This is a genomic window from Bacteroidota bacterium, from assembly GCA_016715945.1.
Classification (GTDB): Bacteria; Bacteroidota; Bacteroidia; order Bacteroidales; family F082; genus JALNZU01.
This window is the reverse complement of record JADJXJ010000003.1, coordinates 576,714-634,384: the sequence shown is the minus strand read 5'-3', so window position 1 is coordinate 634,384 and position 57,671 is coordinate 576,714. Positions and strand designations below refer to the sequence as shown.

General features: G+C 46.4%; 45 protein-coding genes (1 of these 45 only partly in view). 31 read left to right on the top strand and 14 right to left on the bottom strand.

Annotated elements, in window-relative coordinates; genetic code table 11:
• The 8 genes from IPM52_13000 to IPM52_12965 form a co-directional block, all read right to left on the bottom strand.
• Positions 1 to 4,141, bottom strand: partial view of a hypothetical protein gene (locus IPM52_13000; protein MBK9292524.1) — the 5' portion only. It extends 1,934 nt beyond the left edge of the window; 4,141 of the gene's 6,075 nt are visible here — the first part of the coding sequence; the start codon lies at positions 4,139 to 4,141; its stop codon lies off the left edge, out of view.
• The gene (locus IPM52_12995; GenBank protein ID MBK9292523.1) at positions 4,138 to 4,524 is read right to left on the bottom strand and encodes a response regulator; all 387 of its coding nucleotides are present in this window, start codon (positions 4,522 to 4,524) and stop codon (positions 4,138 to 4,140) included. Before IPM52_12995 ends, IPM52_13000 begins: the two co-directional genes overlap by 4 nt.
• 133 nt (positions 4,525 to 4,657) lie before the next feature.
• Positions 4,658 to 5,398: a response regulator transcription factor gene (locus IPM52_12990; GenBank protein ID MBK9292522.1), complete on the bottom strand. Its 741-nt coding sequence runs from the start codon at positions 5,396 to 5,398 to the stop codon at positions 4,658 to 4,660.
• An 11-nt stretch (positions 5,399 to 5,409) separates the two neighbouring features.
• The gene (locus IPM52_12985; GenBank protein MBK9292521.1) at positions 5,410 to 8,559 is read right to left on the bottom strand and encodes a histidine kinase; all 3,150 of its coding nucleotides are present in this window, start codon (positions 8,557 to 8,559) and stop codon (positions 5,410 to 5,412) included.
• A gap of 264 nt (positions 8,560 to 8,823) precedes the next feature.
• Positions 8,824 to 9,465 (bottom strand): uridine kinase, encoded by a 642-nt coding sequence (locus tag IPM52_12980; GenBank protein ID MBK9292520.1) that lies wholly within the window; start codon positions 9,463 to 9,465, stop codon positions 8,824 to 8,826.
• A 17-nt stretch (positions 9,466 to 9,482) separates the two neighbouring features.
• Positions 9,483 to 10,121, bottom strand: coding sequence for a uridine kinase (locus IPM52_12975; GenBank protein ID MBK9292519.1), 639 nt, complete (start codon positions 10,119 to 10,121; stop codon positions 9,483 to 9,485).
• Positions 10,122 to 10,136: 15 nt separating this feature from the next.
• Positions 10,137 to 13,250 (bottom strand): beta-phosphoglucomutase family hydrolase, encoded by a 3,114-nt coding sequence (locus IPM52_12970; protein ID MBK9292518.1) that lies wholly within the window; start codon positions 13,248 to 13,250, stop codon positions 10,137 to 10,139.
• 3 nt (positions 13,251 to 13,253) lie between these two features.
• Entirely contained in the window at positions 13,254 to 14,969 is a 1,716-nt protein-coding gene (locus IPM52_12965; protein ID MBK9292517.1) for an alpha-amylase, read from the bottom strand.
• A 247-nt stretch (positions 14,970 to 15,216) separates the two neighbouring features.
• Here IPM52_12965 and IPM52_12960 point away from each other — a divergent pair, with 247 nt between their 5' ends.
• The 3 genes from IPM52_12960 to IPM52_12950 all read left to right on the top strand — a co-directional run bounded on the left by IPM52_12960 (position 15,217) and on the right by IPM52_12950 (position 21,919).
• The gene (locus IPM52_12960; GenBank protein ID MBK9292516.1) at positions 15,217 to 17,199 is read left to right on the top strand and encodes a VCBS repeat-containing protein; all 1,983 of its coding nucleotides are present in this window, start codon (positions 15,217 to 15,219) and stop codon (positions 17,197 to 17,199) included.
• Positions 17,200 to 17,295: 96 nt separating this feature from the next.
• Positions 17,296 to 17,940, top strand: a complete 645-nt coding sequence (locus tag IPM52_12955; protein ID MBK9292515.1) for a choice-of-anchor J domain-containing protein — start codon at positions 17,296 to 17,298, stop codon at positions 17,938 to 17,940.
• Positions 17,879 to 21,919, top strand: coding sequence for a carboxypeptidase regulatory-like domain-containing protein (locus tag IPM52_12950; protein ID MBK9292514.1), 4,041 nt, complete (start codon positions 17,879 to 17,881; stop codon positions 21,917 to 21,919). The genes IPM52_12955 and IPM52_12950 overlap by 62 nt, the downstream gene beginning before the upstream one ends.
• Positions 21,920 to 22,022: 103 nt before the next feature.
• Here IPM52_12950 and IPM52_12945 read toward each other — a convergent pair whose 3' ends face one another.
• The 6 genes from IPM52_12945 to IPM52_12920 all read right to left on the bottom strand — a co-directional run bounded on the left by IPM52_12945 (position 22,023) and on the right by IPM52_12920 (position 26,068).
• Positions 22,023 to 22,694, bottom strand: coding sequence for a hypothetical protein (locus tag IPM52_12945; GenBank protein MBK9292513.1), 672 nt, complete (start codon positions 22,692 to 22,694; stop codon positions 22,023 to 22,025).
• A complete protein-coding gene (locus IPM52_12940) occupies positions 22,691 to 23,530 on the bottom strand; it encodes an ABC transporter permease subunit (protein MBK9292512.1) in 840 nt (279 codons plus the stop codon). The genes IPM52_12945 and IPM52_12940 overlap by 4 nt, the downstream gene beginning before the upstream one ends.
• Positions 23,527 to 24,444 (bottom strand): ABC transporter ATP-binding protein, encoded by a 918-nt coding sequence (locus IPM52_12935; GenBank protein MBK9292511.1) that lies wholly within the window; start codon positions 24,442 to 24,444, stop codon positions 23,527 to 23,529. Before IPM52_12935 ends, IPM52_12940 begins: the two co-directional genes overlap by 4 nt.
• Positions 24,441 to 24,656 (bottom strand): hypothetical protein, encoded by a 216-nt coding sequence (locus IPM52_12930; protein ID MBK9292510.1) that lies wholly within the window; start codon positions 24,654 to 24,656, stop codon positions 24,441 to 24,443. Before IPM52_12930 ends, IPM52_12935 begins: the two co-directional genes overlap by 4 nt.
• A 106-nt stretch (positions 24,657 to 24,762) precedes the next feature.
• Positions 24,763 to 25,056, bottom strand: coding sequence for a septum formation initiator family protein (locus tag IPM52_12925; GenBank protein MBK9292509.1), 294 nt, complete (start codon positions 25,054 to 25,056; stop codon positions 24,763 to 24,765).
• Positions 25,057 to 25,126: 70 nt separating this feature from the next.
• Positions 25,127 to 26,068, bottom strand: a complete 942-nt coding sequence (locus IPM52_12920) for a molybdenum cofactor synthesis protein (protein MBK9292508.1) — start codon at positions 26,066 to 26,068, stop codon at positions 25,127 to 25,129.
• Between the two features lie 77 nt (positions 26,069 to 26,145).
• Between IPM52_12920 and IPM52_12915 the strand changes: the two genes are divergently transcribed.
• The 28 genes from IPM52_12915 (at position 26,146) to IPM52_12780 (ending at position 57,630) form a co-directional block, all read left to right on the top strand.
• On the top strand, positions 26,146 to 26,532 hold the full coding sequence (locus tag IPM52_12915; GenBank protein MBK9292507.1) for a hypothetical protein: 387 nt from the start codon (positions 26,146 to 26,148) through the stop codon (positions 26,530 to 26,532).
• A gap of 42 nt (positions 26,533 to 26,574) precedes the next feature.
• Positions 26,575 to 27,753 (top strand): molybdopterin molybdotransferase MoeA, encoded by a 1,179-nt coding sequence (locus tag IPM52_12910; protein ID MBK9292506.1) that lies wholly within the window; start codon positions 26,575 to 26,577, stop codon positions 27,751 to 27,753.
• Positions 27,737 to 28,537 carry a GTP 3',8-cyclase MoaA gene (locus tag IPM52_12905; GenBank protein MBK9292505.1) on the top strand — a complete coding sequence of 267 codons (801 nt, stop codon included), beginning with the start codon at positions 27,737 to 27,739 and terminating at the stop codon, positions 28,535 to 28,537. Before IPM52_12910 ends, IPM52_12905 begins: the two co-directional genes overlap by 17 nt.
• Positions 28,538 to 29,302: 765 nt before the next feature.
• Positions 29,303 to 29,755, top strand: coding sequence for a cyclic pyranopterin monophosphate synthase MoaC (gene moaC, locus IPM52_12900; protein MBK9292504.1), 453 nt, complete (start codon positions 29,303 to 29,305; stop codon positions 29,753 to 29,755).
• Positions 29,756 to 29,760: 5 nt separating this feature from the next.
• Positions 29,761 to 31,701 carry a tetratricopeptide repeat protein gene (locus IPM52_12895; GenBank protein MBK9292503.1) on the top strand — a complete coding sequence of 647 codons (1,941 nt, stop codon included), beginning with the start codon at positions 29,761 to 29,763 and terminating at the stop codon, positions 31,699 to 31,701.
• A gap of 451 nt (positions 31,702 to 32,152) precedes the next feature.
• Positions 32,153 to 32,401 carry a tyrosine-type recombinase/integrase gene (locus IPM52_12890; protein ID MBK9292502.1) on the top strand — a complete coding sequence of 83 codons (249 nt, stop codon included), beginning with the start codon at positions 32,153 to 32,155 and terminating at the stop codon, positions 32,399 to 32,401.
• A 107-nt stretch (positions 32,402 to 32,508) separates the two neighbouring features.
• A complete protein-coding gene (locus tag IPM52_12885; GenBank protein MBK9292501.1) occupies positions 32,509 to 32,844 on the top strand; it encodes a phage integrase N-terminal SAM-like domain-containing protein in 336 nt (111 codons plus the stop codon).
• Positions 32,823 to 33,131, top strand: a complete 309-nt coding sequence (locus IPM52_12880) for a tyrosine-type recombinase/integrase (GenBank protein ID MBK9292500.1) — start codon at positions 32,823 to 32,825, stop codon at positions 33,129 to 33,131. Before IPM52_12885 ends, IPM52_12880 begins: the two co-directional genes overlap by 22 nt.
• Positions 33,074 to 33,235, top strand: coding sequence for a tyrosine-type recombinase/integrase (locus IPM52_12875; protein ID MBK9292499.1), 162 nt, complete (start codon positions 33,074 to 33,076; stop codon positions 33,233 to 33,235). Before IPM52_12880 ends, IPM52_12875 begins: the two co-directional genes overlap by 58 nt.
• Before the next feature lie 134 nt (positions 33,236 to 33,369).
• A complete protein-coding gene (locus IPM52_12870) occupies positions 33,370 to 33,705 on the top strand; it encodes a transposase zinc-binding domain-containing protein (GenBank protein MBK9292498.1) in 336 nt (111 codons plus the stop codon).
• On the top strand, positions 33,681 to 34,529 hold the full coding sequence (locus IPM52_12865; protein ID MBK9292497.1) for a transposase: 849 nt from the start codon (positions 33,681 to 33,683) through the stop codon (positions 34,527 to 34,529). Before IPM52_12870 ends, IPM52_12865 begins: the two co-directional genes overlap by 25 nt.
• Positions 34,530 to 35,170: 641 nt before the next feature.
• Entirely contained in the window at positions 35,171 to 35,731 is a 561-nt protein-coding gene (locus IPM52_12860; protein MBK9292496.1) for a helix-turn-helix transcriptional regulator, read from the top strand.
• Positions 35,732 to 35,814: 83 nt separating this feature from the next.
• Positions 35,815 to 38,226 carry a copper-translocating P-type ATPase gene (locus tag IPM52_12855; protein ID MBK9292495.1) on the top strand — a complete coding sequence of 804 codons (2,412 nt, stop codon included), beginning with the start codon at positions 35,815 to 35,817 and terminating at the stop codon, positions 38,224 to 38,226.
• A 102-nt stretch (positions 38,227 to 38,328) separates the two neighbouring features.
• Complete coding sequence (locus IPM52_12850) at positions 38,329 to 38,559, top strand: heavy-metal-associated domain-containing protein (protein ID MBK9292494.1); 231 nt, start codon at positions 38,329 to 38,331, stop codon at positions 38,557 to 38,559.
• A 1-nt stretch (position 38,560) separates the two neighbouring features.
• Positions 38,561 to 38,800, top strand: coding sequence for a hypothetical protein (locus tag IPM52_12845; protein MBK9292493.1), 240 nt, complete (start codon positions 38,561 to 38,563; stop codon positions 38,798 to 38,800).
• Between the two features lie 3 nt (positions 38,801 to 38,803).
• Positions 38,804 to 42,601, top strand: coding sequence for an efflux RND transporter permease subunit (locus tag IPM52_12840; protein MBK9292492.1), 3,798 nt, complete (start codon positions 38,804 to 38,806; stop codon positions 42,599 to 42,601).
• Between the two features lie 20 nt (positions 42,602 to 42,621).
• A complete protein-coding gene (locus IPM52_12835; protein ID MBK9292491.1) occupies positions 42,622 to 44,004 on the top strand; it encodes a TolC family protein in 1,383 nt (460 codons plus the stop codon).
• Between the two features lie 17 nt (positions 44,005 to 44,021).
• The gene (locus IPM52_12830; GenBank protein ID MBK9292490.1) at positions 44,022 to 45,779 is read left to right on the top strand and encodes an efflux RND transporter periplasmic adaptor subunit; all 1,758 of its coding nucleotides are present in this window, start codon (positions 44,022 to 44,024) and stop codon (positions 45,777 to 45,779) included.
• 394 nt (positions 45,780 to 46,173) lie between these two features.
• Positions 46,174 to 47,451, top strand: a complete 1,278-nt coding sequence (locus IPM52_12825; GenBank protein MBK9292489.1) for an HlyC/CorC family transporter — start codon at positions 46,174 to 46,176, stop codon at positions 47,449 to 47,451.
• A gap of 656 nt (positions 47,452 to 48,107) precedes the next feature.
• Positions 48,108 to 48,473 (top strand): IS66 family insertion sequence element accessory protein TnpB, encoded by a 366-nt coding sequence (gene tnpB / locus IPM52_12820; protein ID MBK9292488.1) that lies wholly within the window; start codon positions 48,108 to 48,110, stop codon positions 48,471 to 48,473.
• A gap of 218 nt (positions 48,474 to 48,691) precedes the next feature.
• On the top strand, positions 48,692 to 50,062 hold the full coding sequence (locus tag IPM52_12815) for an IS66 family transposase (GenBank protein ID MBK9292487.1): 1,371 nt from the start codon (positions 48,692 to 48,694) through the stop codon (positions 50,060 to 50,062).
• Positions 50,063 to 50,329: 267 nt separating this feature from the next.
• Entirely contained in the window at positions 50,330 to 50,539 is a 210-nt protein-coding gene (locus tag IPM52_12810) for a helix-turn-helix transcriptional regulator (GenBank protein MBK9292486.1), read from the top strand.
• Positions 50,536 to 52,536: a site-specific DNA-methyltransferase gene (locus IPM52_12805; protein ID MBK9292485.1), complete on the top strand. Its 2,001-nt coding sequence runs from the start codon at positions 50,536 to 50,538 to the stop codon at positions 52,534 to 52,536. The genes IPM52_12810 and IPM52_12805 overlap by 4 nt, the downstream gene beginning before the upstream one ends.
• A 1-nt stretch (position 52,537) precedes the next feature.
• On the top strand, positions 52,538 to 55,411 hold the full coding sequence (locus IPM52_12800) for a type III restriction-modification system endonuclease (protein MBK9292484.1): 2,874 nt from the start codon (positions 52,538 to 52,540) through the stop codon (positions 55,409 to 55,411).
• Positions 55,404 to 55,778, top strand: coding sequence for a hypothetical protein (locus tag IPM52_12795; GenBank protein ID MBK9292483.1), 375 nt, complete (start codon positions 55,404 to 55,406; stop codon positions 55,776 to 55,778). The genes IPM52_12800 and IPM52_12795 overlap by 8 nt, the downstream gene beginning before the upstream one ends.
• Before the next feature lie 24 nt (positions 55,779 to 55,802).
• The gene (locus IPM52_12790) at positions 55,803 to 56,615 is read left to right on the top strand and encodes a hypothetical protein (GenBank protein MBK9292482.1); all 813 of its coding nucleotides are present in this window, start codon (positions 55,803 to 55,805) and stop codon (positions 56,613 to 56,615) included.
• Positions 56,612 to 57,151 (top strand): DUF488 domain-containing protein, encoded by a 540-nt coding sequence (locus IPM52_12785; protein ID MBK9292481.1) that lies wholly within the window; start codon positions 56,612 to 56,614, stop codon positions 57,149 to 57,151. The genes IPM52_12790 and IPM52_12785 overlap by 4 nt, the downstream gene beginning before the upstream one ends.
• Complete coding sequence (locus IPM52_12780) at positions 57,151 to 57,630, top strand: DUF488 domain-containing protein (GenBank protein ID MBK9292480.1); 480 nt, start codon at positions 57,151 to 57,153, stop codon at positions 57,628 to 57,630. Before IPM52_12785 ends, IPM52_12780 begins: the two co-directional genes overlap by 1 nt.
• Positions 57,631 to 57,671 lie beyond the last annotated feature (41 nt).

The following is a 57,671-nucleotide window of genomic DNA, read 5'->3' as shown; positions in this document are numbered from 1 at the left end:
TTTCGCCCGCCTCGAACTTCACGTTTTTGTTCACCGTGATCAGTCCGTTCAGCACAGAAGCATTCATGTACACATTGCCTTTCAAATAGTTAGGATTTGTAAATTGGGCTTCGAGGGTGGCGGCACAGCTGATTTTCACTACAGGCCACTCTCCTTTGTAGAACCAGGTATCCAATGCCAGGCCGGCGTCAATCCCCAGGTAGGCATACGCCTGACCTTTGGCCATCCAGCCGTTGATACCCACATTTTCGCAGCCTGGCACAGCTTTGTAGTTTTTTAGCACGGCATCAAAGCCTGCGAAAAATTCGATGTTGGCATAAAAAATGAGCGCATGAAACTTGAGCTGCTGGTGGAAACCACCTCCAAAGGCAAATCCCGGCGTCTGTGCATCGAATGCCGGTGCTGCGGTGCGCTGGTCCTGCAACATTTGCCCGCCCTGGGTTTGAAGGTTTGAGAGGAGTATTCCGGGGAGCGGCGGCAGATCGGGCATATCAGAACCCATCATGAAATAAAGATTGTATTTCAGTTGGGCAATTTTGATGTCGGCATTGAGCTTGTTGCGTTTCTTGTCGTTCCAGGGTTCGTAATTCTGCGGGTTTGGGGCTTCCCAACTGCCGATATAGATAAACCATTCCTGTGGCGAGGCATGCATGTTTACCGATGCGATACCATTGAGCATGCTTCCCATACCCACGTTGAGGTCGATACCCAGGTCGAAAGTCTTTGCGACAAAATTTATTTTAATGTCGAACTGCCCGGTAATTGTGGCGGCATTTCGATTGTTGAGGGGTTGCATGGCATATCCGCCTCCGGTGAGTCCCATCTTTTCGATGCCGTTGGCTTTTGTAAACGTCATCCACAGGGTAAGGTCGCCATTGAAAGCAGCAGCAGCCGCATCTCCCCCTGTCAGGCCAAATACCACGGTGGCCGAGAATCCCATCTTTCCTTTCTGAGGTGTATAAACAAGGCCCGAGGGACTGTATCCCGGCGCAAAGTTTTGGGGTGGCACCACATTCTCGTAGCCGTCGATTGTGGTAACAGCTCTGTTGGTACGATCCATGTTGTAATGAAAACCACCACCCAGACCATACAGTGACATGGTTGCTGTGACAGGCAATCCTTGCCCGGATTTGGCCAGGGCCTCAAAGTAGAAGTAATCGAAGTTGTTTACATTTCCAACCTGCAGGCCCACAGCAGCTTCCACCCCAATCCCTTTGATGGTTGCACTGACGGAGCCGCTGAACCCGTCACCATATTTCGGGTCGTTCTTGTAGATACATATTCCACCTTTTATCTCGGCCACAGCCACATCCACATCGAGGCTGATGCAGTTGAGCTGGGTGCGGTCATACACATACCGTTTCTTTTGTGGATCGTATTTGGCAAAAATGGTAAAGTCGGTTGCACCACTCAGTCCGTTGGCATTGTCCTTGGAAAGGGTGAATTCAAGCCCCATCGTAAAGCCTACCTCAGGATTGTAGTTCTGAAATCCGGGATTGCCTTTTAGCTTAATGGGGAAACCTGCCAGCTTGCCCTGGGCATTGGGGTTGCTTAGCTGCAAGGCCTGAAGACTAAGCTGGGGGACATCATTATCATTATTGAATATATTGAATCCCTGAAAGTTGACCGATGGGAGAGAAAAACTCGACACGCTGTTTTTATCGTCTCCGGGTTTTTTCTGTCCGCCTTTTTCCCAACCAATGGTGAGCGAACCGTTGAGATTGGCCACAGGCTTCACTTTGTTGCCCTGAATGTTTACGCCAAAACTTGAATTGTCGGCCAGCTGTGCTTTGGCAAAAAACATGTCGATATCGAGCTGGCCCTGCATGACGATACCAAAGTTCACTTTCATATCGTTCTGTGGGTCGCCGGGTTCAAAAGTGGCATCATAGGTGAGCCCGATTTCAGTGATTGGCAGATTGACCTTGCCGTTTAGCCCGCCACCTTGCAGCATACTTTTGCGGATGTCGAGACTCATTTTGTCGATACTGAACCCCCAGCCCCCAAGGCTGCCATCCTCCGTTTTTTGCACCAGATTATTCAGATCGAGTTTTGCCCACAAACCTTCGCCATCGATCACGATGATCGATATGTCAGCTGTAATCCGTTGATTATCCGAGCGCTTCAGATAGTTGGGGAGGGTGATTTTCGGGGTATTGACCAGCACCCCGGTCCAGGCATTTTTAAGCGGATCGTTGTGCATGGGGTGATTGGATGGAAAAACAACACCCTGTGGGTTTTTGGTTTTGGAAAAATCGAGTACAACAGCGTCAAAACCAAGTTGAAATCCGTTCGCCTGCTGGGTGGTAAATGCAGGATGCGAAGCGGTTGCCTCTGCGATCCAGTCGCTTGTATTAGCCACTGTGCTGTTGAAACTGAGGGTGTAGCGGGCTGGAGCCGGTACGATATTGCCCTGGGCATCCACAGGCAGCAGGCGCTCGCGCGAAAAGGCCAGGTTACCTTTTAGCTTTATCTCGGAGACACCTTTGCAGTCGAATTTCACGTAACTGCCGTTGTTGCCGCCCTCAAGCACAAACTCAGCCTGATTTCCAATAGGTTTCACCAGGTTATTGCTAAGTGTAAGCATGCCTCCGGCCTGGTCGATGCCAAAACCATTTGGTCGGATACACACACCCCGCATACCCATGCTGAATTGCTGACCTGTGTTTGCAAGCGGAAGCTCGGCTGCAAAAGCGATATTGGCATAAGCGGCAGTTGGCGTAAAGATCAATCCGAGGATGGTCAGCTCGGCCGAGCCCAGATTGAGCACAAAAGGAAGCGTATTTGGCTGACCGCCAAAATCGAACAGACTGACTTTTTTATAGTACTGTTGCACGTGCTGGCCGATCTGCGCCCAGTTAAGATTTTGATCGCTGAAAGCTCCTTCGGCCACTTTCAGGAAGCTCTCCGGTATCAGATTCTGCGAGGCCGACTTCACCCAAACCTGTGAAATCCCACAAACCTGAGCGTTATTGTTTACCGTAAGGTTCTGAAATTCAACCTCAACTTTGGTATTCAGGAAGGGAACCTCCACAACGCCCGTTCCGCTGCCACCCTGAATATTAATGACCTGCATTTTGAATTTTCCAACATAAATGTTGGCACCGGGTTGAGGGGCCTGCGCACCTTCGCAGTTTGGCGCCGGTTGTTGGCAGGCACCGGCATTCATGCAGTCGGCCACATCGTCCGGGTCAACAGGTATGGCAGGCGGATCGTCGCCAAACTGAAATCCGGGGTTGTCCACGGCCGGAGCTCCACCATCCCCCGGAACACCCGGCAGGCCTGCAGCTTGCTGAATACTGAAAAGAATTGCCTGGCTGTGTCCGTTGTTTTTGTACGACAGTTTGTTCTGGGGATCATAGGCTGTAACCTGCATGGCATAGGTGTTCCCAGGCAACAATGGTGGCTTGCTCTGGTCGTAAACCATCATGCCCACAGCAATATTCGATTGCTCAAAATAGGGAACAACCGCCGGGCTGTTGAATGCATCGTTTGGATTGAGCAGGTTGAGTGCCGTCGCATCCACAAGCCTCAGGCGATAACGCGTCTGACCACTCAGCCCGCTGGGTGTCCATTGAAATGTAAAAAACTGAGGAGTAAGTGCCGTCAGAGCCGACTGATTCTGAGGCGAAAGGATGATTGGTGGATCGTAGGCAGTAATGGGCATTGCGCTGCAACCCGTATTGCCCGACAACAGATTGCCCGAAGCAAAGCCAAACGCCTTGACGCAAACTGTGTACGTGCCCTCGGGAAGGACCCCTGCATTTTCGAGCACATTAAACGAGATGCCCTGCACTATCAGATCGCTTTGCCTAATGGTGCCATTGTAGGTGCTCAATTGATTGAAGGTAAACATGCGTGTTTCACCAGGCGCCATCACGATGGGCGAAACAGGCTGAAAACTCTCTTTGAGGCGGATAACCACTCCGTTGTTGCCCTCGATGGAAGGAATGAGCTTGAACTGTTGTTGTTGCCCGCTAAGGTTAGCCACATTGATCAGCACATTGTTGCCCTGATCGATATAATCTGCAAGATTTGTGGAAAATGGCGGCCGGATAACCAGGCTGACATTCAGCTGCTGAGCTTTTAGTTGAAGCACAGACATGATCAAAGCGAGGCACACCAAAATTTTTGATTTCATAAGTTGGGGTTTTTGGCGGTTGTATTGGACTGTATAGCAATGCTTTGCAGAATATTCTTCAGGTCGTTAACCGAAAAAGGCTTTTGCAACTGGCGTGTGCGCCCGGGCGCTTGTGTTTCAATCCACTGGCTGGCATCGCCACCTGTTACGAGCACAAAGTGGCTCGGAAGGTGGCTCAGCATAAGAATGAGATCCACACCATTGAGCCTGGGCATCTCCAAATCAATGAAAAGCACATCCGGAACAATGGCAAGGACATGAGGAATTGCCTCAAGAGGTTCCTGAAACCTGACAATTGCATCTGGCTCAATTCCTAACGATTGAAGCATTCTGTCGAGCAGGTCGAGGCTGTTCCATTCGTCGTCTATCAGAAAAATGCGCATAAGGGTTGGAAAAACAGGCGCAAATTAGGAAGCACCAATCAGGTACGCTTATGCGGATTTATGAACAGTAGGTATAAACTTGCGAACGGGCTATTTGAGGCAACGAAGTGCAGATGCGATGCAAAAGACCGGATTATGCCCTGATGCGGTCGAAAAATTCCTGTTTGGCGCTTCTGGAGATGGGTATGTTCGAACCATCGCTCATGCGGACATCTCCACCATCGTGACGCGAAACGAACTGGATATGTGCCAGATTGATCAGGTGGGATTTATGCACCCTGAAAAAATTTCGGCTATCGAACAGGCCTTCGAGCTCTCGAAGATTTTTTGAGACAAGCAGGGGTTTGGCGTCCTGAAAAAAAATGGTGCTGTAGCTACCGTCCGATTCACAACGCACCACCTTTTCGGGAGCGATCAAATGGATCCCTTCGCTTGTTGAAATGGCTATTTTCCGTTCTGCCTGAGTGGTGGACGTGAGCTTTTCGCGCAGCAGGCTCATGAGCTGCCTGTCGGCCATGGCAGGAATGCGGCTCACTTTCTCTATTGCCCGCAGGAGTTCGTTTTTGTCCACTGGTTTTAGCAGGTAGGCAACTGCGTCCACCTGAAAGGCCTTGAGCGCGTAGGTATCATAGGCAGTGGTAAAAATGACCGTGCCTTTGAAATTTTCAGCTTTCTCCAAAAAGTCGAAACCCGACATTACCGGCATTTCCACATCCAGAAACAGCAGGTCCACCGTATGTTGTTTCAGGAACTCGAGCGCTTTGAAAGGGTCAGTAAAAGCATAGGTTTCGATTGGGGGCTGGACATGCCGGCTGATGAGCACTTCAAGGGCTTCAGTGCAGTATAGTTCGTCGTCGAGAATGAGCGCTTTCATACCTGATCAGTTTAGTTGTCGTCAATTAATTGTTTTTCAGTAGTTTCGACAGGAAATACAAGATCCACCCGTGTACCACAGGGTAAGTTCCCGGGCGTAAAAAGATCGGTGACGTGTATCTCGGCTTTGGCATTGGCCCGGGCGTTCAGCAAGGCAAGCCTTTCGGCAGTTACCCTCATGCCATGCGAGCGTTGCGGAAGGCGTTGCATCGTTTTCATGGCCTGCGAACGTTGTCGTCCAATGCCATTATCTTCCACACTAACCATCAGTTTGTTGTCCGATAGGCGGAAACTGAGCTTGAGCAGTCCTCCCTCCTGCCTGGGCATCAGGCCATGCCATATGGCATTCTCCACGTATGGCTGCACCATCATTGGCTGGATGAGGGTATGTTGAAGGTTGAGTTGCGGATCGATAAATATTTCGAAATGAAACCTGTCCACAAAACGCAGCTTCTCCATGTCAATGTAGAGCTTCAGGGTTTCTATCTCGCGCTCCAGGCTGATTTTTTCGCTTCTTGCATTGTCGAGCACCATGCGTATCAGGCGTGAAAAACGCGTCAGGTATTCCGAGGCGGTGTCGTTGTCGTTTACGATAATGAACCGGTTTATTGAATTCAGGCAATTGAATATGAAGTGTGGATTCATCTGCGCCCGAAGGGCCTTCATCTCGAGTGCCGCCATCTGGCTTTCCATTTCCGATTTAAGCATTTGTTTTTCTGTTTCCAGGCGATTTTGGCGCAGCAGATTGTTGAGCCTGTACCTAAAAGCCATGATTATCAATGCGATAATAAGAATAACGACACCAGACCGAAACCACCATGTTTGCCACACCGGGGGTAATATCTGGATGGGGAGCACAATTTCGTTGGCGCTCCAAACGCCATCACCATTTTGTGCACGAAGCCTGAAAATATAATTTCCGGGAGCCATGCCCGAAAAATAGATCTGACTACGTTGATCAATGGGCTGCCAGCCCTGCCCACCACCCTGAAGCTGGTAGAACACGTGGTTGCGATCGGGATCGTTAAAGTTGACAATCGCAAAGCTGATATTGATATTATTCTGGTAATGCGCGAGTTGCAGTTTTTCACCATTCGTGCTCAAGCTGATTTTCTGTTGTCGTTCGTCCGTAACCTCAAGACCTGTAAGATACACGCGGGGAGGGGTGGTATCGGGCAGCAGCCTTCCGGGCAAAAACCGGAGATAGCCTCGCTCTGTGCCCGCCAAAATGGCGCCGTCGTGCGCCAAAGACATATTGGCGTAATGAAACCGGTGATCATAAGCGCCCTGTTCCACCTCCCAGCTCCTGACCACATGACTGACCGGATTGATCGAGGCTAAGCCATTTAGGCTTGATATCCAGAGCATTCCATTTCGGTCTTTTACCAGCCCGCTCACATGGTTCGAAGGCAAACCCTCACTGATCGAAAAATTGTCGAAAGCACTGTCGGAAGGGATGCTGAGGTGAATGCGGCTCATGCCGGTAGGATCCGCTGTCATCCAGAGGTAACCTTCGTCGTCAGCCACAAACGATCGGATCCAGTCGCCTCCCACGCTGTGTTCATGCTGAGGATCGGGTATAAACTGTCTGAAAGATTCACCGGCAAGATCGTAAACAAATAATCCATTCCTCACCGTACCAATCCATAGCCTGTGGTTGGTGCTATCGTAAAACAAACTGAAGACCTGGGTGGAAATCCAGCCGTTGGTTTCGGGCACTTTTCGGAAAATGCCTGCATCCGGCTCAAAATAGTACAATCCATTTCTGAACGAACCAACGTAAAACCTGCCAGGTGTGGTCTCCACAATATCGAAAAGCATTCTGGCCGGTTCGTCGGGTTTGAATTGGCGAAGTTTGCCCGAACGGCGGTCTATCTCAACCACTCCTTCTCCCTGGCAAGCCCAGATGCGTCCTTGCTTGTCGGGAATAATTTTATTGGCCGAAATACGCCCGGGCCATGGCTTTCTGATTGTTGTGATTCGCCCGTTCCCGAGGTCTTCCACATAAAATACATCGCTGTGGTAGCTGGTGATGTAGCGCTTGCGATACACAGTGTCGTCAAGCATAAACGCTACGTTGACAGGTGGGTGGTCTTTCGAAACCAGCTCTTTGTAAACAAATGCCTGTTGCTGTTCGCGCACCTGAACCAGGTAACCACTCTGAAATGCCAGAAACAAATTATTATCGGTGGTTCGGGTGGCCGCCACCACAGGTTCGTTGCTCAATGCGTCGGTAAGGTAATTACGAAAAAGCAAGCGGGTTAGTTTTCCTGAAGCCTTTTCGAACAGATAATTACCAGATATGGTGGATAAAAGAAGATTTTCGACATCGTAATCAAAAAACCGAATCTCACCTTTTCGCACCAATGAAAGTAATTCGGTATGCCGGAACCCTTGCGGCGCACGTCCGGGCTCCCACCGAAAGATTTCGCCCGAGGGGGAAGTAAACCAGAATGCGCCCCCGGCATCATTAAATAATGTAGCAATACCCACAATCGAATATTTCCCTCCTGTTGTTTCGCGGATGTATCCGATCTCGTTGGTAACAGGGTTGTATTGATAAAAACCTTCCGACGTGCGCAGGTACAGACAAGTGTCGCTCTGCTTGTAGTATTGCCTCACCCAGAGATGATCGATATCAATATCCGGATCGCGGGCAATCGTTTTGGGTTGACTGATGGTGTGGGTAAGCATGTTGAACCGGACAATTCCGCTGCGGTCGCAAGCCAGAAACAAAACCGAATCGTTGTAAGGCAGGATGCTGAAAATCCGGTTATTCGGAAGGCTGTTTGGTTGGTCTCCCCTGCTGAAAAATGCCTTGAGAGATTTGCGGTCAGGCGAGAGCATATAGAAACCATTGCGACTTGCAAGCCACAGGTTTTCACGATTGTCCTCAAAGGCCTGATAAAAAAACTCAGCCTTCAGCGCTGTCAAGCCGGGCATGCCAGGAATAAAACGCCTGGCGGCCGACCCGCTGTACTGGATGAGGCCTGTTTGCGTGCTGAGCCATAAAAAACCCGCCTTATCCTGAGTCATCGAAACATAATTCAACCTGGCAAACCCTTTGTCCTGTCCCAGGACATCAACCACCACCACTTTTTCCTGACCAGCTTTCAGAATGAGTTGCAGTGAAAGAAGCACATATAAAAGGGCATGCCTCATGGCTGGCGTGTTGATTGTCGGCAAATATACATAAGGACACAATGAAAAACATATCCCTGTTTCGGGCTCGTAAAAGGCTTTATAAGAGCCATGCAGCCAGGTGGACCAACGCCCCAGATCATCCTCAGGCTGGGATATGCCCCACCCATGCCGCGTGCATTCAGGCGCAGCGCCAGCGAAGTGGTGGTTGGTAAAGGCGAGTGAAAACAAAAGCCTGCTCAGGCAATTCCCGGCAGGCTTTGTGATAGTTTAACGCAAATTAGATTACTTCCCGGCCAGGCGCACCTGATAGTCCATGCCAATGAGTACATCGGCCATGGGCTTGAGGGCCTGCACCTCCTGGTGTTCTTTTTCGAGCACCCGCATGCGGTATTCGTTTTGTGGTTCCTTTCCGCGCACCACCTGGGCTTTTTTGGTTTCGTGGTATGTGAGCTCGATAAACACGCGCAGGTCCACATCGGGCACCTTGATGGCATACAGCCCATCGATAATGAGCATATCGATGACGCTGTAATCGGTAGTCAGCTGGTCAATCTGCTCGGTTACAAGATCCACGCATGGTCCGGTGGAAACTTTACCTGCTTTGAATTCGGCTATGTTGCGCGTGATGGTCTCCCAGTCGTATTCGCCAGGCCCAACCACGTTTTCGATGCCGTTGTCGAGGCGCCACTGTGTGCGCTCGAGCGGATGGATGCGGTAATAGTTGTCGATGTGCAGGGGTTTGGCCATGATGCCATGTTGGCGCAGGCCTTTGGCAATCACGTGGGCAAGCTCCGATTTTCCGGAACCTGATTCGCCCGAGATTGCCACCATCATTTTAGGCTTGCGGTTTTGCAGAATCATCTGGATGATGGCTTCTCCGGCCACACGGTGTTTTTCGTCGATAAGCAATACGTCTCCTAACATATGTTGTTGATTTTGAATTACAAATGATACTTGTCGAGGGTGCGGTCGAAGTCGAAGAAAAGGTGACAGCCATGCTTGAGCTGCTGCACCATCTGGTGCTCGCGCTCAAGAATCTGACGCCTGAACTCGGTCATCTCCTCCTTTTCGCTGTAAATCTGGGCTTCCTTGGTTTCGTCGTAGGTAAGCTCGATGAATACTTTCAGGTTCGACTGCTTGATTTTGGTTGCATACAATCCATTGATAATCAACAGGTCAATACCCTCAAAGTTTGTGATTAATGTATCTACATCATTGGTAATCAGGTCAACACATGGCATGGTCGATTCCCGGTCGTTGTAGAAATCATCAATCACATGGTTGATTTTCTGCCAGTCGTATTCGTCAGGCCCCACGCTTTCGATGCCATGTTGCCTGCGCCAGGCTTTGCGCTCTTTGGGTGGAATTTTGTAGAAATCGTCCAGGTCGATGATTTTGGCCGTGATGCCTTTCTTCTTCAATTTCATGGCCAGGGCGTAGGACAGGGTCGATTTGCCCGACCCTACTTCACCACCTATGGTGATGATGAACTTGGGCTGCAGCACCTTTTCGAGTTCTTCGATTACCACATCGGCTGCCTGTTCATGCTTGCGTGTAACAGTGATTTTATCGTTGAGCATGGTATTCCTATCTGATTATAATTCAATTACCTGCCACTCATTGGCTTTGAGCGCCACTTCTGAGTTATGCACAAAGATAACCGAATTTTGCCCGGCCATTACCCGGCACTGGTGCTGGCTGATACTGAAGTTGTACCGCACATTTTTGAAGGTAATTCCGAATTCGAGTTGTTTCCAGTTGTCGGGCAGGTTGGGTTCCAGGTGGAGCTGTTCGTTGCGGTAGTTGATTCCGGCATAGGTATTCAGGGCCACAAGGATGGTGGCTGCCATCACACCGGCATGGATGCCTTCGCCTGTGGTTCCGCCCTGGATGTCGTTGTAATCGCTGCCCAGGGCATCACGGTATAGTTCGAGGCTGAGTTGCATGTCGCCCACCATGGCGGCCAGTCTGGCATGTACCACCCTGCTGAGCGTCGAACCATGCGATGTGCGGGCCAGGTAATACCGGAGATTGCGATCGAGGTAGTCGTCGGGCAGGCGGTATCCCATGGCGGCAAGGAGCTCATCCACCTCTTCTTTGTTCAGGTTGTAGAAAGCCATGAGTGTATCGGCCTGCTTGGCCACTTTGTAGTGGTCGGGCGATTTGCCTTCGGCCTTCAGAATGCGGTCCATGCGGTACACATTGCCGTAGCGCCGGCGATAGTCGTCCCAGTCGAGCTCTTCGAGGCCAAAGTAGCCGTCGTATTGTGCTATGATGCCTTCGCTGTCGATTACGAGCTTGAGCTTATGACGGATGCTGTCCCACTGTTGCAGCTCGTCCGGACCGAATCCCAGGCTGCGGGCTTTGTCGGCTCCGGCAACATCAATGAGCTGGGGCACCTTGCCAAAGAGCCATGCCACCATGATGTTGGTGTATGCATTGTCTTTGAGTCCGCCTTTCTCGCTGTCGGGCATATGCTCGTGGAACTCGTCGGGACCCATCACACCTTCGATGCTGAAGCGTCCTGTGGCTTCGTCGAGCTGTGCTTTGCTGGCCCAGAAGCGGGCAATTTCGAGAAACATTTCGAGGCCGTAGTTGCGCACGAATGCCTGGTCGCCTGTAATCCACCAGTAGTCCCAGATGTTGTAGGCAATGGCCAGCGACACATGCCTTTGGAGCGAGCTGTGGTCGTCGCCCCATTGGCCCGTGAGGGGGTTGAGGTGCACCACCTGGGTTTCTTCGCGCCCGTCGCTGCCGCTTTGCCAGGGGAACATGGCGCCGCGGTAGCCATGCTGGCGGGCATAGGCCCTGGCCGCATCCAGCCTGCGATAGCGATACATGAGCATTGATTTGGCCACCTCAGGCAACTGGAAGTCGTACCACGGCAGGATATAGAGCTCATCCCAGAACACATGACCCCGGTAGGCTTCGCCGTGCAGGCCACGCGCCGTGATGCTGGCATCAAGCCGGGTGTTGTGAGGCGACATGGATACAAACAGATGATAGATGTGCAGGCGAAGCAGCTTTTGCGAAAAACGATCGCCACTGAGCGTGATGTCGGCCTTTTGCCAGAGATGCTTCCAGGATTCGGCACTGCGGTTGAACAAAGCATCGAAACGCATGTCCTTTTTCAGCGCATTGAGTGCACTTGGCAGGGCATCCTCAACAAAGGTCTCCTTATCGCTGCACAAGGAGACAATCTTTTCCAGTGTAAGCGTCTGGTTTTGCTGGGCATGTGTTCTAAAGACTGCCGAAACCACCGATTTTCCTACTTCATATTGTGGGGTTGCCTGGTTGAAGTGATGGATAGCCGCCACGCAGATGCGGTGTTTCGACTGGGTAGTCTCAACAAGCACAAACATTTTGTCGTGTTCCACGCCCTGCGAAACCGGTGCGAGGTGCTGCTGGTTGAGCGATTTGTAGCGCTCAACGCCGGCATTGATCAGGTCGCCGTCGATGGTGCTTTTAAGCTCGATATCAGCAGAGTAGTTAAGGGGAGTGATCTGATATTTGAGTCCGGCCAGCATCATGTTATCCATGCTGGCAAAGCGCTGCGAACGCACGGAGGTTTGGCGTCCTTCCCGATCTTCCACCAACATTTCGCGCTCCATCAAACCTGTGTCGAAATGAATGGTACGGCGGATGCGAAGGATTTTCGACTGGTTGGGATCGAACCACTCCCCGCCGGCAATGCGGAATGTGACGGGCAGCCAGTTGGGGAGGTTTACAAAGTCTTCATTTTCAACATCTCTGCCCGCCACCTTGGTAACCAGCCTGTTGTACATCGAGGCCATATAGGTGCCCGGGTAATTCACTTTGTTGGCGTGGGTTTCTTCCATGGCACCCCGGGTACCAAAATAGCCGTTGCCAACTGTGAGCAGGGCCTCGCGCGAACGCTCCTTCCTGGTGTCGTAGTCGTGATAGGTGATGCTCCAGCTGTCGGCAGGCAAGCCCTTCCCGAACCATTCGTCAACCTGATCCAGGTTGATTTGTGCCATGTCGTGAACCACAATGTCGGCACCATTGGCATAGAGCTCTGCTTCATTTTCTTCGCGGGCAATGCCCAGCACCAGGCCAAAATTGCCGGCACGGCCGGCCTGTACACCCGACACGGCATCTTCGACCACAACGCAGCGTTCGGGTTCGCAGCCCAGGTTGGCGGCTGCAGTTGTGAAGATGTCAGGCTCAGGTTTGCCTTTCAGGCCAAGCTCGGCCGAAACCACACCATCCACGCGGGTTTCAACGAGTTCGAGCAGACCGGCAGCTTCGAGCACTGCTTCACAGTTTTTGCTCGACGAAGCCACACCAACGCGCACGCCTTCCTTGCGCAGCTGCTTCATCAGGGCAACAGTGGATTCGTACACTTCTACCCCGTCGCGCCGCAACACATCGTTGAAGGCATCATTTTTCAGGTTACCCAAACCGCACACAGTTTCAAAAGAGGGCGCATCCGAGGGATCGCCGAAAGGCAGGCTGATACCCCGGCTTTCGAGAAAATCGGCTACCCCTTTGTAACGTGGCTTCCCGTCCACATAGGGCAGATAATCGTCCTTGTGCGTAAATTCTTTAAAAACAGAGCCATGCTTTTCGGCATGGTGCCTCAAAAAATCATCAAACATTTTCTTCCAGGCAGCGCTGTGCACCAGCGCGGTTTTGGTAATCACGCCATCGAGGTCGAAAATAAAAGCGTCGAAACGTCGGTTGTGCATGGGTCAGGAGTTGTTATTACAGTTAAACCAATGATATCCAAAAGGTTCGATAATGAAAGGTGCGCCGCCGGCTTCCCGCTCACTCAGCAGGTCGCTGCAATACCCGGCATGCGGGAGCATCACCGTGACGGCGGTATCAGAAAGGTTTTGTACGATCAGCAACTTCTCCGTAGCCGTTTGGCGATAGTATGCCAGCACCTGATCCAGCGTTTCCCCATTGTGGTTGGTTACGTCAACAAAGCTATGGCTCCCTCTTCCGAAGGCCTTAAAACGCTTGCGTGCCGCGAGCATGGTTTGCACACGCCGAAAGACTTTGGCGTTAAACGTATCCGGATCTTTGAGCTGTTCTTCCCGTAAGGCCCAGTTGATTTTGCCCCGCACCAGAAAACGGGTATCGTCTTTACCGGTGAGGGCGATCATTTCGCGATAAAAGTTTTCGTCGTTTTCCTTGCCGAACTCATCACCATAGTAAATGACCGGCGTTCCAGGCAGGCTCAGCATCATGCTGTATGCCAGACCGATACGGCGATCGTCGAACTGAAACAGGTTGGCCAGACGGGCCGAAATACCTTCGCCCAGCCTGAAGTCCCACTGGGGTTGGTGGCAATAGTTTTCGTGGATGTATTTCCGGTCTTCCTCCGAAACATACACCAGTTCAAGGCTAAGCTCGTCGTGGCAACGCAGGAAAGTGAACCATTGGCCGGTTTCGGGGATGTCGGGGGTGACTTCCGGGCTCAAGATGTGACGGATAGGTTGAGCCGATTGCCGGGCTATAGCTTTGTAGAACATAGGCATCACCGGAAAGTGATAAGCTGCTTGGCACTCATCGCCCTTGCCCATGTAAGCCACCACTTTTTCAGGCTTCTGGCACGCTTCGGCAAGCAGGATTGTGCCCGGCCTGACATAGTCGAGCACCGCCCTGAAAAACTTGACCAGCAAATGGGTTTGGGGCAGATTTTCGCAATCGGTACCCTCTTCTTTCCACAGGTACGGTATGGCATCGGCCCGGAAACCATCCACACCCAAGCTTTGCCAATAGAGCATGTTGGCCGACATGGCGAGCAGCACCTTGGGATTGCGGTAGTTCAGGTCGGGCTGGAAATTGAAAAAACGGTGGAAGAAATACCACTCGCCGCGTTTCTCCCAGTTGCTTTCCTCCATACCTTTAAAAATGATGCGGGCCTGGCTGTAGCGTGAGGGATCTTGGCTCCAGATGAAATAATCGCGATAGGGGTTGTCTTCGCCTTTGAGCGCCTCCTGAAACCAGGGATGCTCCTCCGAACAATGGTTGATGGCAATATCGAAGATGACGCGGATACCCCTGCGATGCGCTTCGTCGAGAAATTTTCCGAACACGGCCTCCTGCTCCTGACGGCTGAACCCAGGCTCCAGGCCGAGCATGTCGTGCCTGATCAGGTCGTAATTGCGGATGTCGAAGCCGGCATCGCGCATGGGGCTGTCGAGGATGGGCAACAACCAAAGGCAGTTCACACCCAAACCTTGCAGGTAGTCCAACCGGGATGTGAGCCCATCAAAATTCCTTGCATAAAGGTCCACATACAGCGAATACACAATGGCGTCTTTATACCACAACTCATCCACATCACTTTTTGCCGCTTCCGCAGGCCTGAGCGATTGCAGGAATGCATCCAGCTGAGCCGTACCCTCTTGCGGATACAAGCTGTTCCAGAGCTGGTAAATCTTTTCTTTAATACTCATAATCAATGTGTTACGTTTTTTATCTCTTATCACAAAAGTAAATCTTTAAGCTTTTGCAGGGCGGTAAAAGCAGACATTGGCAAGCGCGCAAGTCCCGCAATCGGTTTCGGACGAGAAGAACTGCAACTTGTAGTTACCCAAACTTTATGGAAGCAACTTTAAACTTTATCAAACTTTCGTAGCATGCAAATATTGACTACATTTCAGACATGCAATTGTTCCAATTATAACCTTTAACTAATTAATTATGAGGGTATTAATTCTACTTTTCTTCCTTGCGACGCACCTTTTGGTTCCGGCACAAGTACAACAGGCCTACCTTGATGAGGATGGCAGGGTCATGGTTCGCACCCTGAACGACTTCAATTTGGATCTCCCACCCACCAACAATCGGTTGATCAGTCAGATGCCGGGGTTTCCGAAAAAAATTCCTGCACATCCCAATTTTAAAAACTTCAGAAACGTAACGCTTGCTGATCTGAACGGCGATGGCAAACAGGAAATTCTTGCCGCCTCGCTCAACGCCCTGAGGGTTTTTGGACACGATGGCCAGTTGCTCTGGAGCAAACCACTTACCGGGACGCCTATTTATCCTCCATCTGTTGCAGCAATCGACGGCAGCGCCTCCCTGGGTATTGTGCAGGTCACCGGCGGGGTACCCAACAACGGAAGAGTGTACCTGTTTGATGCCCAGGGGAATACCATGCCGGGTTGGCCGGTCAACTTTTCCAACCACTGGATTTTGTGCGCACCAGCCATAGCCGATGTGAACAACGACGGCCAGAAGGAAATCATCGTACAAACGAGGACTTCCAACAACCTGCATGTGTTGCGCCTCGATGGAACTGTACTCTGGTCGTACAATCTGGGTGGCACACCGGCCATCACACCTTCGGTGGGCGACCTGGACGGAGACGGCATCCCCGACATAGTGACCGGCACTTCCAATGGCAACTTATTTGCATTTGACGGCCTTGCCGGAACCCTCAAACCTGGGTATCCCGTCGTTTCGCAAAACTACAGCCTGTCGTATCAATCGCCCCTGCTTGTTGACCTCGACGGCAATGGCACCCTCAGCATCGTGGGCAGCACACATGGGGATGCCCCACATTATTACGTCCGCAATTTCGATGGCACTTACAGGACGGGCTGGCCTGTGGCGGTTGACGAGAACAGCTGGACCTATTCCCCGCCTGCTGTTGTTGACCTGAGCGGGAACAACGACTTCAGGATTTTCGCCAGCCGCCCCATAGGCGAAGAGCCCAAACCCATGCTCTACGGATTCAACCCGGACGGAAGCCTGATGCCAAATTTCCCGATTGTAAAAGCCGGCGGCCTCGAAAGCACAATTTGCGTGGCTGACATTACCGGCGACGGATCGCACGAGCTTATTTTCGGAAGCAACCTGATGGTGGGCGGACAAGGCTTCATCCATGCCTACCACATCGAAACCGGACAACAGGTCGAAGGATTCCCGCTTCGTCCGACAGGTTTCACCTATATGAACGGAGCCAGCCTTGGAGATGTGAACGGCGATGGCATGCTCGACCTGGTTGCGCTTTCCTACGAACAAACTTTCAGTGCAAGCGATTCGGCTTATATTAATGTATATGAGCTGAATATCCCTGCAGGCCAGGCCAATGTGCGCTTTGGTACTTACAAAGGCAGCAACGACCGCACTGGTTTCATCGCCCGCACTGCGTTACCGGCTTTCCCTGTACCGCAAAACTTTTCGGCCATCGTTAATCAGAATAACGTCGAGCTCAGCTGGCAGGCACCCGATCTGAGCGGCACCAGTTTTGTGCTCGATGGGTATAAATTGTGGCAAAACGATGAATTCATCGGTCAGTATGGCCCAAACACCAACAATGTTTTGATTCAAAATCTCCCACAAGGCGTTCATTATTTTGCGCTTAAGGCCACCTACACCGCTCCCGTTCCGGGCGAATCCCAGGCAGTAGTGATTGCAGTGGATATCGTTACTTCCCTGGCCGAAAACCAGAAACCCCTGATAATCAGGCATTACCCCGGCGAACAAACAATTCGTATTCTTGGAGAAAACCTTCTGTCGGGTGATATCATCAGCCCCGACGGAAAATCAGTTCATTCGGCAACAAGCCGGGACAATCACAGGCTTGAATTGAGAACCAATGGATACCAGGGGCTTGCTTTTATCATTTTGCGGTTTACCGATGGCACAAACCACAGCCTGAAACTCCTGATTCGTTAGGTACTTATGCCTGTAACAAAATTTTGCTTTTGTAAAGCACTTAAAAAACTTTCTTATTTTAGACCCGACTTTTTCTAATCACCAAACACCAATATCATGAGAAAAATCTCTACCCTCCTGGCAGCCTTGCTGCTACCTTTTTGGGGTTGGGCACAACAACCAGCCCAAGAACGCAACAACTTCCCGGCACCACGCAATCTTACAGCCGTCGATGCCGGATTTAAAGCCCAGCTAAACTGGCAGGCGCCCGACTTAGGCGGCGGTGGCGGCGGCACCGTGAAGCTTGACGAAGGCTTCGAAGGCGACTTCCCACCCGCAGGTTGGGTTAAACTGAACCCTGATGGCGGCACAGGCTGGACCAGCCTCAATGCCGGCACTACCCCCATCCCGGGATGGCAGGGAGGCACAGCTACTCCGGCTCCGGAAGGCGGCAGCAAGATGGCCTTCTGCACCTGGAACACTGGTGGCACCACAGCCAACGACCAATGGATTGTAACACCACAGATCACTGTTGAAAACGGCGATCAGCTCCGCTTCTATGTGCGCTACGCCTTCAGCAGCTACAACGACAACTTCGACGTGCGCATCAGCACCACCAGCCAGAACGATCCGGCTGCCTTCACAACTGTTGTGGCCGAGATGAACTTCCACCTCTACCACCACCACCGAATGGCAGCTGATGAGCTTCAACCTGACCGACTTCGTGCCTGCCGGCAGCCAGATCTACATCGGCTTCCGTGAGCACGTGCTCGATAACTTCAACGACGGTTCGGCCATCATGCTCGATAATGTGTATGTTGGACCCGCTACACGCAGCGCACAGCCTGTGGCATACAACCTGCAATCGCAGATTGGCCGCAGCAACGGACAAATCCTTCCCGAGAGGGGTGTTGTGATTGGTTCGGGCTACGATGCAGCTGTAAGCGTAGCAGCCGGAGCATCGGCCGAGCTGATGCAGACCGGAGGTGCTGCCAACCTGCTGCCTGGCGGATACAAAGCCAACAGCACCCGCACCGGCCGCACCCTGCTCCATGACAACGGACCATTCATCAACAGCCCCGGCACAGGTCCTGATGGTTCGGATGAAAGCATCCTGCAGAACAGCACCCTGGGTATGAACACCCTCGGCGCCGGTATCCAGTATGCTTCGGGCAACCGCATGGCCGACGACGTGGTAGTTCCTGAAACCTGGAACGTGGAAAGCATCACTGTGTATGCATACCAGACCGGTTCGACCACAACCAGCACCATGACAGGCGGTTACATCCAGGTATGGGATGGCGATCCTACCCAGGGTGGCCAGATCATCTGGGGCGACATGACTACCAACAGGATGACAGCTACCGGTTGGACCAACACCTACCGCAGGAGTGAAACCACTCCCGGCACCACCCGTCCGATCATGTATCTTGTACTGGAAACTCCTGGTCTGACGCTTGAGCCCGGCACCTACTGGATTGATTACAGTCTGGCAGGCAGCCTGGCCAGTGGCCCCTGGGCACCTCCGATCACCATCAACGGACAAGCTGTGACAGGCAATGCCAAGCAGTTCCTTGGCAGCAGCCAGACCTGGCAGGACTTCCTCGACACGGGCACCGGCACACCCGCACAGGGATTGCCCTTCCTGATCGAAGGTACTGTTGGTGGCGGTGGCGGCGGCAGTTATGTACTCTCGGGATACAACATTTACCGCGATGGCGCCTTGATCGCCACCAATCCACCATCGCAACGCTCCTACATGGATAGCCCACTGCAACCCGGTACTTACACCTACGGCGTAACCGCCACCTACACTGAACCACAGGTGGGCGAATCGGATCCGGTGACAGCCACCGTAACCATCGCCAACAGTGTGGATGTAAATATGCAGAATGGCACGGTTACCGCCTGCAATGGCAACTTCTATGATTCCGGCGGCCCTACAGGTCAATATCAAAACAACGAAAACTTTACGTTGACTTTCCTGCCGGCAACCCCGGGCGCTAAAATGAAGTTCAATTTCACAGAGTTTAATACTGAGGCCAACTACGACTTCCTCAAAGTGTTTGACGGGCCAAATACCTCCTCGCCCCAGATTGGACCAGCCAATGGATTCAACGGAGTGGGCGTGCCTCCGCTTTTGGTCGAGCTCATTGCCACAAATGCTGAAGGAGCCATCACCTTTGTGTTTACTTCCGATGGTTCGATCACCCGCGACGGATGGAAAGCCACTTTCAGCTGCCTGCAATCGGTGGACAACGACCTTTCGGCTTTTGCCATTTCGGGTAACCTCACGCCAACAGTTGGACAGGCTTCAGATTATACCGTTGTGGTTAAAAACCTTGGCCTTGTAGCTCAAAACAACTACACCGTTCAACTCAAGGACAGCCAGGGCAATGTGCTTGGAAGTGTAGCCGGACCAACAATACAACCCGGCGAGAGCGCAAATGCAGTGGTCAGCTGGACCCCTTCCGCACCCGGACCAATGACAATCTTTGGTCATGTTGACCTGCAGGGCGATCAAAATCCCGACAATAACACAACTGCTCCACTCAACGTAGTCGTACAACCCTCGGGTATTGTCGCCATCACCATTGGCGGCCAGACCACCCTGCCCACCTACCGCATTCCCTTCGACTTCTACTGGAAGAACTCCCTGGCACAGACCCTGTTCTATCCCGATGAACTGAACAATACCGCTGGTGCAATCACTGGCATCAACCTGTTTAACAACTTCGCTACCAATCTGCCAGGAAAGGAAGTAAAGATCTGGATGGGCACCACCACCCAGCCCGACCTCTCCGACGGTTGGGTTGATCCTTCCACCTTGACCCTGGTCTTCGACGGTACGGTTGATTTCCCCATTGGCGCCAACACCATCTTTATTCCTTTCAACCAGCCTTACATCTACACCGGTGGTAACCTGGTGCTCTACACCTATAGGGTATGGGAAGACCAGTATTTCAACAGCAACGACAAGTTCTATGTGACTGAGACCCCCAACAAGCCCAACCGCACACGCCATGTGCAGGCCGATGCCACGGTGTACGATCCCACCAATCCGCCTGCTCCGGCAGCCACACAGCTCAAGAACGGACATCCCGACATCACCCTGTTCTTCAACACCAGCGGCCTTGGCGCACTGCAGGGCGTGGTCAGCAATCCGCAGGGTGCACCTGTCGAAGGTGTGAAAGTGCAGATTGTGGGCACCAGCAGCATCACCTACACCAACGCACAGGGACAGTATAACTTCCCCTATGTGATTGCAGGACAGATCAATGTTGAGTTCAGCAAGCTGGGCTACATCACCCAGACCCAGCCGGCCACCATCACTGCCGACCAGACCACCACACTCAATGTGACCCTGCAGCCCATGCCGCAGGTTACGGTGAGCGGATTTGTGGCTGGCAACGATGCCCCAACCGTAGGTCTTGAAGGCGCAGCCGTGGTGCTCGAAGGGTATCAGAACTACAATGCCACCACCGGTGCCAATGGCCAGTTCAGCATAGCCGGAGTGTATGCCAACCAGACCTACACCATCAAGGTGACCAAGGACGGATATCAACCCTACCAGAGCACCGTTCAGGTAGGCGGCACCAACCTGACCCTGCCCAACATCATCCTTACCGAGATCATCCTCTCGCCCAAGAACCTCACAGCTACCATCAGCCCCACCAACCCCAACCTGGTGCAGCTGCAGTGGAACATGATCCAGGAAGTGGAATTCCGTTATGACGACGGGGTTTCCACCGGACAGCTGGGCTTCCAGAGCGGTACCACCAATGGGGTGATTGGCGCCAAGCATCCGCAATCGGCCACCCTGAGCGAGCTGAGCTGGTACCTGACCAGCGAAGGCGGCCCCCATGCCAGCATCGTGATCCGTGTGTTCGGACTGGACGCACAAGGTATGCCCAACAGCGCTAATGTGCTCTATGAAGCCACGGTGACCAATGTGGACAACCAGTGGAACACGCACACCCTGCCGCAACCCATTGTGGCTCAGGGCGGATTCTTCATCGGAGTGGCCTACAACGGCTTCGTAGGCATAGCCACCGACGATGGTGTGGGCGAACCCTGGGTATTCCAGGATGGTACACACTACTACAACAGCAACTACACCTCCGGCGCATGGAGCACCTTCGAAAGCCTGGGTGCCGACTTCCGCAAGAACTGTCTGATCAGGGCCAAGGGCGCTCCCGGCGCAGTGAACTCCTATGCCATCACCCCGCCCATCATCAATGGCGAGCCCATGAGCTACATCCCCGGCAAGAAGGTGGAAACCGGCGAGCCTGCATGGAGCAACAACGAAAGCAAGGCCCTGCAGTACTTCAAGGTGTACAAGAATGGTCAGTTGCTGGCAAGCAACATCACAGAGATGCTCTACAGCTACATGGAAATGCAGCTGGGACAGCACTGCTATCATGTGACGGCAGTGTATGGCTCGGGCGAGTCGGGACCTTCGAACGAGGCCTGTGTGAACATCCTGGTAGGTGTTGACGAGCAGTTGGAAGCTGCCACCAGCCTGTATCCCAACCCGGCCAGCGAAGCCTTCAGCATCCGCAGCCTGCCCATGCAGCGTGTCACCATAACCAATGCCGTAGGCGTGGTGGTGAGCGATGCCATGCTCAGCGGCGAAACCATGCTCAAGGTGCACACCGAAAGCTGGAAAGCCGGCGTTTATCTCATTCAGATCCACACCGACAAAGGCACCATAACTAAAAGACTGGTTGTAGTGAGGTAGTCTGGTGATACCAATTGACGAAACCGGCCGACCCATCTGGGTCGGCCGGTTTTTTTATTCGTTATGACGTTAATTTACAATGTGATTGTTTGATTGACACAAATCAATCTTCAAGGAAAACCGTCTCTGGAATGCTCCCGTTGACACGGTAATTGCTGTATCGGATGACAACCCGCCCCTGGCTGCGGTCTTTGGCTTTGGACTGATCGATTTTGAAATTTCCTGCAAAATTCATGGGAATATCTACCGGTTGCAGGTCGAAACTTACAGTTGAGGTCTCGGGCAAGTCGTAGCTCAAACGGCCGTAGGTAAACTCGACCAGAAAATTTCCTTTGCCCTTGGTATTGACCTCCATCCTCGAAATCCGGGTATTTTTTTTGTCCACCCAAAACGTGCTCAGCACAAAATCGGCTTTATCGTCGAGGGGCACGATCTTGAGGATGTGATTTTGCGCATCATCGCCGGCATAGATAGCTGTGGTACTGCCCGATAGCATCTCCATCACCGAGAAATTCAACCCGCGTTTGGGGATCAATGCAAAACCCGGCGCCCGAAACCTGAACTTATCCGGAGCCTTGTAAAACACCTTGCCCTGTTTCACAGGTATTTTAATGAAATCGACATCCACGTCGATGGTCACATCTGCTTCGAAAGAATTGACCAGCTTTCCCCTGCGTAAGATCTCCTGAACAATGGCGTTGGCATCGGGCTGGGCAGTTACCGTTGTGGCAGCTGCAAATCCAAGAAACAGGACAAACAGTATGCTTCGTTTCATGAGGTGATATCCTTTTTTCGGAAAATAAGCAATGTAGCTATGAAGAATGCAGTAATGTGCAATATCATCACAAAGGCGTAGAAGGAGATTTTATTCCAGTCGACCGGCTCATCAAAAAACAACATCCAGCCGTTGAGATAGGTGGTAAAAAGGTAAGGTTTGATAAGCTCAAAAATACCTATGCTGAAGTTGGAGATGATCGAAAACACAATGATAACAGCCATCGTACCCAATACAGAGCTGAGCGAGCTGGTTGAGATGCCCGAAAACAAAAATGCAAGTCCGGAAACCACCCACATGCTCAGGATGCCATAAGCAAAGGCGGCGGCAAACCGCCACATCACATCGTTCTCGCTGAAGATATTGATGGTGTTGAGCAGGACAATCATATCGCCAGGTTCGTAGAACAATCTTCCGATACCCAGGCTCATCGCCATCAGAAAGATGACCAGCATGGCCACATAAATTTGGGCCGTGATGTATTTGGCCGTGACCAGACCCAGGCGGCTAATGGGCCTTGTGAGCAGCAGGCGGAAGGTGCCACGTCCGGCCTCACCGGAGAGCATGTCGCCTGATACGATGGCCACCAGAATGGGAATATGTATCCACAAACTGTTGAGGATGACATAGCTGACGGTGTACACATTGATCAGTTCGCCCTGAAAAGTAAACACGTCCGAAAGGTTCTTCACCAAAAGATCGAGCAGTTTGCGGCCTTCGGCATACATGCCCACATGGATAATGAGCACGATGATCAGAATGGCCCCAAACCCGATGTAGGTGAGTCCGCGACGAAATAGCTTGCTGAATTCCAGCCTGATGAGTCGGAGCATCATGTTACCTGTAAAAAATAATCTTCCAGACTATTGCGTTGGGCCAGGCTATAGAGGCTGATGTTGTGGGCAACGATCAGCCTGCTTATGGCCGGCACTTCCTCCGGAGCCACCTCAAGTTCAATTTCACCGTTGGGCAGCAGCACAACAGCAGTTCCTTTGTACCGATCCTGCAGAAGTCGGAGGGTTTGCGCCGGTTGGTCAGTGAGCAGGCTAAGGGTGCGGTTGGCCTGCCGGATAAGCGACTGCACTTCTCCTTCGGCCACTACCTTGCCTTTGCTGATGACAACCATGCGATTGGCAACCAGCTCCATCTCGCGCAGAATGTGCGAAGAGATCACGAGGGTTTTGCCCTTTTCACTATTGAGTCGCAGAATAAGCTCACGCATATCGCGAATGCCCTGAGGGTCGAGGCCATTAACCGGTTCGTCGAGGATGATAAGCTCCGGATCGTGCAGCAAAGCCTGCGCAATGCCCAACCTCTGCTTCATCCCCTGGCTGAAGGTGCGCACTTTGCTGTTTGCCCTGTCCGATAAGCCCACCAGTTCGAGCAATTGCATCAGTTGGCTGCGGCCTGGCCTGATGCCGGAATATCCCGCCAGGATCTCCAGGTTTTTAATCGCTGAGAGGTAGTTGTAAAAATCAGGCCGCTCAATCAGGGCACCCACCTTATGCAACACTGCACGATGGCGATCGGTGAGCCGGCTACCAAATAGCAAAACCTCACCCACATCCGGACGGATGAGGCTGAGCATCATGCGAATGGTTGTGCTTTTTCCGGAGCCGTTCGGGCCGAGAAAACCGTAAATATCGCCACGATATATGCTCAGGCTGAGGTCGTCTACCGCCTTGATGCTGCCAAAAGCCTTGCTCAGGTTGCGCAAGGCGACCACCGTTTCGGGTTTGCCTGAGCTCATCTGGCCAGACGCTGTATCCTGGTCTGCGGCCTGAAGCTTCCGGTCCAGTGCGGCCTGAAAATATTCAGCGGCGGGCGTTTGCTCTTGTAAGGCAATAAATGAAAATTGCTGAATCCGGGCGTGTTAAACTTATAACGAACCCTTGCACCAGCAGCACCCGGCTTGCGACGGTTGCGGATTTTACGGATGAGATTTTCGAGTATTAAGCGCATGTGTTAACTTTTTCCTAAGAACACTGAAACATGCACTTTAGTTGCAAACCACGGGCCGCAAAATGATGTTTTGAGAATAATTAACAAAAAAGAAATAAAGCGCCCTTCAGTCCCGGGCCATCACATAAATCCGCTCGTTCGGACGTTTCATCAGGTACTTCTCCCTGGCTACCTTTTCCATGTAGGCCGTATCGTATTGCAGACTGCGCAACTCCTCCTGATTCGACCTGATTTCGTGCAGGTAATATTGCTTCTGCCGGATCAGTGCGTTGTAATTGCGCTGCAACCGCAGGCTATGCTCCAACCTGTTCTGATCGAAAAAAATCATCCACACCACAAAAACTGCCAGGGTGTACAAATATTTGAAGCGCGTAAGGTGCTGAATGATTTCTTTTATCATAGCGAGGCGAAACTACATCTTATCATGCCATAAAATTCCTGCAGAAACAAAATTATTCCACAGGCTCCTGTTAATGAATATCAATACCTTTCAACATGAATATCAGATGTTTGAGCGACCTGAGAATTTCGCCCATATACTCCTTGACTGCCCTGACACTTCCTGGCAACACAAACACAAGGGTCTGATCCATGGTGCCGCATATGCTCCGGCTCGACAATGCCTGCGGTTTTTCCTGCCCGTATTTCCAGCGGATATGTTCCATGATGCCGGGAATTTCCTTGTCGATGAATTTGCGGGCTACATCAGGACTGATGTCCCGCGGGCCGATGCCAGTGCCGCCGGTGGTAAACACGAGATCAATATGCTGATTTTTAGCTTCATCCAGCAGCTGTGCAAGCCGGTCAGCATCGTCGGGTATGACCTCCCTGCAAATGTCGGATTTCCAGCCAGCGCTTGTCAGAAAACCAGACAGCAGCTCCACAATCTCCTTTCCGCTCAGGTCGTCGTACTCACCGCGGCTGGCCCTGTCGGATAAGGTGATGACCATTGCCCTGAATACTTTGGGCGCGTAACGAAAGCTTTCGCCGGGCCGCACCAGCCCTTCCCTGATGACACGCGCAAAAATGCCTTCTTTGGGCATGACGCAGTTGCCCACCTCGTTGAAAATGGCACAACCCTTGCCGTGACACTTCTTACCGATCTGGGTGACCTCAAGCTCGGCTTCATCAAAAATCAGGCGGTCGAGCGGCGCCATCTGGTAAAGCAGCAAGCCGCCGGTGGTGATGTTCTCGGCAAAGTCGCCAAAACTGAAACTGCGGCCGGCCTCAGCACTAAACTTCTCATAGCTCTCCACCCCCAGCAGGCTGACCATCCTGTGCCAGCTTCCGGCATGTGCGTCGCCTTCCACACCCCTGGCATTCAGCCGGATGAGATCCACAGGCCGTTTTACCGTACCCTTGGCCTCCGAAATGTTCACCGAAACAACAAGACCAGCATTTTTATTTTCCATAAGCGCCTTTCTCTCCTGCGAAATTACCTAATTTGGTTCGAGTGAATGAACTAACCGGCAACAATCAACTTAACAACATGGAAAACAATAATTTAACTGAACAAAACCTCGTAAGGGAAATCAGTTTCAGCCTGTCGCGCAATGCTGGCTGGATAAAATTTCTGGGCATCGTGTTGATGGCCTATGGTGTATTTTTGGCATTATCCCTGGTGGGACTGCTCATTGCATGGCTGCCTTTCTGGATGGGTTACCTTCTGAACAGGGCTGCCAGCAAGGCAAAATCTGCCACAGCTTATGGCGACCGATATGCCTTGCAGGAATCCCTGATGAACATCGGCAACTATTTCATCATCAACGGAATAGTGGTCATATTCTCGATGCTGGCTGTCCTGGTCATGCTCATTATTCTGGCAATTTTGGGCTTCAGCCTCGATCCCGAAACCTTCGAAAGCATCCTGAGCTAAGGCCATTTGGTCGGCAACAGCTAAATTTGCGAAAAAAAAAATATGCTGTCGCTCGATCAGGCCCTTGCTTTGCTCAAATCGCTTCCTTACAATCCGGAAAAAGAAGAAATCGCACTAAACCAGGCGCTCGGACGGGTGCTTGCCGAAGATGTGCGCAGCGATATGGACATGCCGCCCTTCGATAAAGCCTCGGTGGATGGCTATGCCTGCCGCAAAGCGGATTTGCAGCTTCCGCTGGAGCTGATAGAAGTTGTGGCAGCAGGGCAAGTGCCCGTCAAAACGGTTGGAGAAGGACAGTGCACCAAAATTATGACCGGGGCGGCAGTGCCCGATGGGGCCGATTGCGTGGTGATGGTTGAAGACACCTCGACGGACAATAATGGCCGGGTGGTGGTGCATTCCATGCCCAAAAAAAGCAACATTGCCCGCAAAGCCGAAGACATCAGCCGGGGCCAAGTGGTGCTGAAAAAAGGCACCTTAATGAAACCGGCGCATCTGGCTGTGGCGGCAGGCGCTGGTGCCACCAAACTCAGTGTAGCAAAACGCCCGCTGGTATGCGTATTTTCCACAGGCGACGAGCTGGTAAGTCCGGACAAATTTCCAGCAAAAGGTCAGATACGCGATGCCAATAGCAGCCAGCTGCTTGCACTTCTTCGTCAGATGCATCTCGAACCAATTTTTGGGGGCATCATCCCCGACCGTGAAGAGGAAACCTGGCACATGATGGCAGACGCATTGCAACAGGCCGACGTCCTGCTGCTCAGCGGCGGCATCTCGATGGGCGATTACGACTATGTGCCCAAAGTACTGCACCGGATGGGTTTTCGGATTAGTTTCAAATCACTGGCCGTGCAGCCGGGAAGGCCCACCGTCTTTGCCTCGTCGGACAAAAACCAGTTCATCCTGGCTTTGCCGGGCAATCCGGTATCGTCGCACAACATCTTTCGCTTGCTGGGGGTGCCATTCCTTTATCACCTCATGGGGCACGATTACGCGCTTCCGGTTGTAAGACTAAAACTTTCGGTTGATTTTTTCAGGAAGAACAGCGAACGCCAGCTGTTTGTGCCGGTGAAGCTGAATGCGTTGGGCGAGGTGGTGCCGCTGGAGTACCATGGCTCTGCACACATCAACGCCATGACCGATGCCGACGGCCTGATGAGCATCCCGGCTGGTGTCAAAGAAATTAAAGCTGGAGAACCCACTGATGTTCGACTCTTTTAACCGGAAAATCACCTATCTGCGGGTCTCGGTCACCGACCGATGCAACCTCCGGTGCACCTACTGCATGCCGGCTTGTGGCATCGACCCTTTGCCGCACAGTGCCGTCCTGACCTTTGAGGAAATTGAAGCCGTGGTGCGTCATGCCGCAGCCCATGGCGTGAACAAAATCCGCATCACAGGAGGTGAACCCCTGGTGCGGAAAAACATCGTGCAGCTTGTGGCCATGCTTGCCGGCGTGCCAGGCATCAGCGAGCTGACCATGACCACCAATGGGGTGTTGCTCGGGCGTTTTGCAGCCGAACTAAAAGCCGCGGGACTACAGCGTGTAAACATCAGCCTCGACAGCGTGGACCCGCAAAGGTTTCGCGAAATTACACGTGTTGGAGACGTGGAAGATGTGTTTCGGGGAATCCGGGCCGCAAGGCAGGCCGGCCTCGAACCTATCAAAATTAATTGTGTGATCAAAAAAAGTCCGGACGAACCCGATGCAGCCGGCGTGAGGGAGTTTTGCAGGCAGGAAGGCCTGCAGCTTCGCTACATCAAAGAGATGAACCTCGAAACAGGTCAGTTTTCGCAGGTGATAGGTGGCGATGGCGGCCATTGTGCCAGCTGCAACCGCATGCGCCTCACTGCCAATGGCGACCTCAAACCCTGCCTGTTCAGCGACCTTGCCTACAACGTCCGTACCCTGGGCATCGAACAGGCCTGGCTGGCAGCCATAACCAACAAACCGGCCTGCGGCTCGGCAAACCACAAAAACCAGTTCAGCAACATCGGCGGATAAAACATCAGTTGCTAACCCTTTCATCCCAATAATTTAACTACATTGCACACAACAAACCATCCAGTCAATAGCCCCAGCGGGGCGACACGCCAATAGCCCCAGCGGGGCGACACGTCAATAGCCCCGTAGGGGCGACACGTCAATAGCCCCGTTAGGGGCGACACGTCAATAGCCCCGTAGGGGCGACACGTCAATAGCCCCGTTAGGGGCGACACGTCAATAGCCCCGTTAGGGGCGACACGTCAATAGCCCCGTTAGGGGCGACACGTCAATAGCCCCGTTAGGGGCGACACGCCAATAGCCCCGTTTGGGGCGACACGTCAATAGCCCCAGCGGGGCGGCACGTCAATAGCCCCAGCGGGGCGACACGTCAATAGCCCCGTAGGGGCGACACGTCAATAGCCCCGTTTGGGGCGACACGTCAATAGCCCCGTTAGGGGCGACACGTCAATAGCCCCGTTTGGGGCGGCACGTCAATAGCCCCAGCGGGGCGGCACGTCAATAGCCCCAGCGGGGCGACACGCCAATAGCCCCGTAGGGGCGACACGTTAATATAACCGCAGGTGCGAAACATCGCCCAACCACCAGGCAGAATAAAAAAATGTTGAAAGCCGATAACCGGAATCTTCCTCCGGTGACAGATGCAATTTTACCAGATCGCTCTTCCATGTTGAAAAACCCCCAACCTGAATGAAAAACTTCATCTAATATTGTTCAGCAATAAATTTTCATTTGTTGCTTTATATACCAAAGGAATTTTACCAAATGGCTAAACTGACACATACCGACGAAAAAGGCAAGGCCAGCATGGTGGATGTGAGCGCCAAGCCTGCGGTGGAGCGTGCGGCATCGGCCGAAGGGTTTATCAGCCTGAGCCCGCAAACCCTCGAACTGATCAGCCAGAACCAGATGAAAAAAGGCGACGTGCTCACCGTGGCCGAGATAGCTGGCATTCAGGCAGCAAAACTCACCTGGCAGCTCATCCCGCTTTGCCATCCGCTTCAGCTGAGCCATATCTCAGTGAAAACCGAGACAACCAGCCAGGGCGTGAAGGTGACCTCCGAAGCCCGCTGCACCGGGCCAACAGGCGTCGAAATGGAAGCACTCACCGCGGTGAATGTGGCCCTGCTGACCATCTACGACATGTGCAAGGCAGTGGATAAACACATGGAGATGAGCAACATACGCCTGGTTTACAAAACCAAATCCAGGGCTTAAGCCGGATGCGCGCTACATTTGTAATGGTGATCCTGATGCTGATTCCCGTGCTCATGCCGGCTCAGGTGAACCATCGTGCTTTTATTCAGCAGGCCCGTTTCGAACTCAGCGAAGAGCGTTATGTGGACGCATTGCGCAGCCTCAATACCGCCATTGGTGTTCGTCCCGACCGCTTTGAACCCTGGTTTTTGCGCGGCGTGGCAAAATACAGCCTGGGCGACTTTGCCGGCGCCGAAAGCGATTTTGGTCAGGCCCTGCAGCTTCACCCCTTGCACATCAGGTCGTACCACTATCGCGGTCTTACCCGCATCCGGCTGGCCAACTACTTCGACGCCATGCAGGACTTCGGCAAGGCCCTGGAGCTCGATCCTTACGATGCCGGACTTCGCATAGCCCTGGGTGATGCCTTGTTGCACCTCAACCGCGCACAGGAAGCCCTGGCCGAATACAGCATGGCCCTCACCATCCAGCCACGCAATGCAGAAGCCTGGACAAAAAAAGGTATGGCCAACCAGGCCATGGGAAAATCCGACGAAGCCCTTGCCGACCTCGAACAGGCCGTGCATTACAACACTTTTTCGCTCGATGCCCGGCTCAGGCTTGCCTTGCTCAAAGCCGAGACCGGACGAAAGGCAGAAGCCCTCGACGAATTTGCCACACTGGCCCGAATTCATCCCGATGAACCCATAGTTTTCTTTCAGCAGGCACTTGTGCAGCTCGAAATCGGCGACACCACAGCCGCTCTGATCTCGCTGGAGAAAGTGAATACGCTCGAACCAGCCAACAACCTTGCCACCTACAACAGGGCACTCATCTACAGTCAGTTAAAAGATTACAAGCGTGCCATCGAACTTTTCGAAGAAGTCTTAAACCGGCAGCCAGCCCACATCCTCAGTTGGTTCAACAAAGGTGTGGCACACATGAAAATCAACGCTTTTCGCGAAGCAGAAGACGACTTCAGCCGTGCCATCATCCTGTTTCCGGGTTTTGTGGCTGCCTGGCTCAACCGTGCTGATGCCCGAAAAACGCTTGGAAACCAGAAAGGTGCATCGGACGACAGGGAAACGGCGGCTCGCCTGCTCGACGAACAGAGCTTGCCTGATCTTCCGGACAGCCCGTTCCGAAACGACTCGCTCTGGTTCAACAAAATCATGCGGCTACAATCGGAGTTTGCCGGCCCGGGCCTGGCCGGCAGGCCACAGTTTGCACCACCGGATGTGGCGCCCTTCGGGCTTTTTATCGTATCGGCCAGGCCACGCGGACAGGAGACCAGGCTCCTGCGCGACGAATTCAGCGCAGCAATTGACCTGAGTTTTGATCAGCAACTGGTTTTCGGATTTGTGCCCAGTAATGAAGCTGATGCGGCCACTGCAATGGCTGATCCATTGCCTCTTGCAGGCAACGAAGCCGACCTTTATGCTTTCATACAAGCATCGCACGAACTGCAGAAAGGAAATTACCACCATGCCATCAACGGCTTTTCTTCCATCGGACACGAGTCGGTGTTGTACCGCGCTGCCCGGATCAACCTCTCAGCAGCCATGTGCTTAAGCGAACTGATAAAAGCCGATGCCCCGCATACTTACGAACTCACCATCGCAAGCGCAGGCGCTGCGCCGAGTCCTCGTCCCGCTGCTCCAAAGCCCAACCTCGACCTGGCCATCGCCACCCTCAGCACACTCACCACAGCATCCGGAAGCCCGGCAGCCGCACACCACAACCTGGGTTATATGCTCCTGCTCGACAAGCAATATCACCCTTCCATCGATGCCTTCAGCAATGCACTGGCCGTGCAACCCGGGCTGGGGGAAAGCTGGTTCAACCGCGCACTGGTGCTGCTCTACCTGTCGGAAACCCGACTGGCTTGCCACGACCTTTCGAAAGCCGGAGAACAAGGCATAGTGCAGGCCTACCCCCTGATCAGACGTTACTGTGCGAAGCCCTGACCAACCCTTGTCGGCACACATTTTTCCGTAAACTGGCGGCGAAGCGTACCTTTAAGTGAGAAATGTAATCCGTGAATTTTAGCTGATCTGCCCACAAGTTGATTACCATCTCAGCCCAACCGACCAATTAACTTACAAGTTACCTCTGGAAATAACACGGCAGGAGTATCAACATGCTAAAGGCCAATGACTTATACTACTATCATTATTTTTTCGTAAACACTTGACAATGAAAAGATTTTTTGTAGGTTTGAAACTTGCCGGCCAATCAGTTAGCGGCACGAAACCGAAGCGAATCTGTGGGGCAGCAAACAGGTAGCACCGGCACGGCAAAAGCCAGACCAGAAAATGCGAAAATACGCATCAACAGGAAGGTTGAGCCAATGCACCACCAAAACCATATGCCATGGCAGTAACAAATGTAGCAATCAACCATACCAGAAAGGTAGTTATGAAACGTGGTTTGAACCGGTTGATGCCATCGGATGGTTCTGATTTGCCGGAAGGGGGAACTGACCTCAGGTATATCCAGGAATTGCTTGGGCATAAAAGCAGCAAAACAACGGAAATTTACACCCACGTTACCGAAAAATGTTTAACTAAAATCAAGTCACCCTTTGATGAATTATTAAAACAACGACCAAGAATGAATGAAATAAAACCTGACATTTGTCAGACCTATACACCCATTTTGCAGTGAATAAGGATGATTTTGGCAGACCTATAAACGAGTTGAACTAAACCGCCCCCTTTCGGAGGCGGTAAAATTCTGGTAATTTTAGGGTGCAAACTTTAAAACTTACCAAAATGAAAAAGAATCATTCTCAACTTGTTGAGCGGCTTCTCCGTGAGATGCAACTCAGAAATTACAGCCCAAGAACCATACATACTTATGGCGAGCTGATGTCAAAGGTAGAAAACTTCTTTCATCTGCCTATTGACAAAATTACAACAAATCAATTCAAAGATTATCTTCACCGGCGTATCACGCAGGAAGGTATTTCCACATCCTGCGTTAACCAGTACATCAGCGCTTTTAAGATCTTGCAAACCGATGTACTTAAACACAACTGGGAGGACATAAAAATAAAACGCCCACGGCGCACCAAAAGCTTCCGGTTGTGTTATCGCTTGCCGAAATAGAAAAACTGATCGCTGTTACACAAAACATTAAACACCGTGCCATTTTGATGCTGGCATACTCTTCCGGCCTCAGGCGTGAGGAAGTACAATTGATAAAGCCTTCAGCCATTGATTCGGCACGTATGCAGGTGCATGTGGTTCAGGGCAAAGGAAAGAAAGACCGCTACACAATCCTGGCAACAAAAACCCTCGAGATCTTAAGGCATTATTATAAGTGCGAAAGGCCTTCATGCTATCTTTTGAAGTCCGCGGAAAAAAAGGAAAGCCCCTGGCAGATCAGACCCTGAACACTATTGTTAAGAAATCGGCCCTGAAAGCTGGCATTAAGAAACAAATCTCCTTTCACACCCTCAGGCACTGCTTTGCTACCCATTTGCTCGAAAAGGCGTAAACCTCCGGCTGATCCAGCAATTTCTCGGGCACACTTCACTGAAAACCACTGCAGGGTATCTTCACCTGGTAACCATCAACCCCGCCAGCGTTGTTTCTCCATTGGATTCCATGAATGTGTAAGGTTTGAATCCGATGCAAAATACTCGCCAGCGCATTGAGCTTGCAGATATTTTCAGCAGCCATGCCAAATCATTCCTGCAACATCACCAGCTTTGCCCCCAACAGCAAAAAGCTTTCGATGCCATCATCCGCTGCCGCACCGCTGCACTTGGCGGACACATTGACCGCTGCGATAGTTGTGGCTACCAGCGTCCATCATACAACTCTTGCCGTAACCGCAATTGCCCCAAGTGCCAGTTTGTTAAGAAAGTGCAATGGGTTGATAAACTGGCAGCCAACCTGCCGCCGGTAAAACATTTTCATGTGGTTTTTACGATCCCACGTTGTTTGCACCAGCTCTTTTCCTGAATCAGAAAAGTGCATACGCTTTACTTTTCAAGGCTGCCGGACAAGCCCTGTTGCAGTGTGCCCTGAACCCCGCGTTTCTGGGTGCACAAGCCGGGGCGGTAGCCATCTTGCATACCTGGGGACAAACACTGGTGTACCATCCGCACATACACATGATTGTCCCGGCAGGAGGGCTTTCAGAGGATCAAATGGAATGGAAAGCATCGGGTAAAAAGTTCTTCCTCCCGGTAAAAGCCCTTAGCCAGGTATTCCGTGGCATACTTTGCAGGCTCATTGAACATGGCATTGCTAACAGCCAGATTCGTTTACCGGATACAACTGAGGATTTTAAATCATTGAAAACCCAATGCTACAGCAAAAACTGGGTGGTGTACTGCGAAAAACCCTTTTCAGGCCCACACAGCCTGATTCAATACCTGGGCAATTACACCCATAGGGTTGCTATCTCAAATCAAAGACTGATACAGTGTGAAAATGAAAAAGTCAGTTTCTCTTACAAAGATTATAAGGCAGCAAGTATGAGAAAAATAATCTCGCTTGATGTAAATGAGTTCATCCGCCGCTTTATGCAACATGTGTTGCCAGAGGGATTCTATAAAATCAGGTATTTCGGATTTATGGCCATGTGCAACATGAAAGAAAAGCTTGCCAGGTGTATTGAGCTTATTGATAAAGCTACTTTCCTGCCGGCGCTTGTGGGATTAACGGCTTTGGAAGTATGGCGCAACATCACAGGTAATGACACCTTGCTCTGCCCAAAATGTAAAACCGGAATCATGAAACCTGTACCTGCTGAGGTTGCCGGTATGTTGAAACCCGGATAGATAAGCATTTACCCATTTCGTTCATTGACAAATTTCCATCATCTCAATGGCTCATCAGCCATCATGGGATTGCTATGCCCTGACTACAAAAAAAATCCAAGATTATCAATCCTTTACATCTATGAAAAAGAAAAAAGTCAAATTAAAGTAACCCCGAAACAGCCAGGCCGAAAAAAGCATTCATAGAAAACCCATAGCCAGGCGGCTTAGTCCAACTTCATTTTATTCATCATTTCCCACGTTTTTCTGTTTAACCCACAGCAAGTACTTGACTTCTCTCCCCTTTGGATTATATTTGCAGGGAAACGATGAATAAAATGCTTATCGTTGGGTGCAAGTGTAAAAGACAACGACCCTGACAGAAACAACGGACTAAAAACAAGAAAAAATGTAAACCATTTTGGCAGGTGAACATAGACATAGAAACTATATAAAAATCGGACAACGAGTAAGCCGATCCCGAAAGCTATCGGGACCGACCCTTCTGTATTTTTTATTTTCCCCACCGCACATTTTTTTCAATTCAATTTTATGCCAACCCGCAAACGGCACATTGGCTTTTGCCCCAACCGCAAATGCCAACCCTTCAGGCAAAAGCCAAAGAGCCGTTTTTTACCAACACACTAAAGACAGATAATCCTATGAAAATCTATATCAAAAATATGGTTTGTAATCGCTGCATATTGGTAGTAAAAAACGAATTGGAACGAATTGGCTTCAAACCAACCCACTTGACTTTAGGTGAAGTTGAACTGGGCAGAGAAATTAATGATGCTGAAAAAGAAACTATCAATAATCACTTACAGACATTCGGCTTTGAGTTGATTGACGACAAGAAAAGCAGACTTATTGGACAAATAAAATCATTAATTATTGAATTGGTGCATCACCAAAACAGCGAATTAAAGGCGAATTTATCAGACTTATTAAGTGGCAAATTGCATCACGATTATACCTATTTATCAAATCTGTTCTCTGAAGTTGAAGGCACAACCATTGAGAAGTATTTCATTGCACAAAAAATTGAAAAAGTAAAAGAGTTGTTGGTTTATGATGAGTTATCACTGAGTGAGATTGCTTTTCAACTTAACTACTCAAGCGTAGCACATTTGAGCAATCAGTTTAAAAAAGTAACAGGGCTTACTCCAAGCCATTTTAAGAATATCAAAATTGACAAACGCAAACCATTAGACGAAGTGTAAATGATGTAACTCTTTTCAAAAATCGTGTAACACGAGTCGCCAAAAGCGTTGCGACCTTTGCAGAGTAAATAATATCAAAAGGTATGGCAACAAATAATAATGAAATACTGATACCACTTGAAGGAGTTGAAAGCGAACATTGTGCCTTAATAGTGGACAAAGGGATTGCCCAAATTAAGGGAGTTTCATCTCATCGGGTCGAACTCAACAACAAAAGGGCTGTTATTCAAACTACCAATCAAGAAACAGTTTCAGAAGCCGTTAAAACCATTCGTGATTTGGGTTATGATGTAACTACGGTTAAGAAATCATTTCCTGTATTGCAAATGACCTGTGCATCCTGTGCTGTAAGTGTTGAAAGTATGTTGAAAGCCCAACAAGGTGTAATTGATGCAAGTGTGAATTATGCCAATGCTAAGGTTTCCATTGAATTTATCCCCGGAATTGTTCAAACCGAAAGTTTACGCAGTGCAGTACAAAGTATTGGCTATGATTTATTGATTGATGAATCTGCTTCAAATGATGAAACCGTAGAAAATATTCAGAAAGAAAAATTCATCAAACTCAAAAAGAAGACTTACTGGGCTTTGGCGCTTTCAACGCCAGTTGTCATCATTGGTATGTTCTTTATGAATATACCTTATGCCAACGAAATAATGTGGGTTTTCAGCACACCTGTTATTTTATGGTTGGGCAGAGATTTTTACATCAATGCGTGGAAACAAGCCAAACATCGTTCTGCTAATATGGACACCTTGGTAGCATTAAGCACCGGAGTTGCCTATGTTTTCAGCGTATTCAACACATTGTTTCCCCATTTTTGGCACGAAAGGGGCTTACACGCACACGTGTATTTTGAAGCGGCTGCGGTTATTATCGCTTTTATTTTATTGGGTAAACTTTTAGAAGAAAAAGCCAAAGGCAACACTTCATCAGCCATTAAAAAACTGATGGGCTTACAGCCTAAGACTGTTACTATTGTTCACGATGGCGGGCATCAAATGCAAATCCCTATTGAGCAAGTTGCTATTGGAAACACGCTTTTGGTAAAGCCCGGAGAAAAAATTGCCGTGGACGGAACAGTGGTAAATGGAAATTCATACGTGGACGAAAGTATGTTGAGCGGTGAGCCTGTTCCTGTTTTAAAGAATGAAGATGACAAAGTCTTTGCCGGAACAATTAACCAAAAAGGCAGTTTCCATTTCAGAGCAGATAAAGTAGGTAGCGAAACAATGCTTGCTCAAATCATCAAAATGGTGCAAGATGCTCAGGGCAGCAAAGCTCCAGTTCAGAAGTTAGTTGACAAGATTGCCGGAATATTTGTGCCAATAGTGATTCTGATTGCCATTGCTGCATTTATTGTTTGGAATGTATTTGGCGGAGACAATGCTTTTACACAAGGTTTATTGGCATTGATAACAGTATTGGTCATTGCTTGTCCCTGTGCCTTAGGTTTAGCAACTCCAACTGCAATAATGGTAGGAGTAGGCAAAGGAGCGGAAAAAGGAATACTCATTAAAGATGCCGAAAGTTTGGAATTGGCTAAAAAAGTAAATGCAGTAATACTCGATAAAACAGGAACTATTACAGTAGGGAGACCAATCGTAACGAATGATTTTTGGGCAGACGAAAACGCTGAACTGAAACAAATTCTTTACAGCATTGAGAAACAATCTGAACACCCGTTGGCAGAAGCTGTGGTTACTCATCTAAATCAACAGAGTTTGTTCACAATTTCAGGTTTTGAAAGCATAACAGGTAAAGGGGCAAAAGCTCAAGCCAATGGTGAAACCTATTTTATTGGAAACAGAAGACTCGTTGAAGAAAATAAAATCTCTATTGATAAGCCAATTTCAGAAAAAGCCCATCAGTGGGGCAAAGAAGCCAAAACAGTGATTTGGTTTGCCAATTCACAAGAAGTAGTAGCAGTATTAGCCATTGCCGACCAAGTGAAAGCTACTTCGCAAAAAGCCATTCAGGAACTGCAACAATCAGGTATTGAAGTGTATATGCTTACCGGAGACAATCAAACCACCGCCAAAGCAGTTTCTGAAAAAGTTGGAATTAAACATTTCAAAGCCGAAGTGTTACCCGAACAAAAAGCCGACTATGTAAAAGAATTGCAAGCCAAAGGTAAAGTAGTGGCAATGGTTGGCGATGGTATCAACGACAGCACTGCCTTAGCACAAGCTGATGTAAGTATTGCAATGGGTAAAGGCAGCGATATTGCAATGGATGTAGCAAAAATGACCATCATATCGTCTGACCTTGCAAAAATACCTGAAGCAATTCGCTTATCTAAATCCACAGTGAGCACCATCAAACAAAACTTGTTCTGGGCGTTTATTTACAATTTGATAGGTATTCCGATTGCGGCAGGTATTTTATACCCGATTAACGGCTTTTTACTCAACCCAATGTTGGCAGGTGCAGCTATGGCTCTGAGTAGCGTAAGTGTAGTTAGTAATAGTTTGAGATTGAAATATAAAAAGTAGAGACAGTAAATCTTACAAAACAATTCAAAAAAGAAGTAATAATGAAAGTAGATGGTATTAAGATATTTGCATCAATAATGTTTAACTTTGAAAAATTTAACAATGAATACAAACAATAAAACACTCAAATTCAAAACCAATATCAACTGCGGTGGATGTGTGGCTAAGGTTACACCATTTCTCAACGATGCAGATGGTATTTGCCATTGGGAAGTGGATACAACCAATAGAGACAAAATTCTTTCTGTGCATTCAGAAGGTATTACCGAAGAAGAAGTGATACAGAAGGTGCAGGATGCGGGGTTTAAAATTGAAACATTAAAATCAGAATAATATGAAAACAGTAATCACAACAACCATTCTTTTTACCAGTATTCTTTTCGCTTCCTGCGGAAACAGTAGTAATGAGCAAACAAATGAAGATTCAACCGAACAAGTTGAAACAGCAGTGTACCAATGTCCGATGAAATGCGAAGGGGATAAAATGTATAAAGAAGAAGGCACTTGCCCTATTTGTAAAATGGACTTAGAACTTGTTACTGAAGAAGAAGATCATAAACACCATAATCATTAGTAAATGAAACTCAATGCCCTCATAAAATTTTTCCTTGAAAACAAATTAGTAACAGCACTATTGCTGGTGCTTTTTGTGGGTTGGGGCATTGTAACTGCTCCGTTTAACTGGAATGTGGATTTTCTACCGAGAGATCCTGTTCCGGTGGATGCCATTCCCGACATTGGCGAAAATCAACAGATTGTTTTTACTGAATGGATGGGCAGAAGTCCGCAGGATGTAGAAGACCAAATTACCTATCCGCTTACTACGGCACTGTTAGGTTTACCGGGAGTAACTTCTGTGCGAAGCACTTCAATGTTCGGTTTATCTTTCATTGCCATTATTTTTAATGAAGATGTAGAATATTACTGGAGCAGAACACGGGTATTAGAAAAACTCAATTCGCTTTCTTCCAATATGCTACCCGAAGGGGTTTCTCCTACTTTAGGTCCTGATGCCACTGCACTGGGACAGGTATATTGGTATACTTTAGAAGGTAGAGACGAAAACGGCAAACCAGCGGGTGGATGGGATGCCCACGAATTGAGAAGCATTCAGGATTATTATGTAAAACTCGGGTTAATGTCTTCCGATGGTGTTTCGGAGGTAGCATCTATTGGTGGTTTTGTAAAGGAATACCAAGTTGACCTTGACCCTGTAGCAATGAAAGCCCACGATGTGAGTATGATGATGGTAATGGAAGCCATTAGAAATAGTAATCTTGACATTGGTGCAAATACCGTTGAAATGAACTTGGTGGAATACTATGTTCGTGGCTTGGGATATGTCAAAAACCTGAATGAGATTGAACAAGCGGTTGTAAAAGTAACCAATAATATTCCTATTCGAATTAAAGATATTGCCAAAGTAAACATCGGTCCTGCTCCTCGCGGACATAGTGGTTTTTTGGATAAAGGCGGTGTAGAAGCCGTGGGTGGTGTGGTGATTGCCCGTTATGGCGACAATCCTTTGAAAACTATTCAGAACGTCAAAGACAAAATCAGTGAAATAAGTCCGGGATTACCTTCTAAAACTCTGGAAGATGGCACGGTTTCAAAAGTTACCATTGTGCCGTTTTACGACCGAACCGAATTGATTTACGAAACGCTCGGAACGCTCAATGAAGCTATCAGTTTACAAATCCTGATTACCATCATTGTAATCATCATTATGGTGTTTCACTTACGGGCATCTTTAATGATTTCGGCACTTTTACCGCTTGCTGTTTTGATGTGTTTCATAATGATGAAGTATTTCAATGTGGATGCCAATATTGTAGCACTTTCAGGAATTGCTATTGCCATTGGAACAATGGTCGATTTAGGAATAATTCTTAGTGAGAATATTTTACGACACAAAGATGAAGCACCTCCTGAACAGCCTTTATTGACAACCGTTTACAACGCATCAACAGAAGTTTCTTCTGCAATTCTCACAGCCGTTTCCACTACCATTGTGAGTTTCCTTCCTGTATTTACTTTGCAAGCTGCCGAAGGTAAACTATTTGGCCCATTGGCTTATACCAAAACCTTTGCATTGGTAGCGGCTTTAATTATTACTCTGTTTATGATGCCGGCTTTTGCCCATTGGTTGTTTTCACTCAAAACATCACGAAAGTTGTATCGATTAGCATTGAACTTACTTCTTATTGTGTTTGGTATTTTCGTTTTATGGTGGTCTGTTTGGGCAGGAACAGTGATGTTACTTTTAGGAGTAAATAATCTACTGGCAAATTTGGGAGAACAACAGAAACTACCTTCTCCAAATCTCAACAATCTATTTACAAAGCATCACAATTCGTTTACAATTGCTATTGTAGCCATCGCTGTTTCTTGGCTATTAGCAACGGAATGGATGCCTTTGGGGGTGTCAAATAGTTTACTGCTGAATTTCATTTTTATTGCTTTAATACTTGGATTGGTTTTAGGTGGTTTTCAATTGTTTATCAAATATTATCCAGTCATATTAAACTGGTGCTTGGACAATAAAAAGAAATTTTTGCTTCTACCTGTCCTCATCATTCTGCTAGGCGTAAATATTTGGTTGGGCTTTGATAAAGTTTTTGGTTTCATTCCTAAAATGACCGAAAAGGCAGGATGGAACATTCGCGCCACTTCGGTTTGGAGTTCCTTATCACACACCTTTCCGGGATTGGAAAAAGAATTTATGCCTGCATTGGATGAAGGCTCTTTTTTGTTGATGCCTACATCAATGCCACATTCGGGCGTAGAAGCCAATATCAAAAATGTTCAGCAGTTGGATATGCGAGTTCAATCAATACCCGAAGTAGAAATGGTTGTAGGAAAAGCGGGGCGTGTAGAAAGCGCTTTAGACCCAGCTCCTGTTTCAATGTTTGAAAATATCATTCTTTATAAAACCGAATACATCAACGATGAAAATGGCTATCCGATAAGGTTTAAAGTGGATAAAGACGGTCAATTTGTAAAAGATGAAAAAGGCGAATTAATAAAAGACAAAAACGGTCAATATTTCCGACAATGGCGTGACCATATTAAAACCCCTGATGATATTTGGAATGAAATTGTCAATGCTACAAATGATATTCCCGGAGTAACATCGGCCCCAAAGCTACAACCCATTGAAACCCGTTTGGTAATGCTTCAAACCGGAATGAGAGCACCAATGGGAATAAAGGTTTTTGGTCCTGATTTAAAGAGTATCGAAGACTTTAGTTTAGAGATTGAACAATTGCTGAAGCAAGTCCCATCGGTTAAACCCGAAGCCGTTTATGCAGACCGAAGCTTGGGAAAACCCTATTTAGAAATTGATATTGACCGCAAAGCAATTGCCCGTTATGGCTTGAATATAGCTGATGTTCAAATGTATTTAGAAGTGGCTTTGGGCGGAATGCCGTTAACAACGACCGTTGAAGGAAGAGAGCGTTATAACATCCGTGCAAGATATGCAAGAGAATGGCGGGACAATCCCGAAGTGATGAAAAAGGTTTTAATCCCAACACCCACAGGACAACAAATTCCACTTGGCGAATTGGCTGTAATTGAATATCGTCCCGGTCCTATGATGATTCGGGGTGAAAACACTTTTTTGGTTGGATATGTTCTTTTGGATAAAAAAGATGGTTTTTCAGAAGTAACAGTAGTGGAAGATGCCGACAATTTCCTGAAAGACAAAATTGCCTCGGGTGAATTGAGAGTGCCATCGGGTGTGAGTTATCAGTTTTCGGGAAGCTATGAAAATCAAGTAAGAGCAGAAAAGCGATTAGCTATAGTAGTGCCTTTGGTTTTGGCTGTGATTTTCCTGATTCTCTATTTTCAATTCCGTTCTGCAACAACTTCGTTTATGATTTTTTCGGCAATTGCTCTGTCATTTGCAGGTGGTTTTGTGATGCTTTGGTTATATGGCATTGATTCATTTATGGACTTTTCACTTTTCGGAACCAATTTGCGAGAATTGTTTCAAATGAAAACATACAATTTAAGTGTTGCGGTTTGGGTCGGTTTTATTGCATTGTTCGGAATAGCAACTGATGACGGTGTAGTAATTTCAACTTATCTGATGCAAAGTTTCAAAAAACATAAACCTGAAAACATATCCGAAATAAGAAAAGCTGTTTTAGATGCTGGATTAAAACGAGTAAGACCGTGTTTAATGACTACAGCCACTACCCTTTTGGCGTTGTTACCTATTCTTACGTCTTCCGGTCGTGGTGCTGATATTATGATACCAATGGCAATACCCGCCTTTGGCGGAATGGCAGTGGCTTTAATTACACTATTTGTTGTGCCTGTTTTGTATGCTGCACGAGAAGAATATAAAATAAAAAGAGCTACAAAATGAAATGTCGAATAATATACATATTGCTAATCATTGTTTATTCAAGTAATGCCTTTGGACAAACATTGAATGACTATTTATTGATTGCTGCTGAAAACAACCCGAATTTGAAATCAAAATATTTTCAATATCAGGCAGCCTTGGAGCGGGTACCTCAAGTTGGCTCGCTTCCTGACCCGCAATTGGGTTTTAGTTTCTTCATTATGCCAATGGAAAGGTATATGGGGAACCAAATAGGCTCAATTTCCCTGATGCAAATGTTTCCTTGGTTTGGAACATTAGGAGCAGCCAAAAATGAAATGACATTTATGGCAAAGGCAAAATTTGAAGAATTCAATGAAGCTAAATCAATGCTTTTTTATGAAGTTCGGGCGAATTGGTATGCATTGCAATTATTGGAAAAAGAAATTGCCATTACTAAAGAAAATATTGAATTGCTAAAAACAATGGAGCAAATCGCTCTTACCCGATTCAAGAGCGGTGGACAAAGCAGCAACAATTCCGGAGGTTCAGGAAATATGAGAAGTTCTAACAATGCAAACAACAATAATTCGAACAGCGGAATGGGTGGAATGAATATGCAAGGACAATCATCATCACCAAATTCTCCTACCCGAAATATGCCCCCAATGAATGAAATGGGAAATATGAGTAGTAGCGGTAGTATGATAGATGTATTGCGTGTTCAAATGGAAATCAACGAACTACAAAATAATCTTGCTTTGTTGCAAGATAGTAAAATTCCACTTTTAGCACGTTTCAATCAGTTGCTAAATCGAGAAAGGAATGAACTCGTTATATTTTCTGATTCAATTATGGCAGCAACTATTCCGGTTGCACTCAATGAAATCCCCGACAGCATTAAAAACAATAATCCAATGCTAAAAATGTTGGAGCAAGATGAACAAGCATTCATTGCCCAAGGTAAAATGAATCAAAAAATGGGCTTGCCAATGATTGGTGTTGGATTGCAATACGAAATATTTCAGCCGAGAGTCAATAGCGAAAGTATGATGAACGGACGAAATATGTTGATGCCAATGGCAACTGTAACTATCCCATTATGGCGAAAGAAATATACTGCCTCCGTTCGTGAGTCTGACTTTATGCGTCAAGCTATTGTTGAACAAAAACAGGACGTAAGCAATCAATTGATGGTGAATTATGAAGATGCCTTGAAAGATTTTAAAGATGCTAACCGCAGGGTAAAACTGTATCAAGAACAGACCTCAATAGCAAATCAAGCATTAAATATTTTGATTGTGCAATATTCAACCGAAGGCAGTAATTTTGAAGAAGTGCTGAGAATGCAACAGCAACTTTTGGATTACCGATTAAAATACTTGGACGCACTTATTGATGGAAACATTGCCGTTGCAATGATGGAAAGATTGATGGGGCGTTAAAACAAAAATTAAATAAGATGAAACAAATACTAAATAATAGAATATTGCAACTCAGTCTGGTGCTGATTATCGGATTATTTTTAGGGTGGTTAATTTTTAAATCGGATAACAGTACTGAATCGAATCATAGTCACGAACATAGTGAAGAAACAACTTTCACTTGTTCTATGCACCCACAAATCAGGCAGAATGAGCCGGGGAAATGTCCGCTTTGCGGAATGGATTTAATCCCCGTTACTCAAAATTCAGGCAATAGTGAAAGCAACCCATTTGTGTTTACAATGAGTGCCGAAGCAATCGCTTTGGCAAATGTGCAAACCCAAAAAGTAAAAACAGTTTCAGCAGAACACGAAGTTTACTTAACTGGTAAAATCGCCATTAATGAACAAAAAATAGCTGTAATCACGGCTAATTATTCCGGCAGAATTGAAAAATTATTTATAGACTTTACAGGGCAAGCGGTAAACAAAGGACAAAAACTGGCGACCATCTATTCACCTGAACTTGTTACGGCACAAAAAGAGTTAATCGAAGCTGCAAAGTTCAAAGAAGTTAATACCGCACTTTACAACGCATCAAAAGAAAAACTCCGTTTATGGAAAATTACTGAATCACAAATAAATCAAATAGAAAGCAGTGGCATAGTGCAAACAGAATTTGATGTGTATGCCGACCAATCAGGAATAGTAGTCAGAAGAGATATTTCAAAAGGCGACTTTGTAAATAAAGGAAGTGTTTTATTTGAAATCGCTGATTTGAGCAATGTATGGATTTTATTGGATGCGTATGAAAGTGATTTGGCATTTATAAAAGTTGGTCAGAAAATCACATTGACAGTTGCATCGCTTCCCGGAAAAGAATTTATGACAAACATATCTTTTATAGACCCATTAATCAATCCACAATCAAGAACCGCAGCAGTCAGAGCGGAATTAAACAACCCTCAACAACTTCTAAAACCTGAAATGTTTGTAAAGGGAAAAATCAAAGCAAACCTATCTCTTTCTGAAAAATCATTGGTAATCCCAAAAACAGCTTTACTATGGACAGGTAAACGCTCTATTGTCTATATAAAAGTTCCAAATTCGGAATTTCCATCATTTGAAATGAGAGAAATAACAATCGGATCATCTTTGGGTGATTATTACATTGTTGAAAATGGATTGACTGAAGGCGAAGAAATCGTTACCAATGGAGTATTTGCTATTGACGGAGCAGCCCAACTCAATGGCAATTACAGTATGATGAATCGGGCGGTAGATAATACTATTGCCGTTCCTGACAAGTTTACCGAACAACTAACAGATTTTGTTTACCAATATTTAGAACTCAATAAGAGTTTAGTTCGTAGTGACTTTAAACTGACACAATCTAACGCCAAAAAGTTGGAAACCAGTTTGAATAAAATTGATATGAAGTTGCTTGATGAAGAAGCACACAATGCTTGGATGGAGCAGTTTTCAAATCTAAAAAAACACATAGGACTTTTGCAAATCGCTAAAGACATAGAAAAACAAAGAGAAATATTCTCTGACCTTTCAAACCAAATGATTGAAATCGCAGAAACATTCGGGCTGAAAATTGAGACTGTCTATGTAGCATATTGCCCTATGGCATTAGACGACAAAGGTGCATTTTGGTTAAGTGAAAAAGAAGAAATCAATAATCCATACTTTGGTGATAAAATGCTAAGATGTGGAGAAGTGAAAAAGAAAATAAGAACACAAAGTAAGCAAGGAACTAAAACAAATCAGCCACAAGGACATCAACACTAAGCCTGCCTATTTGCAAGCACATTGCCAAAGCCGCACAAGCCCAAGCGCAGACCAAAGCTTTGTCAAAGAGCTTGCAAATCCACCGCAAGAAAAATTAAATTAAAAAAAACACCTCCCTTCTGAAAATAAAAAATACGCAAACGCTCATACCACCACAGCAAAAAAAAAGACAGTAAAACTCAATAGGGCCAATGGTTTACAGACACGGAAGACAAGAACACCAGCACCCAACAGGCGTTTGGCGCAATGGCGGGTGACGTGGTTAATTGAACATTCTACCTCGCATCAACTTTTGTGGTGTATTGACAGTTTAGTGCTCCGAAATCCGCCACTGCGCCAAGCGCCAAAACGTTGGTTGCCATTTTAAAAAACGACACAGATTAAGCAGGAATATATGGAAATTGTAGTTTTAGTAATTTTAATTTTAGTAAATGGATTTTTTGCACTATCTGAGATTGCTTTAGTTTCAAGCAAAAGGGCTAGATTAGAACAAAGAAGAATAGAAGGGAGCAAAGGGGCAAAAATAGCATTAAAATTACTTGACAATTCTGAGAATTTTTTATCAGCAATTCAAGTAGGGATAACTTTAGTTGGGATAGTAACAGGGGTTTATGGAGGCATGAATATTGCGGATGATGTTACTCCGTTTTTTCAAAATTTTGAAATTACTCAAAACTATGCAAATCAAATAGCATTAACATTAACTGTTGTAATAATAACTTATTTTTCTATTGTAATAGGAGAATTAGTTCCCAAAACGATAGCATTAAATAACCCTGACAAGATTGCAATTCGAGTTGCTCCAATGATTTATTATTTTAGCAGTACTTTTTATCCATTTGTAAGGCTTTTATCAATTTCAACAAATTTTGTGAATAAAATAATCGGGATTAAAAAACAAACCGAACAATTGACAGAAGCAGAATTACGTCACATGTTAAAAGTTGCATCATCTGAAGGTGTTATTGAGAAAGAACAAAACATCATTCATGAAAAAGTATTTTATTTTGCAGACAAGAAAGCAAAACACATAATGACTCACAGAACCGATGTAGAGTGGATTGATACAGACGACAGTTTTGATGATATTAAACTCAAATTGTATAACGCCAAACATAGTAAATTAGTTTGTTGCAGTGGCGGCTTAGACAATTTTACAGGTATAATTTATTTAAGAGATTTTTACAAATCGATTTCACAGTTAAAGATTTTTGATATCAAAACTATTATAGTTGAACCATTAATTGTACCCGACAATATGGATGCCCAAAAAGTTTTAGAATTATTTAGGCAGAAGAAAGTTCACCTTTGTTGTGTTGTGAATGAGTACGGTGGTTTTGAAGGATTAATAACACTACATGATATTGTTGAAAATATTGTTGGACGAATACCTGAAGAAGGAGAATTATATGAACCAGATGTATTTATAAGAGATGATAATTCTATATTAGTAAGTGGTGATGCACCTATTGAAACACTTAACGAGATAATTATAGATTTTACAGTTGATTTTGAAAAAATTGACTATTCTACTGTAGCAGGTTTTGTTTATAATCAAATTGGTAAAATCCCTCAAGTAGGCGATAAAGTTGATTATATGGATTATAAGATTGAAATAGTTGATGTTGATGGGCATAAAATTGATAAAATATTGATAACAAAGAAAAAATAAAAAACGGCAACCAACAGCACCTATACCAAATGCGGGTTTCAGAGGTTTTGAAAGTTAAGTTCCCGCGTGCATTTTTGGTGCGTGTGATACGGACTTAATTACGCAATCCCGCACTTGGCATAGCTGCGGACGTTGGCTGCAAGTGTAAAAGACTGCGACACGGCAAACAAATGAGTGACAGAAACAGAAAAAGTAAACCATTTTGACAGGTGAACACAGACATAGAAACGATACAACAAACGGGCAAGGGGTAAGCTGATCCCGAAAGCATTCGGGACCGACCCTTCTGTATTTTTGTAACCCTTCGGCCACGAGCATATTTTAGGATGGGGTTGGGTTGCAGATATTTGCGCTTAAAATTTTTGGGATATGATTCGTAAAGAGCGCAAAGACAAAATGTTTTTTTTGGTTGAGCAGTGAGGGACAAAGTGGTCAAAGTCAAAGGTCGTTTGCAATGGCAAATGGGATGAAGCTTTACACATTTCGTTACTGGGTAAATAAGTATCGTTCAAAGGAGCAGGCAACTGGAGGCTTTGTGCAGTTGAATGGGCCATGTAGCACAAACCTGTTGATTCGTTATCCCAATGGCATTGAGCTTCATGTGCCGTTGTCTACCCCTGTATCGCTGCTCAAATGTTTAATCCGGATGTGATGATATGTTTTCCATTACTTCGGCAAGGTATTTTCTCTACCTTGAGCCAACAGACATGCGTAAAAGTTTCGACGGCTTATGCGGGCTGGTCACAAGCAAGCTTGGCCAAAACCCCATGAGCGGAGATTTGTACATTTTCATTAACAAGCCACGCAACTGCATCAAAATGCTTCGGTGGGAACCCGGAGGGTTCGTACTGTTTTACAAGCGACTCGAGCAAGGCAGGCTGCAACTGCCCAAACAAAGTATGGATGGGGTGAAAAACCAGATGCTCGACTATAGCCAGCTGGTGATGATAATCAATGGTATTTCAATGGAAAATGCAAGAAAAAACAAGCGATTTTATCGACATGATTTTGTTGGAAACTAAGGTTTAAGGCGGTCATTTCCAGCAGGTTGATTCTGTAATTTTGCCCTATGGCAAGCACAGAAACAATCACTATTTCCAAAGCAGCACATCAAGCCTTACTGGCCGAGCTCAATATGCTTCGTCAAGAGCTTGCACGGCATAAGGACATGGTATCGGAATATGATGCGATGGTGGTCGAGCTCTAGCTGCTCAAGCATGAACTTGCCCAGCTCAAGCGTATGCTATTTGGTGCAAAGAGCGAACGGTTTGTGGCTGCCAATCCCAATCAACTAACCCTTTTCGAGCTGCCGGAACCTCAGAAACCGGAGCCCCAGACCCAGCAAATAAACTACACCCGTACAAAAGCCGGGCAAAAAAACAAGCAACAACCGCTTCGTCTTGAACTTCCGGCCCATTTGCCACGCAAACAGCAGGTCATCGAACCACAGAACCTTCCTGAGGGCGCCCGCTTCATTGGTAATGCCATCACGGAGGTACTTGAATACGAGCCTGGCAGCATCTATGTCAGGCAGATTGTGCGCCCCAAGTATGTGCTTGGTCAGAACCAGGAACAAACACAGATAGCCATAGCCGAGCTTCCGAGCCTGCCTATCGAGAAAGGTAATGCCGGCGCAAGCATGTTGGCTCACCTGATAGTGAGTAAATACGCAGATCACCTGCCATTTTACCGTCAGGTACAAATGTTCAAACGTCAGAAGCTTCAGTTGTCAGAGTCAACCATCAACGGATGGTTCAGCGCCAGCTGTCAGTTGCTTGAACCGCTATACCATAGCCTTGTGGCAAAAGTTCAATCCTCGGGCTACCTTCAGGCCGATGAAACGCCCATTGCAGTATTGACAAAAGACAAGCCGGGCTCAACACACAAAGGTTACCTCTGGGTGTACCACGATCCGATGGAGCGCCTTGTGGTATTCGACTACCAAGCAGGGCGCGGACGCGAAGGCCCGGAGAAGTTTTTGAAAGACTTTAGCGGAGTGCTTCAAACCGATGGTTATGCAGCATACAACGGATTAAGACTCAAAGGCCATATCTTGCAACTTGCCTGCATGGCACATGCCAGACGCAATTTTGAAAAGGCATTGGATAACGACAGCCAACGGGCTGAAACTGCCCTGTTGCTTATAGGCAAGCTATACCAGATTGAGCGCATGGCAAAAGAGAATCACCTGAACCATGATGAGATAAAAATCCTCAGACAGCAACAGGCCCAACCTGTGCTTGAGCAGTTGCATCGGTGGCTCAGTGAGCAACATGCCTGTGTCTTGCCCAAAAGCGCCATTGGCCAGGCCATCACTTACATGTTGACCCTTTGGCCAAGACTGATAAGATACCTCGATGACGGACGATATCAAATGGACAACAACCTGATTGAAAACACCATACGTCCTGTAGCCCTTGGCCGAAAAAACTATCTGTTTGCAGGCTCGCATGAGGGAGCAAAGCGCGCAGCCATGATTTATTCCTTGTTAGCCACTTGCAAACTCAATGAAGTAGAACCTTTTGGCTGGCTCAGCCATACCCTCGAGGTACTTCCAGACCACCCGGCCAACCAACTGTACAAACTACTCCCAATAAAAAATCCAAAATAACAAGCAACACGCTCGTGGCCGAAGGGTTACGTATTTTTTATTTTCCACACCGCACATTTTTTTTAATTCAATTTTAGCCAGCCGCACAAATGGCACATTGGCTTTTGCTCCTACCGCACAAGCCAAACCCTTCGGCAAAAGTCAAAGAGCCATTTTTTGCCAACGCACCTTTGAGAATGTTGAAAATATTTTGATTACTTTTTATCTTGCAAAATGAGATACAAAATATTTTAAAACTATATTTGCGACTTGACATCATTTGAACAAATGAACAGAATAAAAGAAGTGTTGGACGAAAAAGGCATCAAGCAGACTTGGCTTGCCGAGCAATTAGGCAAAAGCTACAATATGGTAAATGCTTATGTGCAAAACAGACAACAACCACGAATTGAAGTGCTTTTTGAAATCGCTGAAATTCTTGGCGTAAATGTAAAGGAACTATTGATTGACAACGACATTAAAAAGAACAAGAAATGAGCAAGGAACAAAAAATAACGAACAACATAAAAGTGCCAAATAAAGATTTGGAAACTTTGAAAATTCATTTCCCGCATTGCTTTGACAAAGACGGAAATTTTCAATTAGAAAAATTCAAAAATAATCTAACTGAAAAGGAAGTAAGTTTTTCTACCGAGAGTTACGGTTTAGACTGGTTAGGCAAAAGCTACGCAAGACTTTTGGCGAGCGACCCTGCCACCACTTTGCTAAAAGCAGACGAAACTCATAATAGCAAACCCGAAAACGCTAATTCTGAAAACTTGCTCATAAAAGGCGATAATTTGGAAGTGCTGAAACACCTTGCCAATGCCTATTACGAACAAGTAAAAATGATTTACATAGACCCGCCTTACAATACAGGCAGCGATGGATTTGTGTATAACGATGACAGAAAATATACCGTAAAAGAACTCCAAAACCTGATTGGCATTGACGAAGAAAAAGCAAAACGCATTTTAGATTTTACACAAAGCAATAGCAACAGCCACAGCGCTTGGCTCACCTTTATGTACCCACGACTTTACATTGCAAAACAACTTTTAAAAGATGATGGAGTAATATTTGTTTCGATTGACGACAACGAAGTGGCACAACTGCGGTTGCTTATGGATGAGATTTTCGGGGAGGAGAATTTTGTAACAATATATAAATGGAATAAAACATCAACACCTCCAAGCCTATCAAGAAAAGTAAGACAAAAATATGAATTTGTTTTATGCTTTGAAAAAAGGAGTAATAACAAAGTTTTTGATGGTGGCATAACGGATGGTGGAGATATGCCTTTGCTTAACGATAGTAATAACATAGGAATACTTCAATTCCCAGCGGAAAAAGTAAACTTCAAAATAAAAGGTGAATATAAAAAAGGTATTTATGATAGAGTTGAACTCTTAACTGACATTCAAATTATTAATGGAAAAGCAGATAAGGATTTTAAACTCAAGGGACCATTTAAATGGACACAAGATAATTTAATCGAAGAAATTGATAATGGAACAATATTTCATATTAAATCTGATAAATTTGCTATTCGCTATGAAAAAGAAGGGGAGCGTATAAAAGTACCTGCTGATATTATTTCAAAAAAAGAATGTTCTGTTGGAACTAACGAAGACGCTAATAAGGAGCTATATGGGTTGTTTCAAAAAGATGGATTATTTAATTATCCTAAACCGACAACACTAATTAAATATTTGTGTAAGTTTAAAACTGAAAATAATGACCTCATCCTCGACTTCTTCGCAGGCTCCGGCACCACAGGCGATGCGGTAATGCAACTCAATGCCGAAGATGGCGGCAATAGGAGGAAATTTATTTTGGTGCAACTGCCCGAAGCAATAGACCCAAAGAAAAACAAAACGGCTTACGATTTTGTAAAAGATGAATTGAAAGCCGAGCCTACCATATTTGAAATAACCAAAGAGCGTTTGCTGCGAGCTGCCAAAAAAATAAATGCAGGCTTAGACGAGAAAATTAAAAAGCTACAATCAGAGATTCAGACCGAAGAAACCAAAGCCGAAATTGAAAAATTAGAACGGCTAAAAAAGCAAAACACTTTCAAAGTTTTTCAAACTACTCCCATTTGGGAAGATTACAACTTTGAAGCCGAACAGTTTGACCCATCGCAAACCCTTTTTGATGCAGGCAAACTCACCGAAGACGACATCAAAGCATTACTGACTACTTGGAAAACGTATGACGGTATTGCATTGACACAAGATTTAGAAAGTGTTGATTTAAGCGGTTACACCGCTTATTACGGCAATGGCAGATTGTATTTAATGAACAAAGGCTTTACCACAAACAACCTTAAAGCATTATTGGAAAAGATAGATACGGACAAACATTTTGAACCTAAAAGCATCATCGCCTTTGGCTATCACTTGGAGAGCAAGAGTTTACGAGAGATTTCAGAAAACGTAAAAACTTACAACAACAAGAAAAAAAGCGACATTGACTTTATAACAAGGTATTAATATGAAGGGATTTAATTTTGAGAAGAACCTAAACCATCAATCACACGCAGTAGATAGCACTATTGCGGTGTTTGAGAATATTAGCCTTGTTCAGCCCACAGAAGCGGATAAGAATTACATCAATCCTGCATTTAATTTTTTAAGCGATTGGGCTTATCCACAAAATTTAAGAGCAGTTCAAGAAAGTAACGGTATTGACGAAAAAATAAAACGTAACAGTAACATCATTGATATAATGATGGAAACAGGAACAGGTAAAACTTATACCTACACCAAAACAATTTTTGAACTCAATAAAAACTACGGCATTTTCAAATTCATAGTAGTAGTTCCAACCTTATCCATCAAAGCAGGAACGATTGACTTTTTGAGATCGGACAGCAGCCGTGAGCATTTCAAGGAACAATATGGCAAAACGCTTCATTTGCATATTGTAGAAAGTCAGAAAAACAGCAAGAGTAAAAAATCATATATTCCTCCTGCTGTTACAAGTTTTGTTAATTCGGGCAATTTTGAGAAAAACAGCATTCAGGTTATGATTATCAACGCAGGTATGATTAACTCTGAAACAATGCAAAAGAGTTTTGACAAAGGTTTGTTTGACAAATACACTGTTCCGTTTGATGCCATTGGAGCAACGAAACCTTTTATGATTATTGACGAGCCACACAAATTTGGGCAAGGCAATAAAACTTGGGAGAATATTCAGAAAATGAAGCCCCAGTTTATTTTGCGTTATGGTGCAACTTTTCAAGGTTATGAAAACTTGATTTACACTCTAACAGCCGTTGATTCATTCAACAGAAATTTAGTGAAAGGCGTAATCGGACACATTACTGAATTTAATGCAGGTGAAAACGCAATCGTAAAATTTATTGATTCAGATGGAACAGAAGCCAGTTTTGAATTGATTGAAAATGAGAGACGAAAAACCGTAACAGTTTCTAAAAAAGAAAGTCTGAAAAAGATACATCCTGAAATGTCTGACTTGGGAATTGAAAATTTGAATAAAAGCACGGTTGTATTAACCAACGGCTTAGAAATGAAAAAGGGCGATAAAATCAACCCTTATTCTTATGCTGAAAAGTTGCAGGAAACAATGATTCAAAAGGCAATAAAACACCATTTTGAAATTGAAAAACAGCTATTGACAAGAGAAGTGAAGATTAAACCTTTAACGCTTTTCTTCATTGACAACATAGACGAATACCGAAATAAAGAAGGATATATCCGAAAAACTGTTGAGCAATACATCAAAGCAGAAATTGAAGAATTGCTAAAAACAGAAAAGGATGCTTTTTACAAAGCCTATCTTGAAAAGACATTGCTTGACCTTTCGGCAACACACGCAGGATATTTTTCAAAAGACAATACCGAAAAAGACGAAGCCATTGAAAAAGAGATAAACGAAATTTTGCACGACAAGCAAGCAATGCTAGACTTGGAAAATCCAAGACGATTTATTTTTTCAAAATGGACGTTGCGTGAAGGTTGGGACAATCCCAACGTATTTCAGATTTGCAAACTCCGAAGCAGTGGCAGTGAAATTTCAAAACTTCAAGAAGTTGGGCGTGGTTTACGTTTGCCAGTGAATGAATATGGCAATCGAGTAAAAGATGAGCAATTTTATTTGAACTACTTTGTTGACTTTACCGAAAGCGACTTTGTAGATAAGTTGGTGAGTGAAATCAATCAGAAATCAGGAGCAATTTCTATTGAACAAGTTCCCGACAAACTCACTGAACAGATGATTAAAAAGATTTGTGAACTATACGAAACTACCGAAGATGAACTTTTAGAAGTATTGGACACAAACAATGTAATAACAAGAACAAACTCATTCAAGACAGGCGGTTTTGATTTTATAAAACAGAACTATTCACGAATATTTGAAGGCGTTAATTCTAACAAGGTTCGCAAAGCAACCGACCCTAAAAAGAAAGTAGTAGTCAGAACAGAGAAATACCAAGAACTGAAAGACCTTTGGGAAAAACTGAATGAAAAAGTAATCCTTGAATACAAGTTTGACAACGAAGCAAATTTCAAAACGCTGTTTACCGAATTTCTGAAAGCCCAAAAAGACAACTTTACTTCTGATGGAATTAACGAGAGAATTTCAAAAGTAGAAATCAAGGACAACAAAGCAATAGCAAGCGAACCTGAATCGGTTTACAACCGCAAGACTTCAACTATTTCAATTTTGAAATACAGCGACTTTTTGAAAGAACTTTCAAAAATTCTCAACATAAACATTACAACACTACATCAATCCATCATTGACGCAGGCACAGACATAAACAAGTATCTCAACCAAACGACATTAAGGGTTATCAAACAGAATTTTGACTTTTTCTTAATGACCCAAGCCTTTGACAAATATTCGATTGAATATAAAAAGGTTTCAAACAGCATTCATCCGACCAAACTAACAGACGAGAAAGGCAATGTGCTAAAAGAAATTTCTGCATCTGATGTTGGTGTGTTGTTTTCAGACGAAGATGTGGCAGACTCATACTTCTTTGAAGAATTGTATTACGATTCTGACTTAGAAAAAACAAACATCAAAACAGAAATTAAGGAAGTGATTGTGTTTACCAAGATTCCGAAGAACTCAATTAAAATTCCCGTTGCAGGTGGCAAATCATATTCGCCAGACTTTGCTTATGTGCTAAAGTTTAAAGACGGAGAGCAAAAACTAAACTTCATCGTAGAGACAAAAGACGTAAACAGTAAAGACGGTTTGCGTGACGAAGAAAAATTCAAAATAAAACACGCTGAAAAATTCTTTGACGGCAAAGTAAAAATTGAGTTCAGGACACAGTTCAGCAACAACAAAATAGTTGACTTAATCAAAGAACTTGCAGTTGATGAATAAACAGACAATAACAAGCCAACGCACAGGTGTAAGCACATTTGCAAGCCCCGCAAGCCCAAGCACAGGGCAAAGCTTGCAAAAGAGCTTACACCTTTCCCACCCTGAAAAAATTGAATTAAAAAAATTTCCCTACCCTTCTGAAAATAAAAAATACGCATCCGCAAAGACCAACACGACAAAGACAGTTAAACTCAATATAGACAACGGTTTGCAGACACGGACGACAGAACACCAGCAGCCAACAGCGGTTTGGCGTAATGGCGGGGGACGTGGTAAATTGAACAGTAGTTTTTCAAATCAACATTTGTGCTTGGTTGACAGTGAAGTGCTCCGAATGCCGCCACTACGCCAAGCTGCGAACCGTTAGCGGTAATTTTAAAAGACAACACAGATGCCAGTTACACAAACAAATTGCATAGCCTGCGGACAACGACTGACGACACCAATTCTTTCAAATGCTGGTGTTCTTTGTAATACTTGTGCCCGACAAGGACTATTCAGAAAACAGATAATTATTACAGGAATTACCCGTATGAACCAGGGTAACATTTGTGTAAGTGGAATTGACCCTCAAACTTGGCGTTTTGTTAGACCGTTGTTTCAATCAGGACTGCAAAGAGACTTTACACTTGACGGAACGACACAGGTAATCAGTCACTTTAATCTTGTTGAAATTGGATTTAGACACTACCGACCAGAACAAGTTTATCATACTGAAGATTGGATAATTAATGAGAACTTTGCACCAAGATTTATACGACATTTATCTGACCAAGAAATTGTGAATGTGTTAAACAGAATGGCTATATCCGACTTGAACCAAGCAATGCAACCTCAGGACAAATCCTTATTCATTGTAAAAACAAGACAGATTTTGCAAATGTGGGATGAGATTAGCTTTGGAAAATTTAAAGTCCGTATGACATTTATTGATAATGCAGGAACAGTTCATAACGGTGTGCCTGTGACGGACTTATTAACTTTGGCATTTGTCAAATATCAGAAAAGCAGAAACAATAGCAACTACTCGACCGAATTAATAAGAGCATTTAACGCAAATCCTAACCGGTATATCCGAATTGGTCTGACAAGACAATTTCAAGGTCAATACTGGAAACAAGTTACGGCAATAATAACAGTCCCTGATTTGTTTAACGGACGTTCTTTTTCATTTTATGAAAATCAAATTGGCGACCAAGTATGATTTACTCAATAGGACACGGGAATAAGAATTTTGAAGATTTTTTGAAAGAACTCAGTTCTTTCAATATAAGGTATTTAATAGATGTTCGGACAAGTCCTTACTCGAAGTATAATCCTCAATATAACCGTGAATTATTAAAGAATAATTTAGAAGCAGCTAATATCACTTACGTTTATATGGGTGATAACCTTGGCGGTTTGCCTTCTGACCGTTCTTGTTACATAGATGGCAAAGTGAGTTATGACCTTATCAAAGACAAGGAATTTTTCAAAGAAGGTTTAGCACGTTTAATTAAAGCATACGAGAAAGATATTAACGTAGCAGTTATGTGTAGTGAAAGTAAACCAGAAGAGTGTCATCGCAGTAAGTTAATCGGACAGGAACTACTGAAAAAAGGTATAACAATTCAACATATTACTGAACCTGACAAAACAAAAGACCAATTTACAGTAATGAATGTATTAACAAAAGGTAAAGGTGTTGTTGACCTTTTCGGCAATGAAACAAGTTTCACATCAAGAAAAAAATACGAATAATGGAATTTTTTACAATAGGAGTATATAACTCCACAGAACAAGAATTTTTCAACAAATTAGTTGAAAACAAAATTGACACTTTCTGCGACATTCGTCAAAGACGTGCAGTAAGGGGTTCGAAATATGCTTTTGTAAATAGCAACAGACTTCAAAAAAAATTGGCGGAACTTGAGATAAAATATGGTCACGTTTTTCAATTAGCACCACCGAAAGAAATCCGTGAATTGCAAAAACAAGCTGACTTGCAAAAAGGCGAACTAAAAAGAGAAAGACAGGAATTAGGTGAAGTATTTTCATCTGAATATAAACAAAGGATACTTGAAAAATTTGATTTCGACACCTTCATTGAAAACCTTGAAAATGTTGGAGCAAACAGAGTAGTTTTATTTTGTGTGGAAGAACATCCAGCCGCTTGCCATAGGTCAATCGTTTCTAAAAAACTGCAAGACAAATATCATTACAAAGTGACACACATATGAAAGAAAAACTACCGCTAACAGCCGTTTGCCGCAATGGGGGC

Excerpts from the sequence above, each read along its gene's own strand:
- IPM52_12995 (MBK9292523.1), bottom strand. The coding sequence starts at position 4,524 with ATGCGCATTTTTCTGATAGACGACGAATGGAACAGCCTCGACCTGCTC.
- IPM52_12990 (MBK9292522.1), bottom strand. The coding sequence starts at position 5,398 with ATGAAAGCGCTCATTCTCGACGACGAACTATACTGCACTGAAGCCCTT.
- IPM52_12985 (MBK9292521.1), bottom strand. The coding sequence starts at position 8,559 with ATGAGGCATGCCCTTTTATATGTGCTTCTTTCACTGCAACTCATTCTG.
- IPM52_12980 (MBK9292520.1), bottom strand. The coding sequence starts at position 9,465 with ATGTTAGGAGACGTATTGCTTATCGACGAAAAACACCGTGTGGCCGGA.
- IPM52_12975 (MBK9292519.1), bottom strand. The coding sequence starts at position 10,121 with ATGCTCAACGATAAAATCACTGTTACACGCAAGCATGAACAGGCAGCC.
- IPM52_12970 (MBK9292518.1), bottom strand. The coding sequence starts at position 13,250 with ATGCACAACCGACGTTTCGACGCTTTTATTTTCGACCTCGATGGCGTG.
- IPM52_12965 (MBK9292517.1), bottom strand. The coding sequence starts at position 14,969 with ATGAGTATTAAAGAAAAGATTTACCAGCTCTGGAACAGCTTGTATCCG.
- IPM52_12960 (MBK9292516.1), top strand. The coding sequence starts at position 15,217 with ATGAGGGTATTAATTCTACTTTTCTTCCTTGCGACGCACCTTTTGGTT.
- IPM52_12955 (MBK9292515.1), top strand. The coding sequence starts at position 17,296 with ATGAGAAAAATCTCTACCCTCCTGGCAGCCTTGCTGCTACCTTTTTGG.
- IPM52_12950 (MBK9292514.1), top strand. The coding sequence starts at position 17,879 with ATGAGCTTCAACCTGACCGACTTCGTGCCTGCCGGCAGCCAGATCTAC.
- IPM52_12945 (MBK9292513.1), bottom strand. The coding sequence starts at position 22,694 with ATGAAACGAAGCATACTGTTTGTCCTGTTTCTTGGATTTGCAGCTGCC.
- IPM52_12940 (MBK9292512.1), bottom strand. The coding sequence starts at position 23,530 with ATGATGCTCCGACTCATCAGGCTGGAATTCAGCAAGCTATTTCGTCGC.
- IPM52_12935 (MBK9292511.1), bottom strand. The coding sequence starts at position 24,444 with ATGAGCTCAGGCAAACCCGAAACGGTGGTCGCCTTGCGCAACCTGAGC.
- IPM52_12930 (MBK9292510.1), bottom strand. The coding sequence starts at position 24,656 with ATGCGCTTAATACTCGAAAATCTCATCCGTAAAATCCGCAACCGTCGC.
- IPM52_12925 (MBK9292509.1), bottom strand. The coding sequence starts at position 25,056 with ATGATAAAAGAAATCATTCAGCACCTTACGCGCTTCAAATATTTGTAC.
- IPM52_12920 (MBK9292508.1), bottom strand. The coding sequence starts at position 26,068 with ATGGAAAATAAAAATGCTGGTCTTGTTGTTTCGGTGAACATTTCGGAG.
- IPM52_12915 (MBK9292507.1), top strand. The coding sequence starts at position 26,146 with ATGGAAAACAATAATTTAACTGAACAAAACCTCGTAAGGGAAATCAGT.
- IPM52_12910 (MBK9292506.1), top strand. The coding sequence starts at position 26,575 with ATGCTGTCGCTCGATCAGGCCCTTGCTTTGCTCAAATCGCTTCCTTAC.
- IPM52_12905 (MBK9292505.1), top strand. The coding sequence starts at position 27,737 with ATGTTCGACTCTTTTAACCGGAAAATCACCTATCTGCGGGTCTCGGTC.
- moaC (MBK9292504.1), top strand. The coding sequence starts at position 29,303 with ATGGCTAAACTGACACATACCGACGAAAAAGGCAAGGCCAGCATGGTG.
- IPM52_12895 (MBK9292503.1), top strand. The coding sequence starts at position 29,761 with ATGCGCGCTACATTTGTAATGGTGATCCTGATGCTGATTCCCGTGCTC.
- IPM52_12890 (MBK9292502.1), top strand. The coding sequence starts at position 32,153 with ATGAAACGTGGTTTGAACCGGTTGATGCCATCGGATGGTTCTGATTTG.
- IPM52_12885 (MBK9292501.1), top strand. The coding sequence starts at position 32,509 with ATGAAAAAGAATCATTCTCAACTTGTTGAGCGGCTTCTCCGTGAGATG.
- IPM52_12875 (MBK9292499.1), top strand. The coding sequence starts at position 33,074 with ATGCTATCTTTTGAAGTCCGCGGAAAAAAAGGAAAGCCCCTGGCAGAT.
- IPM52_12870 (MBK9292498.1), top strand. The coding sequence starts at position 33,370 with ATGCAAAATACTCGCCAGCGCATTGAGCTTGCAGATATTTTCAGCAGC.
- IPM52_12860 (MBK9292496.1), top strand. The coding sequence starts at position 35,171 with ATGAAAATCTATATCAAAAATATGGTTTGTAATCGCTGCATATTGGTA.
- IPM52_12855 (MBK9292495.1), top strand. The coding sequence starts at position 35,815 with ATGGCAACAAATAATAATGAAATACTGATACCACTTGAAGGAGTTGAA.
- IPM52_12850 (MBK9292494.1), top strand. The coding sequence starts at position 38,329 with ATGAATACAAACAATAAAACACTCAAATTCAAAACCAATATCAACTGC.
- IPM52_12845 (MBK9292493.1), top strand. The coding sequence starts at position 38,561 with ATGAAAACAGTAATCACAACAACCATTCTTTTTACCAGTATTCTTTTC.
- IPM52_12840 (MBK9292492.1), top strand. The coding sequence starts at position 38,804 with ATGAAACTCAATGCCCTCATAAAATTTTTCCTTGAAAACAAATTAGTA.
- IPM52_12830 (MBK9292490.1), top strand. The coding sequence starts at position 44,022 with ATGAAACAAATACTAAATAATAGAATATTGCAACTCAGTCTGGTGCTG.
- IPM52_12825 (MBK9292489.1), top strand. The coding sequence starts at position 46,174 with ATGGAAATTGTAGTTTTAGTAATTTTAATTTTAGTAAATGGATTTTTT.
- tnpB (MBK9292488.1), top strand. The coding sequence starts at position 48,108 with ATGTTTTCCATTACTTCGGCAAGGTATTTTCTCTACCTTGAGCCAACA.
- IPM52_12815 (MBK9292487.1), top strand. The coding sequence starts at position 48,692 with ATGCTATTTGGTGCAAAGAGCGAACGGTTTGTGGCTGCCAATCCCAAT.
- IPM52_12810 (MBK9292486.1), top strand. The coding sequence starts at position 50,330 with ATGAACAGAATAAAAGAAGTGTTGGACGAAAAAGGCATCAAGCAGACT.
- IPM52_12805 (MBK9292485.1), top strand. The coding sequence starts at position 50,536 with ATGAGCAAGGAACAAAAAATAACGAACAACATAAAAGTGCCAAATAAA.
- IPM52_12800 (MBK9292484.1), top strand. The coding sequence starts at position 52,538 with ATGAAGGGATTTAATTTTGAGAAGAACCTAAACCATCAATCACACGCA.
- IPM52_12795 (MBK9292483.1), top strand. The coding sequence starts at position 55,404 with ATGAATAAACAGACAATAACAAGCCAACGCACAGGTGTAAGCACATTT.
- IPM52_12790 (MBK9292482.1), top strand. The coding sequence starts at position 55,803 with ATGCCAGTTACACAAACAAATTGCATAGCCTGCGGACAACGACTGACG.
- IPM52_12785 (MBK9292481.1), top strand. The coding sequence starts at position 56,612 with ATGATTTACTCAATAGGACACGGGAATAAGAATTTTGAAGATTTTTTG.
- IPM52_12780 (MBK9292480.1), top strand. The coding sequence starts at position 57,151 with ATGGAATTTTTTACAATAGGAGTATATAACTCCACAGAACAAGAATTT.